Annotated in this window: 52 protein-coding genes (1 of these 52 cut by a window edge); 27 read left to right on the forward strand and 25 right to left on the reverse strand. The window is 63.1% G+C overall.

All coding sequences use genetic code 11. The features are described from left to right. Positions 1-212: 212 nt before the first annotated feature. The 6 genes from recC (at position 213) to yfiB (ending at position 11,853) form a co-directional block, all read left to right on the forward strand. Positions 213-3,692 (forward strand): exodeoxyribonuclease V subunit gamma, encoded by a 3,480-nt coding sequence (gene recC / locus AC58X1_RS18450; RefSeq protein ID WP_312391576.1) that lies wholly within the window; start codon positions 213-215, stop codon positions 3,690-3,692. Then, positions 3,689-7,366 (forward strand): exodeoxyribonuclease V subunit beta, encoded by a 3,678-nt coding sequence (recB, locus tag AC58X1_RS18455; RefSeq protein WP_188036663.1) that lies wholly within the window; start codon positions 3,689-3,691, stop codon positions 7,364-7,366. The genes recC and recB overlap by 4 nt, the downstream gene beginning before the upstream one ends. Continuing rightward, positions 7,363-9,438: an exodeoxyribonuclease V subunit alpha gene (gene recD / locus AC58X1_RS18460; RefSeq protein WP_497429285.1), complete on the forward strand. Its 2,076-nt coding sequence runs from the start codon at positions 7,363-7,365 to the stop codon at positions 9,436-9,438. The genes recB and recD overlap by 4 nt, the downstream gene beginning before the upstream one ends. A 68-nt stretch (positions 9,439-9,506) precedes the next feature. Further along, positions 9,507-10,082, forward strand: coding sequence for a regulatory sequestration protein YfiR (gene yfiR, locus AC58X1_RS18465; RefSeq protein ID WP_258197210.1), 576 nt, complete (start codon positions 9,507-9,509; stop codon positions 10,080-10,082). Beyond that, positions 10,079-11,350 carry a diguanylate cyclase DgcN/YfiN gene (gene dgcN / locus AC58X1_RS18470; protein WP_150570704.1) on the forward strand — a complete coding sequence of 424 codons (1,272 nt, stop codon included), beginning with the start codon at positions 10,079-10,081 and terminating at the stop codon, positions 11,348-11,350. The genes yfiR and dgcN overlap by 4 nt, the downstream gene beginning before the upstream one ends. Before the next feature lie 11 nt (positions 11,351-11,361). Further along, entirely contained in the window at positions 11,362-11,853 is a 492-nt protein-coding gene (yfiB, locus tag AC58X1_RS18475) for an outer membrane lipoprotein YfiB (RefSeq protein WP_497429361.1), read from the forward strand. 1 nt (position 11,854) lies between these two features. Here the strand turns inward: yfiB and AC58X1_RS18480 are convergent, their stop codons facing one another. Continuing rightward, positions 11,855-12,805 (reverse strand): LysR family transcriptional regulator, encoded by a 951-nt coding sequence (locus AC58X1_RS18480; RefSeq protein ID WP_101322117.1) that lies wholly within the window; start codon positions 12,803-12,805, stop codon positions 11,855-11,857. Between the two features lie 122 nt (positions 12,806-12,927). Between AC58X1_RS18480 and AC58X1_RS18485 the strand changes: the two genes are divergently transcribed. Continuing rightward, entirely contained in the window at positions 12,928-14,454 is a 1,527-nt protein-coding gene (locus tag AC58X1_RS18485; protein ID WP_101322116.1) for a CoA-acylating methylmalonate-semialdehyde dehydrogenase, read from the forward strand. A gap of 9 nt (positions 14,455-14,463) precedes the next feature. After that, positions 14,464-15,351: a 3-hydroxyisobutyrate dehydrogenase gene (mmsB, locus tag AC58X1_RS18490; RefSeq protein ID WP_497429286.1), complete on the forward strand. Its 888-nt coding sequence runs from the start codon at positions 14,464-14,466 to the stop codon at positions 15,349-15,351. A gap of 120 nt (positions 15,352-15,471) precedes the next feature. Here mmsB and AC58X1_RS18495 read toward each other — a convergent pair whose 3' ends face one another. The 8 genes from AC58X1_RS18495 to AC58X1_RS18530 form a co-directional block, all read right to left on the reverse strand. Next, entirely contained in the window at positions 15,472-15,816 is a 345-nt protein-coding gene (locus AC58X1_RS18495) for a cupin domain-containing protein (protein ID WP_101322114.1), read from the reverse strand. A gap of 111 nt (positions 15,817-15,927) precedes the next feature. Beyond that, on the reverse strand, positions 15,928-16,860 hold the full coding sequence (locus tag AC58X1_RS18500; RefSeq protein ID WP_150570701.1) for a phosphatidate cytidylyltransferase: 933 nt from the start codon (positions 16,858-16,860) through the stop codon (positions 15,928-15,930). A 1-nt stretch (position 16,861) separates the two neighbouring features. Further along, complete coding sequence (locus AC58X1_RS18505; RefSeq protein WP_101322112.1) at positions 16,862-17,485, reverse strand: lysophospholipid acyltransferase family protein; 624 nt, start codon at positions 17,483-17,485, stop codon at positions 16,862-16,864. Between the two features lie 10 nt (positions 17,486-17,495). Beyond that, on the reverse strand, positions 17,496-17,927 hold the full coding sequence (locus AC58X1_RS18510) for a hypothetical protein (protein WP_497429287.1): 432 nt from the start codon (positions 17,925-17,927) through the stop codon (positions 17,496-17,498). Next, positions 17,912-19,237 carry a phosphatase PAP2/dual specificity phosphatase family protein gene (locus AC58X1_RS18515; protein ID WP_497429288.1) on the reverse strand — a complete coding sequence of 442 codons (1,326 nt, stop codon included), beginning with the start codon at positions 19,235-19,237 and terminating at the stop codon, positions 17,912-17,914. Before AC58X1_RS18515 ends, AC58X1_RS18510 begins: the two co-directional genes overlap by 16 nt. After that, entirely contained in the window at positions 19,237-20,991 is a 1,755-nt protein-coding gene (locus AC58X1_RS18520) for a bifunctional alpha/beta hydrolase/class I SAM-dependent methyltransferase (RefSeq protein ID WP_497429289.1), read from the reverse strand. Before AC58X1_RS18520 ends, AC58X1_RS18515 begins: the two co-directional genes overlap by 1 nt. Before the next feature lie 45 nt (positions 20,992-21,036). Then, on the reverse strand, positions 21,037-21,642 hold the full coding sequence (locus tag AC58X1_RS18525) for a CDP-alcohol phosphatidyltransferase family protein (protein ID WP_150570697.1): 606 nt from the start codon (positions 21,640-21,642) through the stop codon (positions 21,037-21,039). 98 nt (positions 21,643-21,740) lie between these two features. Beyond that, positions 21,741-22,055, reverse strand: a complete 315-nt coding sequence (locus AC58X1_RS18530) for a putative quinol monooxygenase (RefSeq protein ID WP_497429290.1) — start codon at positions 22,053-22,055, stop codon at positions 21,741-21,743. Between the two features lie 181 nt (positions 22,056-22,236). On the opposite strand from AC58X1_RS18530, the gene mdaB reads away from it, so the two are divergent. The 3 genes from mdaB (at position 22,237) to ggt (ending at position 25,719) form a co-directional block, all read left to right on the forward strand. Then, positions 22,237-22,827: an NADPH:quinone oxidoreductase MdaB gene (gene mdaB, locus AC58X1_RS18535; protein ID WP_101322106.1), complete on the forward strand. Its 591-nt coding sequence runs from the start codon at positions 22,237-22,239 to the stop codon at positions 22,825-22,827. Between the two features lie 87 nt (positions 22,828-22,914). Beyond that, positions 22,915-23,811 carry a LysR substrate-binding domain-containing protein gene (locus AC58X1_RS18540; RefSeq protein WP_497429291.1) on the forward strand — a complete coding sequence of 299 codons (897 nt, stop codon included), beginning with the start codon at positions 22,915-22,917 and terminating at the stop codon, positions 23,809-23,811. A 240-nt stretch (positions 23,812-24,051) separates the two neighbouring features. Continuing rightward, positions 24,052-25,719, forward strand: a complete 1,668-nt coding sequence (gene ggt, locus AC58X1_RS18545) for a gamma-glutamyltransferase (RefSeq protein WP_497429292.1) — start codon at positions 24,052-24,054, stop codon at positions 25,717-25,719. Positions 25,720-25,783: 64 nt separating this feature from the next. Here ggt and AC58X1_RS18550 read toward each other — a convergent pair whose 3' ends face one another. Further along, positions 25,784-27,703, reverse strand: coding sequence for a methyl-accepting chemotaxis protein (locus tag AC58X1_RS18550; protein WP_259075871.1), 1,920 nt, complete (start codon positions 27,701-27,703; stop codon positions 25,784-25,786). 251 nt (positions 27,704-27,954) lie between these two features. Beyond that, positions 27,955-28,833: a KPN_02809 family neutral zinc metallopeptidase gene (gene ypfJ / locus AC58X1_RS18555; protein WP_188036652.1), complete on the reverse strand. Its 879-nt coding sequence runs from the start codon at positions 28,831-28,833 to the stop codon at positions 27,955-27,957. 199 nt (positions 28,834-29,032) lie between these two features. Here ypfJ and pcaH point away from each other — a divergent pair, with 199 nt between their 5' ends. Together pcaH and pcaG are read left to right on the forward strand one after the other, a co-directional pair. After that, positions 29,033-29,752, forward strand: a complete 720-nt coding sequence (pcaH, locus tag AC58X1_RS18560; RefSeq protein ID WP_101322102.1) for a protocatechuate 3,4-dioxygenase subunit beta — start codon at positions 29,033-29,035, stop codon at positions 29,750-29,752. 11 nt (positions 29,753-29,763) lie between these two features. Beyond that, the gene (pcaG, locus tag AC58X1_RS18565; RefSeq protein ID WP_150573010.1) at positions 29,764-30,369 is read left to right on the forward strand and encodes a protocatechuate 3,4-dioxygenase subunit alpha; all 606 of its coding nucleotides are present in this window, start codon (positions 29,764-29,766) and stop codon (positions 30,367-30,369) included. A gap of 18 nt (positions 30,370-30,387) precedes the next feature. Here the strand turns inward: pcaG and AC58X1_RS18570 are convergent, their stop codons facing one another. From AC58X1_RS18570 to AC58X1_RS18580, 3 genes are read right to left on the reverse strand one after another with little or no spacing between them, the layout of a single operon-like run. Beyond that, on the reverse strand, positions 30,388-30,558 hold the full coding sequence (locus AC58X1_RS18570) for a hypothetical protein (RefSeq protein WP_181107799.1): 171 nt from the start codon (positions 30,556-30,558) through the stop codon (positions 30,388-30,390). 22 nt (positions 30,559-30,580) lie between these two features. Then, entirely contained in the window at positions 30,581-31,666 is a 1,086-nt protein-coding gene (gene trmA / locus AC58X1_RS18575; protein WP_101322100.1) for a tRNA (uridine(54)-C5)-methyltransferase TrmA, read from the reverse strand. Then, on the reverse strand, positions 31,663-32,958 hold the full coding sequence (locus AC58X1_RS18580) for an NCS2 family permease (protein WP_101322099.1): 1,296 nt from the start codon (positions 32,956-32,958) through the stop codon (positions 31,663-31,665). Before AC58X1_RS18580 ends, trmA begins: the two co-directional genes overlap by 4 nt. A 203-nt stretch (positions 32,959-33,161) precedes the next feature. Here AC58X1_RS18580 and AC58X1_RS18585 point away from each other — a divergent pair, with 203 nt between their 5' ends. Further along, entirely contained in the window at positions 33,162-33,668 is a 507-nt protein-coding gene (locus AC58X1_RS18585; protein WP_188036651.1) for a GNAT family N-acetyltransferase, read from the forward strand. On the opposite strand, the gene AC58X1_RS18590 is transcribed toward AC58X1_RS18585, so the two are convergent. Continuing rightward, positions 33,645-34,910 (reverse strand): MFS transporter, encoded by a 1,266-nt coding sequence (locus AC58X1_RS18590; protein WP_150570689.1) that lies wholly within the window; start codon positions 34,908-34,910, stop codon positions 33,645-33,647. The two genes, AC58X1_RS18585 and AC58X1_RS18590, sit on opposite strands and share 24 nt — an antisense overlap. Positions 34,911-35,254: 344 nt before the next feature. Here AC58X1_RS18590 and AC58X1_RS18595 point away from each other — a divergent pair, with 344 nt between their 5' ends. Genes AC58X1_RS18595 through AC58X1_RS18605 form a run of 3 tightly spaced genes read left to right on the forward strand, consistent with a single transcriptional unit; the run spans position 35,255 to position 37,852 of the window. Further along, positions 35,255-36,685 carry a cytochrome ubiquinol oxidase subunit I gene (locus tag AC58X1_RS18595; protein ID WP_497429293.1) on the forward strand — a complete coding sequence of 477 codons (1,431 nt, stop codon included), beginning with the start codon at positions 35,255-35,257 and terminating at the stop codon, positions 36,683-36,685. Positions 36,686-36,688: 3 nt separating this feature from the next. After that, positions 36,689-37,696 carry a cytochrome d ubiquinol oxidase subunit II gene (gene cydB, locus AC58X1_RS18600; protein WP_150570688.1) on the forward strand — a complete coding sequence of 336 codons (1,008 nt, stop codon included), beginning with the start codon at positions 36,689-36,691 and terminating at the stop codon, positions 37,694-37,696. A 12-nt stretch (positions 37,697-37,708) separates the two neighbouring features. Then, entirely contained in the window at positions 37,709-37,852 is a 144-nt protein-coding gene (locus AC58X1_RS18605; protein ID WP_150570687.1) for a DUF2474 domain-containing protein, read from the forward strand. A gap of 9 nt (positions 37,853-37,861) precedes the next feature. Here AC58X1_RS18605 and AC58X1_RS18610 read toward each other — a convergent pair whose 3' ends face one another. After that, positions 37,862-38,986: a methyltransferase gene (locus AC58X1_RS18610; RefSeq protein WP_150570686.1), complete on the reverse strand. Its 1,125-nt coding sequence runs from the start codon at positions 38,984-38,986 to the stop codon at positions 37,862-37,864. 320 nt (positions 38,987-39,306) lie between these two features. Here AC58X1_RS18610 and AC58X1_RS18615 point away from each other — a divergent pair, with 320 nt between their 5' ends. Next, entirely contained in the window at positions 39,307-40,083 is a 777-nt protein-coding gene (locus tag AC58X1_RS18615; protein ID WP_497429294.1) for a ferredoxin--NADP reductase, read from the forward strand. A gap of 28 nt (positions 40,084-40,111) precedes the next feature. Here AC58X1_RS18615 and mscL read toward each other — a convergent pair whose 3' ends face one another. Continuing rightward, positions 40,112-40,531 carry a large-conductance mechanosensitive channel protein MscL gene (mscL, locus tag AC58X1_RS18620; protein WP_101322091.1) on the reverse strand — a complete coding sequence of 140 codons (420 nt, stop codon included), beginning with the start codon at positions 40,529-40,531 and terminating at the stop codon, positions 40,112-40,114. Positions 40,532-40,720: 189 nt separating this feature from the next. Between mscL and radA the strand changes: the two genes are divergently transcribed. Beyond that, on the forward strand, positions 40,721-42,088 hold the full coding sequence (gene radA / locus AC58X1_RS18625) for a DNA repair protein RadA (RefSeq protein ID WP_101322090.1): 1,368 nt from the start codon (positions 40,721-40,723) through the stop codon (positions 42,086-42,088). 75 nt (positions 42,089-42,163) lie between these two features. Here radA and AC58X1_RS18630 read toward each other — a convergent pair whose 3' ends face one another. After that, positions 42,164-43,681: a nucleobase:cation symporter-2 family protein gene (locus tag AC58X1_RS18630; RefSeq protein WP_150573013.1), complete on the reverse strand. Its 1,518-nt coding sequence runs from the start codon at positions 43,679-43,681 to the stop codon at positions 42,164-42,166. 264 nt (positions 43,682-43,945) lie between these two features. After that, complete coding sequence (locus AC58X1_RS18635) at positions 43,946-44,308, reverse strand: PilZ domain-containing protein (RefSeq protein WP_150570684.1); 363 nt, start codon at positions 44,306-44,308, stop codon at positions 43,946-43,948. A 166-nt stretch (positions 44,309-44,474) separates the two neighbouring features. Here AC58X1_RS18635 and AC58X1_RS18640 point away from each other — a divergent pair, with 166 nt between their 5' ends. The 3 genes from AC58X1_RS18640 (at position 44,475) to yjiA (ending at position 47,806) form a co-directional block, all read left to right on the forward strand. Beyond that, complete coding sequence (locus tag AC58X1_RS18640) at positions 44,475-46,541, forward strand: carbon starvation CstA family protein (RefSeq protein ID WP_101322087.1); 2,067 nt, start codon at positions 44,475-44,477, stop codon at positions 46,539-46,541. A gap of 17 nt (positions 46,542-46,558) precedes the next feature. Continuing rightward, positions 46,559-46,756 (forward strand): YbdD/YjiX family protein, encoded by a 198-nt coding sequence (locus AC58X1_RS18645; RefSeq protein WP_101322086.1) that lies wholly within the window; start codon positions 46,559-46,561, stop codon positions 46,754-46,756. A gap of 78 nt (positions 46,757-46,834) precedes the next feature. After that, a complete protein-coding gene (gene yjiA, locus AC58X1_RS18650) occupies positions 46,835-47,806 on the forward strand; it encodes a GTPase (RefSeq protein WP_101322085.1) in 972 nt (323 codons plus the stop codon). A 205-nt stretch (positions 47,807-48,011) separates the two neighbouring features. Here yjiA and AC58X1_RS18655 read toward each other — a convergent pair whose 3' ends face one another. Then, complete coding sequence (locus tag AC58X1_RS18655; RefSeq protein WP_101322084.1) at positions 48,012-48,788, reverse strand: IclR family transcriptional regulator; 777 nt, start codon at positions 48,786-48,788, stop codon at positions 48,012-48,014. 185 nt (positions 48,789-48,973) lie between these two features. Between AC58X1_RS18655 and hmgA the strand changes: the two genes are divergently transcribed. The 3 genes from hmgA to maiA are packed head-to-tail and all read left to right on the forward strand — an operon-like array spanning position 48,974 to position 52,209. Next, entirely contained in the window at positions 48,974-50,269 is a 1,296-nt protein-coding gene (hmgA, locus tag AC58X1_RS18660) for a homogentisate 1,2-dioxygenase (protein ID WP_150570683.1), read from the forward strand. Between the two features lie 3 nt (positions 50,270-50,272). Further along, positions 50,273-51,565: a fumarylacetoacetase gene (gene fahA / locus AC58X1_RS18665; RefSeq protein ID WP_497429295.1), complete on the forward strand. Its 1,293-nt coding sequence runs from the start codon at positions 50,273-50,275 to the stop codon at positions 51,563-51,565. 11 nt (positions 51,566-51,576) lie between these two features. Then, a complete protein-coding gene (gene maiA, locus AC58X1_RS18670) occupies positions 51,577-52,209 on the forward strand; it encodes a maleylacetoacetate isomerase (RefSeq protein WP_150570681.1) in 633 nt (210 codons plus the stop codon). Here maiA and AC58X1_RS18675 read toward each other — a convergent pair. Next, entirely contained in the window at positions 52,203-53,009 is an 807-nt protein-coding gene (locus AC58X1_RS18675) for a SirB1 family protein (protein ID WP_150570680.1), read from the reverse strand. The two genes, maiA and AC58X1_RS18675, sit on opposite strands and share 7 nt — an antisense overlap. Before the next feature lie 123 nt (positions 53,010-53,132). Between AC58X1_RS18675 and AC58X1_RS18680 the strand changes: the two genes are divergently transcribed. Continuing rightward, complete coding sequence (locus AC58X1_RS18680) at positions 53,133-54,152, forward strand: Glu/Leu/Phe/Val dehydrogenase family protein (RefSeq protein ID WP_497429296.1); 1,020 nt, start codon at positions 53,133-53,135, stop codon at positions 54,150-54,152. A 6-nt stretch (positions 54,153-54,158) separates the two neighbouring features. On the opposite strand, the gene AC58X1_RS18685 is transcribed toward AC58X1_RS18680, so the two are convergent. After that, the gene (locus AC58X1_RS18685) at positions 54,159-54,422 is read right to left on the reverse strand and encodes a YebG family protein (RefSeq protein WP_101322078.1); all 264 of its coding nucleotides are present in this window, start codon (positions 54,420-54,422) and stop codon (positions 54,159-54,161) included. A gap of 242 nt (positions 54,423-54,664) precedes the next feature. Between AC58X1_RS18685 and AC58X1_RS18690 the strand changes: the two genes are divergently transcribed. Further along, positions 54,665-55,135 carry a phosphate-starvation-inducible protein PsiE gene (locus AC58X1_RS18690; RefSeq protein ID WP_101322077.1) on the forward strand — a complete coding sequence of 157 codons (471 nt, stop codon included), beginning with the start codon at positions 54,665-54,667 and terminating at the stop codon, positions 55,133-55,135. Between the two features lie 3 nt (positions 55,136-55,138). Here AC58X1_RS18690 and AC58X1_RS18695 read toward each other — a convergent pair whose 3' ends face one another. The 3 genes from AC58X1_RS18695 to fecA all read right to left on the reverse strand — a co-directional run. Then, positions 55,139-55,435: a DUF3509 domain-containing protein gene (locus AC58X1_RS18695; protein WP_101322076.1), complete on the reverse strand. Its 297-nt coding sequence runs from the start codon at positions 55,433-55,435 to the stop codon at positions 55,139-55,141. A gap of 154 nt (positions 55,436-55,589) precedes the next feature. Then, positions 55,590-55,940 carry an HPF/RaiA family ribosome-associated protein gene (locus AC58X1_RS18700; protein WP_101322075.1) on the reverse strand — a complete coding sequence of 117 codons (351 nt, stop codon included), beginning with the start codon at positions 55,938-55,940 and terminating at the stop codon, positions 55,590-55,592. 210 nt (positions 55,941-56,150) lie between these two features. Further along, a protein-coding gene (fecA, locus tag AC58X1_RS18705) for a TonB-dependent Fe(3+) dicitrate receptor FecA (protein ID WP_497429297.1) crosses the window boundary here: on the reverse strand, positions 56,151-56,320 show its 3' end. The gene runs 2,143 nt beyond the window's last position; only the last 170 of its 2,313 coding nucleotides appear in the window; the start codon falls outside the window, past its right edge; the stop codon is at positions 56,151-56,153.

Raw genomic sequence — 56,320 nt, forward strand, 5'->3', positions numbered from 1 at the left:
ACGATGCATCGCCGATGGTAGTGTGGGGTCTCCCCATGTGAGAGTAGGTCATCGTCAAGATTCATTTCGCAAAACCCCTATCTGCGCGAGCAGGTAGGGGTTTTGTCTTTTTCCGGGATCCGGAAATCTGGGGCTACATAGCGGCCCCCATCGCACCACCCCCGCCCATGATATGGTTCCCCCCAGGACGAACGCCTTTCAGAGAGAGCGCAATGGCAGATACCCGCTTGCACCCCGGCTTCATGATTGTTCACGGCAACCGCCTGGACGACCTGCGCAGCCTGGTGGTGAGTATGATGCGCCGCTTCCCTCTGGCCCCGTTGGAAAACGAAGTCGCCCTGGTGCAAAGCAATGGCATCGCCCAATGGCTGAAACTCGCCCTGGCCGAAGACCCACAAGACGATGACAGCGGCGGCTGTGGCATCGCTGCCGCCATCGATGTGCAATTGCCCGGTACCTTCATGTGGCAGCTGTACCGCAAGGTGCTCGGCCGCGACGAAATCCCTGAAGTATCCCTGCTCGACAAGGCCCCACTTACCTGGCGCCTGATGCGCTTGCTGCCGGCACTGATCGAGCGCCCGCACTTCGAGCCGCTACGGCGCTTTCTGACTGACGACAGCGACCTGCGCAAGCGCTACCAGCTGGCCGAGCGCCTGGCTGACCTGTTCGACCAATATCAGGTCTACCGCGCCGACTGGCTGCAGGATTGGGCAGCCGGTAAGCATGTTCTCAACACCGCCCGCGCCCAGCGCAAGCCACTGGCTGCCGGCAACTGCTGGCAGGCCGAACTGTGGCGGGCGTTGCTCGAAGATGTCGGCCAGGCCGGTATGGAGCAGAGCCGTGCCGGCGTGCACCAGCGCTTTATCGAGCGTATGAACAGCCTCGAGCAGCCGCCCAAGGGCCTGCCAGCGCGAGTCATCGTCTTTGGTATCTCGTCCCTGCCGGCGCAGGCACTCGAGGCTCTGGCGGCGTTGGCCCGTTTCAGCCAGGTGCTGCTTTGCGTGCACAACCCATGTCGTCACCACTGGGGCGATATCGTTGCCGACAAAGACCTGCTCCGCCACCAGTACAAGCGCCAACAGCGCAAGCAGGGCATGCCCCTGCAACTGGACGACGAGAGCCTGCACCAGCATGCCCACCCGTTGCTCGCTGCCTGGGGCAAACAGGGCCGTGATTACATCAACCTGCTCGACAGCTACGACGACCCTGCCAGTTACCTTGGCGTGTTCAACGAAGGCCGCATCGACCTGTTCAGTGAGGCCCAGCCAGGCAATCTGCTCAACCAGTTGCAGGATGACATTCTCGAGTTGCGGCCATTGGCCGAAACCCGCGAAGTCTGGCCCGCAGTGGACCCGACCAAGGACCGCTCGGTCAGGTTTCACATCGCCCACAGCGCCCAACGTGAAGTCGAGATCCTTCACGACCAACTGCTGGCCCGCTTCAGCGCCGATCCTACTCTGCGCCCGCGCGATATCATCGTCATGCTGCCGGCCATCGATGACTACGCCCCGCATATCCGCGCGGTGTTCGGCCAGCTCGATCGCCACGACCCGCGCTATATCCCGTTCACCCTGACCGATCAGGGCCAGCGTGGCCGTGACCCTTTACTGATCGCTCTTGAGCATCTACTCAAGCTGCCCGACAGTCGCTTTGCCGTTAGTGAGGTACTCGATCTGCTCGACGTGCCCGCACTACGCGCGCGCTTCGCCATTCAGGAAAGCGACCTGCCGACTCTGCATCGCTGGATCGAAGGCGCCGGCATCCGTTGGGGCCTGAGTGCCGCCCAGCGCGCCAGCCTCGGCCTGCCCGAAGGGCTGGAGCAGAACAGCTGGCGGTTTGGCTTGCGCCGGATGCTGCTCGGTTACGCAGTGGGCGTAGGCGAGGGCTGCGATGGCATCGAGCCCTACGACGAGATCGGCGGCCTCGATGCCGCCTTGATCGGGCCGCTGGTGGCGTTGCTCGATGCGCTTGATGTGGCCTGTGTCGAGCTCGCTCAAGCGGCAACAGCAGTTGAGTGGGGCGAGCGCCTGAATGCACTGCTGCAGGTGTTTTTCCTGGCCGAAAACGAGCATGATGAGTTTCTTCTGGTACAGCTTCAGGACCTACGCGACACCTGGCTGCAAACCTGCGATACGGTCGCCCTTCACGAGCCACTACCACTGACGGTAGTGCGCGAGGCGTGGCTGTCAGGTCTCGATCAAGGCAAACTTTCGCAACGCTTTCTCGCCGGCTCAGTAAACTTCTGCACGCTGATGCCGATGCGAGCGATCCCCTTCCGGGTGGTCTGCCTGCTGGGCATGAACGACGGCGATTACCCACGAGCCCAGCAGCCGCTGGATTTCGACCTGATGGCCAGTGACTACCGCCCAGGCGACCGCTCGCGTCGTGAGGATGACCGCTACCTGCTGCTCGAAGCCCTGCTGTCTGCCCGCGACCAGCTGTATGTCAGCTGGGTAGGGCGCAGCATCCGCGACAACAGCGAGCGGCCGGCCTCGGTCCTGATCGGCCAGTTGCGCGATCACCTGGCCGCCGGTTGGCAAGTCGCCAACGCCAAGCCAGGCCTGCGCGAAGACGCCGGCCAGCAACTGCTGCACGGCCTGACTCAGGAGCACCCGCTGCAGCCGTTCAGCCAGCGCTACTTCCAGAAAGGTAGCCCGCTGTTCAGTTACGCCCATGAGTGGCAACTGTTGCATCAGGCCGAGGCTGCCACACCGCCCGCAGACGACACGCTAGCGCCCTACGTCAATGACGAGCCGCTGAGCCTGACCCAACTGCAGGACTTTCTGCGTCACCCGGTGCGGCATTTCTTTCGCCAGCGCTTGAAGGTGTTCTTCGAGTCACTCGAGGCACCGACCCCGGACGAAGAACCGTTCGTGCTCGACGCACTGCAGCGCTACGGCCTCAGCGAAAGCCTGCTGGATGCCGCCCTGGCTGACCCAGGCAACGCCGAATCGGCCCTGTACGCCCAGGCGCGCCGCCTGCAAGGCCATGGCCTGCTGCCGTTGGCCGGTTTTGGCGAGATCCTCCAGGCCGAGCTGATCGAGCCCCTGCCCAATCTGCTGCAACGTCATCGACACCTGCTGCAACGCTGGCCGAGCCTGGTCGAAGGCGCGCTGCCGATTCACTTCGAGCATGGCCGCGAGCGCCTGCAAGGCTGGCTTGGGCGGGTGTATCAGGCGGCCGACCAAAGCCTGCTGAGCATCACTACCATCCCCAACACCATCAGTGCCGGGCGTAACAACCTCAAGCGCCATCGACTGATTCCGACCTGGGTCATGCACCTGGCTGGCTGCGCTGCCGGCTACCCGCTGCACAGTGCACTGGTGGCCAGCGACCTGACCCTGCTGCTGGAACCTTTGCCACAGGCTGAGGCCAGTGAGCGGCTTGCTGATCTGCTGGTCGCACGCCAGGCCGGCATGAACGCGCCGCTGCCGGTGGCGGCCAAGACCGCCTTCGCCTGGCTCGGCCAGGACGACCCGGACAAGGCCTTGGCCGCTGCCGCCCGGGCCTACGAAGGCGACGGCCAGAACAGCTTTGGCGAACGCAGCGAAAGCCTCGCCCTGGCGCGCCAGTTCCGCGACTTCGCCGCACTGAGCGCCGATGAAACCTTCGAAGGCTGGTGTGAAGCCCTGTACCGCCCCCTGTTCGCCGCGCCTTGGCAAACCCAGGGCAATCCGGAGAGTGCCGCATGACCCAGGCCCGCCCCTTGGCCTTGAGCTTCCCGCTGCATGGCAGCCAGCTGATCGAAGCCAGCGCCGGTACCGGCAAGACCTTCACCATCTCGGCGCTGTACCTGCGGCTGATCCTCGGCCATGGCGATGCGCACGGCTTTGGTCGCGAGCTGTTGCCGCCGCAGATCCTCGTGGTGACCTTTACCGATGCGGCCACCAAAGAGCTGCGTGAGCGCATTCGTACGCGACTGGCCGAAGCCGCACGGTTCTTCCGTGACGAGCTGGGCGACGCCGACCCGCTGCTGCAGATGCTCCGTGCCGACTACCCGGCAGAGCTCTGGCCACGTTGCGCCAGCCGCCTGGAAGTGGCCGTACAGTGGATGGACGAAGCCGCCGTGTCGACCATTCACGGATGGTGCCAACGGATGCTGCGCGAACACGCCTTCGACAGCGGCAGCCTGTTTACCCAAAGTCTTGAGACCGATCACAGCGAACTGCTCGGCCAGGTCATGCGCGACTACTGGCGGCGCTTCTGCTATGGCATGCGCGGCGAGTCCCTGAACTGGGTACGCGGCAACTGGGTCAGCCCCGATGCCTTGTTGCCGCGCCTGCGTCCGCTGTTTGGCCGTGTCGCCAGCAGCGCCGATGATATCGAGCCGCAGGCACTCATCGAGACCACTCTGGAGCAACGCGCGCAGCAGCTGTGCCAGCTCAAGGCGCCTTGGGGCGTCTGGGCCGACGAGTTGCAGCAGATCTGCCACGCTGCGGTTGCGGCCAAGCACGCTGATGGGCGCAAGCTGCAGGCGCGTTACTTCGAGCCGTGGTTCGAAAAACTGCGCGCCTGGGCCGGTGACGATCAGGTCCTCGAACTGGATCTGGGCACTGGCTTCACCCGCCTGACTCCAGCCGGCATGGCCGAAGCCTGGAAGCACGGTGACCCACCCGATCACCCGGCCCTGCGCGCCATGGAAACCCTGCGCCAGCAGCTACAAGGCCTGGCCAGCCCCGAAGTGCCTTTGCTCGAGCATGCCGCCAGTTGGGTGTCGGCACGCTTCGAGCAGGAGAAGCGCCGGCGCGCCGAGATGGGCTTCGACGACATGCTCCTGCGCCTGCAGCACGCGCTCAATCAGGAGTCCGGCGAACGCTTGGCCGCGCTCATCCGCGAGCAGTTCCCGGTCGCCCTGATCGACGAATTCCAGGACACCGACCCGGTCCAGTACGGCATCTTCGAGCGCATCTACCAGATCAGCCAGAACCACGCCGAAACCGGCCTGTTCATGATCGGCGACCCGAAGCAGGCAATCTACGCTTTCCGCGGTGCCGACATCTTTACCTACCTGGCGGCCCGCCGCGCCACTGCCGGGCGCCTGCACAGCCTGGACACCAACTACCGTTCCAGCAAAGCCATGGTCAGTGCGGTCAACCGCCTGTTCCTCGCCGCAGAAGGGCGTAGCAGTGGCCGCGGCGCATTCCTGTTCCGTGAGGGGCAAGACAATCCCTTGCCGTTCATCGAGGTCCACGCCAAGGGCCGCAGCGAGCAACTGCTGATCAACGACCAGCCATCCGCCGCGCTGCATTGCTGGCGGCTGGACAGCGACGAACCGGTGTCCAGTACCCTCTATCGTCAGCAACTGGCCGCCAGCTGCGCCAGCCATATCGTCGGGCTGCTCAACGGTGGTCAACAGGGCGTCAGTGGATTCAGAAAAATCGATGGCAAACTCAGGGCGTGCCTGCCTTCGGATATCGCCATCCTTGTGCGCGACGGTCGCGAAGCGCAGCTGGTCCGCGCCGAGCTGGCAGCGCGCGATGTGCGCAGTGTGTACCTGTCGGACAAAGACTCGGTGTTCGCCGCCCAGGAGGCGCACGACCTGCTGGCCTGGCTCAAGGCCTGCGCCGAACCCGACTCCGAGCGCCTGCTCAAGACCGCCTTGGCCAGCCCGACCCTCGAGCAGTCACTGCTTGAACTCGAGCGGCTGAATCAGGACGAGCGGGTCTGGGAAGACTGGGTCATGCGCTTCCGCCAGTACCGCGAAACCTGGCAGCGCCAGGGCGTATTGCCGATGCTGCGGCGCCTGCTGCATGACTTCGAACTGCCGCGCCGGCTGATTGCCCGCAGCGACGGCGAGCGGGTGCTGACCAATTTGCTGCACCTGGCCGAACTGCTGCAGCAGGCCGCTGGCGAACTGGATGGCGAGCAAGCCTTGATCCGCCATCTGGGCGAGAACCTGGCCGGCTCCGGGCAGGCGGGCGAAGAGCAGATCCTGCGCCTGGAGAGCGACGAGCAACTGGTCAAGGTCGTGACCATTCACAAGTCCAAGGGCCTTGAGTATCCGTTGGTGTATCTGCCGTTCATCTGCACCAGCAAGCCGGTCGATGGCCAGCGCCTGCCGCTGATCTGGCACGACAGCGACGGCCACGCGCACCTGACCCTGACACCCGACCAAGAGCAGATCGAGCGCGCCGATGATGAGCGCCTGGCCGAAGATCTGCGCTTGCTCTACGTCGCCTTGACCCGCGCCCAGCACGCCTGCTGGCTCGGTGTCGCCGACCTCAAACGCGGTAACCAGAAACACTCGCTGCTGCATCGCTCGGCCCTGGGCTATCTGCTCGGCGGCGGCCTGCCGCTGGCCTCGTCGGCACAGCTGGCCGAGTGGCTGCAAAGCCTGCAAGCGAGCTGCGCGGATATCGTCTGTGAAGAGCTGCCTGGCGCAGACGAACAGCGCTATCTGCCCCCACAAGATGGTCACGAGCTGATTGCTGCGCGCAAGCCACGCCGGGCTGCGGCAGAGAACTGGTGGATCGCCTCCTATAGCGCCCTGCGCGTGGGCGACCAGAGCCTTGCCGGTGACAGCTCGCTGGCCCAGCAGCTGACCGATGACGAGCGCATCGACGCCCAGCAGTTGCGTGATATCCCGGCTCAGAGCGGCGACATTCATCGCTTCCCACGCGGGCCCAATCCCGGCACCTTCCTGCACGGTCTGCTCGAGTGGGCCGGGCGTGAGGGCTTCGCCGAAGTCAGCCAGCAGCCTCAGCTCATCGAACATACGGTCGGCCAACGCTGCAACCGGCGCGACTGGAAAGGCTGGATCCCGGGCCTCACCGAGTGGCTGCAGCATCTGCTGGTCGAGCCGCTGCCGTTACATGGCGAGGATCGCCAATTGACCTTGGCGCACCTGCAGCAGTATCAGATCGAGATGGAATTCTGGTTTGCCAGTCACAAGGTCGATGTCATCGAGCTTGATCAGTTGGTGACCCGGCATACCCACGGCGGCGCCGCGCGTGCCGCCGCCGAGCCGAGTCAGCTCAACGGCATGTTCAAAGGTTTTATCGACCTGGCCTTCGAGCTGGACGGCCGTTATTACGTGACCGACTACAAATCCAACTGGCTCGGCCCGGACCTGCACAGCTACAACGCGCTGGCCATGGAACAGGCGATTCTCGATCACCGCTACGACCTGCAGTACGTGCTCTACCTGCTCGCGCTGCACCGCCAGTTGCGCGCGCGCATGCCCGACTACGATTACGACCGCCATGTCGGCGGTGCGCTGTTCATCTTCCTGCGTGGCGCCAGCCGGGCAGGCCACGGGGTGTATTTCAGCAAGCCGCCACGTGAGCTGATCGAAGCCCTCGATGCCCTGTTCCGCGGTGCCCCGGTGCCGGCACAGCAGGACCTGTTTGCCGGAGCCGCGCCATGAGCCGCCGCCTTGAAGACCTGTTGCCAACCCCCCTGCAAGCCGAGCAGCTGGCTGCCTTGGCGCCGCTGCAGAGCAGCCATGACCTGCTGATCCTGCTCGACCGCTGGGTTGAGCGCGGCTGGCTGCGCGCGCTCGACCGCGCACTGGTGGGTTTTCTTGAAGAGCGTGCGCCCGGCAGCGACCCGCTGCTGTTGCTCGCCGCTGCCCTGGCCAGCCACCAGTTGGGTCACGGGCATGTCTGCCTGGACCTCGCCCAGACCCTGGCCGAGCCGGACTTCGCCCTGTCGCTGCCACCGGAAGGTGATGCCCTCGACGGGCCATTGCTGCTGCCATCCCAACTGCTGACCAAGCTCGATCAGCACACCTGGTGCGAGCGCATCGCGGCCAGCCCGCTAGTGGCCACTGGCAATACGCCGGGGCACAGCGCGCGACCACTGGTCCTCAGCGGCTTGCGCCTGTACCTGCGCCGCTACTGGAGCTACGAGCGGCAGATCGACAACGCGCTGCGCCAGCGCCTGGCAGCGGATCAAGTTATCGCGCCAGCGCTGCCGGAACGGCTTGAGCAACTGTTCAAGGGTGGCGCGCCGCAAGGCCAGGTCGACTGGCAGAAGCTCGCCTGCGCCTTGGCTACCCGCGCCTCGTTCAGCATCATCACCGGCGGCCCCGGCACCGGCAAGACCACAACAGTGGTGCGCCTGCTGGCACTGCTGCAAGGGCCTGCGGTGGAGCAGGGCAGGCCGCTGCGGATTCGCCTGGCAGCGCCCACCGGCAAGGCCGCTGCGCGCCTGACCGAGTCGATAGGCCAACAGGTCGAGTTGCTTGAGGTCAGCGCCGAGGTCCGCCAGCAGATTCCAACCGACGTCAGCACCGTGCACCGCTTGCTCGGCAGCCGCCCGGGCTCGCGCCATTTCCGCCACCATGCTGGCAACCCGTTGCCACTGGATGTGTTGGTGATCGATGAAGCATCGATGATCGACCTGGAGATGATGGCCGTGCTGCTCGACGCCTTGCCACCGTCGGCGCGGCTGGTGCTACTGGGTGACAAGGACCAGTTGGCCTCGGTCGAAGCCGGTGCAGTGCTCGGTGACCTGTGCCGCGACGCCGAGGAGGGTTTCTATTCGGCGGCCACCCGCGCCTGGCTGGAGCAGGTCGGCGGACAGTCCCTGCAGGACAGCGGGCTAACCCCCGGCGACGCCGAGCAGCACCCACTTGCGCAGCAGGTGGTGATGTTGCGCCACTCGCGGCGTTTTGGTGAAGGCAGCGGGATCGGTCAGCTGGCCCGCCTGGTCAACCGCCAGCAAGCCCAGTCGGCGCGCGAACTGCTGACGCAAAAACTCGACGACGTGCACGGCCTGTCGCTGCAAGGCGAGCATGATCGACGCTTCGACAGACTGCTGCTCGATGGCCTTGATCGCGGCACCGACGGCCCACAGGGCTACCGCCATTACCTGCGCAACATCGGTCGCCTGCGCCCCCCGCCCGCGACCGCAGCAGACGACCCGCGCTGGGAGCAGTGGGCCGGCCAGGTGCTGCACAGTTTCGAGGAGTTCCAGCTGCTCTGTGCTGTACGCAAGGGGCCGTGGGGCGTGCAGGGTCTGAACGAGCGCGTCACCCGCGTGCTGCACAACGCTGGTCTGATCGACAGTCAGCAGCCGTGGTACGAAGGCCGGCCGGTGCTGGTCACCCGCAACGACTATGGTCTGGGCCTGATGAACGGCGATATCGGCATTGCCCTGCGCCTGCCCGACGAGCGCGGCGTCGCCTTGTTGCGCGTGGCCTTTGCGCGTAACGACGGCAGTGGCGGGGTGCGCTTCGTGTTGCCCAGCCGGCTCAATGAAGTCGAAACCGTCTATGCCATGACCGTGCACAAGTCGCAGGGCTCGGAGTTCAGCCACACCGCTCTGGTGCTGCCGGACACGCTCAATCCGGTGCTGACCAAGGAGCTGGTATATACCGGCATCACCCGCGCCAAGCACTGCTTCAGCTTGATCGAGCCGCGTGCGGGAGTATTCGAGGAGGCGGTTGAACGCCGCGTGCGGCGCATCTCCGGCCTGATGTTGGAGCAAGGCTGACGTTCTGCCGCAGCGGCAATATGCTATCGTTGCGGCATCATCTGACAAGATTTTGAGAAAATTCCCACATGATGGTGGCTGTCTCGACCTGGGCGCGCGCAACGGGCGCTGCGCTTGCCCTGCTGCTCGCCGCCCTGTTGCTCTACGCCAGCCCCAGCCGGGCAGAGCCCGCTGCCAGCGCCGCCCTGGCGCAGCAGCGGGGCAAGGCCGTGACCCAGGTGGTGTTGGGCATTTTCAGCTACGCGCGCTGGCCCAGTGAGCCGGCCCCGTTGCGGCTGTGCCTGATCGGCCCGACCGAATACGCCGATGACTTGATCAAGGGCACCGAGCAGAACTCTGGCAAGCCGCTGCAGACCCGTCGCCTTCTGGCCGACGATCCGCAAACCGCCGGTGCTTGCGATGCGGTGTATATCGGCAAGCTCGACCGTGGCCAGCGCGAGCGGTTGTTCCATGCCCTCAGCGGCCGGCCGGTGCTGAGCATCAGCGAAGCAGACGACCCCTGCACGGTCGGTAGCCTGTTCTGCCTGCGCGTGAGCGACGAGCAGGTAACCTTCGAAGTCAACCTCGATTCGGTAGCCCGCAGCGGTGTGCGTATCCACCCCAGCGTGCTGCAGCTGTCGCGTCGCCGCGCGGTGCAGCCATGATCCGCTCAGCCAGGCGCGACCGCCGGCCGACCCTGCGCGCTGTGCTTGGCCGCGGGCATTTGGGCGTGGCCCTGCTCGCGGTCGGCCTGGCTGGCCTGTGCGTGACCCTGCTTGGCGTGCTGGCCTTGCGCGTATATGCAAATCAGAACCTGCACCTGATCGCGCGCTCGATCAATTACACAGTCGAAGCCGCGGTGGTGTTCGACGACAGCGCCGCCGCCAACGAGTCACTGGCGCTGATCGCCGCCAACGAAGGCGTGGCCGACGCCAAGGTGTTCAACAACGAGGGTGAGCTGCTGGCCCACTGGCAAAGGCCCGAAGACGGCGTGCTGGCGCCGCTGGAACGGTCGCTGGCAAGCAGCTTTCTGGTCGAGCCGGTGCACATGCCGATTCTCCATCAGCAACAGCAGGTCGGCCACATCGAAGTCACCGGCCAGGGCCGCAGCGTATTGCGCTTTCTGCTCAGCGGGCTGACCGGCATCCTCTTGTGCATGCTGCTCAGCGCCTGGGTCGCCAGCCACTGGTCGCGGCGCCTGTTCGGCGACATCATCCGGCCCCTGCGCAACCTTGCCAGCGTCGCCCATGCCGCCCGCCGCGAGCGCAGCTTCGACCGCCGCGTACCGGAAACCCACATCGCCGAGCTCAACGAGCTGGGCAACGACTTCAATGCCCTGCTCGACGAACTGGAGAACTGGCAGAACCACCTGCGCAGCGAGAACGCCACCCTGGCCCATCTGGCCAGTCATGACAGCCTGACCGGGTTGCCGAATCGCGCTTTCTTCGAGGGGCGCCTGAGCCGCACCTTGCGCACTGCCGAGCGTCACCAGGAGTATCTGGCGCTGCTGTTCATCGACTGCGATCACTTCAAGCAGATCAACGACAGCCAGGGCCATGCCGTTGGCGACGAGGTGCTGGTCACCGTTGCTGCGCGGGTGCGTGCGCAGTTGCGCGAGCATGATCTGGTCGCGCGGCTGGGCGGTGATGAGTTCGCGGTATTGCTGACCCCGCTGCAATCCTGCGAGGACGCCCAACGGATTGCCGAGAAGATCGTTGCCAGCATGAAGCTGCCGATAGCCCTGAACGATGGCACCAGCATCAGCGCCTCACTCAGCGTTGGCATCGCGTGTTACCCGGACGATGGCCATGACCCGGCCAGTCTACTCAATGCCGCTGATGCGGCGATGTACCAGGCCAAACGCGCACGCCGCGGCCAGTGGCATGTGGCGCATACGGAAAGTAGCGCCGCAGATTTTGAAAAAAGGAGCTGATCGTGTTGCAACTGTTTGTACGTTTGCGCCTGCCTTGCATGGCAGTGTTGTTGAGTCTGCTGGCCTTGAGCGGTTGCCAGAGTGTGCCACCGCCGGGACTGACTGCCGAGCAGATCGCCGTGCTCAAGCGCGAGGGCTTCACCCCCACCGATGATGGATGGAGTTTCGATCTGTCCGGCAAAGTGCTGTTCGGCAGTGATCTGGACAGCCTCAACAGCCAGAGCCGAACCATCGTCGAGCGTATTGGCCGGGCCTTGCTTAGCGTCGATATCCAGCGTGTCCGCGTTGACGGCCACACCGATGCCTCGGGCAAAGCGACCTACAACCAGCAACTGTCCGAACGCCGCGCCCAGAGCGTGGCCAAGGCGCTGATCGAGATCGGCATGCAACCGCAGAACATTCAAAGTCGCGGCCTCGGCAGCAGCCAGCCAGTCGCCGACAACCGCACCAGCGCCGGGCGCACGGAAAACCGCCGGGTGTCGATCGTGGTGGCGTCCAACTGAGTCAGTCCTGGGCGAAGCGCATCTCGCGTGATTCGCCTAGCAACAGCGGCGCATTGGCCTCGGTCACCTCGCGGATGTAATCCCACAACAGGGTAATCCGCTTGAGCTTGCGCAAATCCTCCCGGCAGTACATCCAGAACTGCCGGGTAATCGCGATCTCCTCCGGCAACACTGTCACCAGCCGTGGATCCTGTGCAGCCAGGAAGCATGGCAGAATCGCCAACCCCCGCCCTTGCAGCGCAGCCGTGTACTGGGCAATGACGCTGGTGCTGCGCAGGTGGGCGTGGGCGTTGGGGATCAGGTTGGCCAGGTACAGCAGCTCTGAACTGAAGGCCAGGTCGTCGACGTAGCTGATGAACGGGTGCTCGGCCAGGTCGCTGACCTGGCGAATCGGCGCGTGGTTGTCGAGGTAGTCCTGGGTGGCGTACAGGCGCAGGCGGTAGTCGGTCAGCTTGCAGCACACGTAGGGGCCATGTTCTGGGCGCTCGAGGGCGATAACGATGTCGGCTTCGCGCTTGGACAGGCTGATGAAGTGCGGTAGCGGCAGGATGTCCACGGTGATCGCCGGCCAGGCGTCGACGAAGTGGCTCAGTTGCGGGGTGACGAAGAAACTGCCGAAACCTTCGGTGCAGCCCATGCGCACGTGCCCGGACAAGGCCACGCCGGAGCCCGATACCTGCTCACAGGCCATGTGCAGAGTGCTCTCGACTGATTCGGCGTAACCGAGCAGGCGCTGGCCTTCGTTGGTCAGGACAAAGCCATTGGTGCGCGACTTTTCGAACAGCAACGTGCCCAGCGCCGCCTCCAGCGAGCTGATCCGCCGCGACACCGTGGTGTAGTCGACATTCAGCCGTTTCGCCGCGCTGCTGGCCTTGCGCGTGCGCGCCACTTCAAGAAAGAACTTCAGGTCATCCCAGTTCAGCGAACTGAGGGAGGTAAGGTCTTTTTGCATGATGATCCGGTTTTTATATGCGTTCTTATTGGATGTTTGCACATCTATACTCGAAATCAGCGCCTCGACGCCAGCCCCGCCTGGCGATCTCGTCTCCCACAATAATTCCAAGGAACGCGCAGATGAACGCACCCCAATCCCCGACCCAGACTCAGATTGAGCAGGTCAAGCTGCTGATCGACGGCCAATGGGTCGAGTCGAAAACCACCGAATGGCGCGATGTCGTCAACCCGGCTACCCAGCAAGTGCTGGCGCGGGTGCCGTTTGCCACGGTCGACGAGGTCGATGCCGCCGTCGCTGCCGCCCAGCGTGCATTCGCCAGCTGGCGCGACACGCCGATCGGGGCGCGCATGCGCATCATGCTCAAATTGCAGGCGCTGATCCGCGAGCACAGCAAACGCATCGCCCAGACCCTCAGCGCCGAGCAGGGCAAGACCATTGCCGACGCCGAGGGCGATATCTTCCGCGGCCTGGAAGTGGTCGAACACGCAGCGTCGATTGGCACCCTGCAGATGGGTGAGTTCGCCGAGAACGTCGCTGGCGGCGTGGACACCTACACGCTGCGTCAGCCGATCGGCGTCTGCGCCGGGATCACCCCGTTCAACTTCCCGGCGATGATCCCCCTGTGGATGTTCCCGATGGCCATCGTCTGCGGTAACACCTTCGTCCTTAAACCGTCCGAACAGGACCCGCTGTCGACCCTGATGCTGGTCGAGCTTGCGCTGCAGGCCGGGGTGCCGGCCGGTGTACTCAACGTGGTCCACGGCGGTAAGCAGGTGGTAGATGCGATCTGCACGCACAAGGACATCAAGGCAATCTCGTTCGTCGGTTCGACCGAGGTCGGTACCCACGTCTACAACCTCGGCAGCCAGCACGGCAAGCGCGTGCAGTCGATGATGGGCGCCAAGAACCACGCGGTGGTGCTGCCTGACGCCAACCGCACGCAAACCATCAACGCCCTGGTCGGCGCTGCCTTTGGTGCCGCCGGGCAACGCTGCATGGCCACCTCGGTGGCGGTGCTGGTCGGCAAGGCCCGCGAGTGGCTGCCGGACATCAAGGCTGCCGCCAGCCAGCTCAAGGTCAACGCCGGTTGCGAGCCAGGCACGGATGTTGGCCCGGTGGTCTCCAAGCGGGCCAAAGAGCGCGTGCTGGGCTTGATCGAAAGCGGCATCGCCGAGGGCGCCAAGCTGGAGCTGGATGGCCGTGACGTCAGCGTGCCGGGCTATGAGCAAGGCAACTTCGTCGGCCCGACGCTGTTCTCCGGGGTCACCACCGAGATGCAGATCTACACCCAGGAAATCTTCGGCCCGGTGCTGATTACCCTTGAAGTCGACACGCTCGACGAGGCCATCGCCCTGGTCAACAGCAACCCGTTCGGCAACGGCACCGGCCTGTTCACCCAAAGCGGCGCTGCGGCGCGCAAGTTCCAGAGCGAGATCGACGTCGGCCAGGTCGGCATCAACATCCCGATCCCGGTGCCGGTGCCGTACTTCAGCTTCACCGGTTCGCGCGGCTCCAAGCTCGGCGACCTCGGCCCGTATGGCAAGCAGGTGGTGCAGTTCTACACTCAGACCAAGACGGTCACGGCCCGTTGGTTCGATGACGACAGCGTCAACGACGGCGTCAACACCACCATCAGCCTGCGCTAAGGAGGCTCCATGCGTATTGCATTCATTGGTCTGGGCAACATGGGCGCGCCCATGGCTCGCAACCTGATCAAGGCTGGGCATCAGCTCAACCTGTTCGACCTCAACCAGAACGTACTGGCCGAACTTGCCGAGCTTGGCGGGCAGATCAGCGCCTCACCCAAGGACGCTGCGGCCAACAGCGAGCTGGTCATCACCATGCTGCCGGCGGCAGCGCATGTGCGTGGCGTCTACCTCAACGATGACGGCGTGCTGGCCGGGATTCGCCCAGGTACGCCGACCGTCGATTGCAGCACGATCGACCCACAGACCGCCCGCGAAGTGTCCAAGGCTGCTGCGGCCAAGGGCGTCGACATGGGCGATGCGCCGGTGTCCGGCGGTACCGGTGGCGCAGCGGGCGGCACCCTGACCTTCATGGTCGGCGCCAGCGCTGAACTGTTTGCTCGCCTGGAGCCGGTGCTCAAGGACATGGGCCGCAACATCGTCCATTGCGGCGAAGTCGGTACCGGGCAAATCGCCAAGATCTGCAACAACCTGCTGTTGGGCATCTCGATGATCGGCGTCTCCGAGGCGATGGCGCTGGGCAATGCGCTGGGCATCGACACCCAGGTGCTGGCCGGCATCATCAACAGTTCCACAGGCCGTTGCTGGAGTTCGGATACCTACAACCCATGGCCGGGTGTGATCGACACGGCGCCTGCCGCGCGCGGTTATACCGGCGGCTTTGGTGCCGAGCTGATGCTCAAGGATCTGGGGTTGGCCACTGAAGCTGCGCGACAGGCGCATCAGCCGGTGATTCTCGGTGCCGTGGCGCAGCAGCTGTATCAGGCGATGAGCCTGCGCGGCGATGGCGGCAAGGACTTCTCGGCAATCGTCGAGGGCTATCGCAAGAAGGATTGAGCGTCACGTGTCTTGATCGTGGCTCGAAGCGCCCTCCCACTGTAACTGCGCACCTGGGGGAGGGCGGTTCGAGTCGCGATTTTTTTTGCCTTGCGCTTAGCCGATCAACTCAATCTTTGATCAGGCAAAGACAAAATACTTGCGCACGGTTTCGACCACTTCCCAGGTGCCTTTCATGCCCGGCTCGATGACGAACACATCGCCGGCCTTGAGGTGCTTGGGCTCTTCGCCTTCCGGGGTGATGATGCAGTAGCCGTCGAGGAAGTGGCAGAATTCCCACTTGTCGTAGTTGACCTCGAACTTGCCCGGGGTGCAGATCCAGGTGCCCATGATCTTGCTGCCGTCAGCCGACAGGTAGGCGTTGAGGTTGACCGTGTGCGGGTCACCGCCAATGCGCTTCCACTTGGTCGCGTCGACTACCGGGATCGGGCAGGTTTCACGCAGGACGGTAATGAAATCGGACATGGCAGGTGTTCCCTTTGGGATGCTTATGGACGCATCACCATAGGGCTATCGCGCGTGGCCCAGTTGCCTGCGCTCGACCTCTACCTGCCTGCCCGCGCTATCGCCGCGCGGTTATGCCCACCAGTAACGCACAAAGTGAAAGAACACCGGCGCGGCAAAACACACCGAGTCGATGCGGTCGAGCATGCCGCCGTGGCCTTCGATCATGTGCCCCCAGTCCTTGACCCCGCGGTCGCGTTTGATCGCCGACATCACCAGCCCGCCGAAGAAGCCCATGGCGTTCACGGTCAGCGCCATCAACGCCGCCTGCCAGAAGCTGAACGGGGTAATCCAGCACAGCGAGGCGCCGATCAGAGTGGCCAGGGCTACACCGCCGAGCAGGCCCTCGAGGGTTTTCGACGGGGACAGGTTGGGTGCCACTTTGCGCTTGCCGAACAGCTTGCCGCAGACGTACTGCAGCACATCGCTGATCTGCACTACCAGGATCAGCCAGGCGATCAGCAGCAGGTTACGGCCTTCGAAACCGGGGATGTCGAGGGTCATCAGCGCCGGCACCGCCGACACGCAGTACACGGCAATCATCAGCCCCCACTGCACTTTCGAGGCGCGTTCGAGAAAGCGCGTGGTGTCGCCGCCAAAGCTGGCCAGGATCGGCAGGAGCAGGAACAGGTACACCGGGATGAAGATGCTGAACAGGCCGTACCAGTCCATCGCGATCAGCAGATACTGCAGCGGCAATGCCACATAGAACGCTGCGACCAGCGCGGGGTAGTCGCTGCGCCGGGTCGGGGTCAGGGTCATGAACTCGCGCAGGGCATAGAACGACACGCAGTAGAACAGCACGATCACGCCGTACTTGCCGAACAGGAAGGCGATGCCGATCACCAGCACCATCACCCACCAGGCGTTGATCCGCGCATTGAGGTTGTCGATCACCGCATGGGGGCCGGCGCCGGCGCGCCACTTGAGCAGGCGGCCGATGACGCTGGCGAGCAGCAGCAGCGCGCCGATCCCGGCAAACAGCAAAACAGTGTTGTGGTCCATCTCAGGCTTCCTTGGGGGCCAGGTTCAGCAGGGCCTGGCGGGCCCGCTCGAGAAACGCGTGCTTGTCTTCAGCGGCCTGCACCTGCAGCGGTTCGCCAAAGCTCAAGGTGCACAACAGCGGCAGCGGCAGGGCGCGGCCCTTGGGCATGACCCGGTTGAGGTTGGCGATCCACACTGGCACCACTTCCATGTCGGGGTTGGCGACGGCGAGGTGGAACAAACCGCTCTTGAACGGCAACAGTGGCTCATCGCCGAGATTGCGCGTGCCCTCGGGGAAGAAGATCAACGAATCGCCACCGGACAGCGCATCAAGCACCGGCTGCAACGGGTTGGCCTGGACTTCGCTGCGCTGCCGGTCGATCAGCACACCGTTGAATACCTTGCGGATGACGAAGTTGCGCAGGCCCGGTTTGGCCCAGTAGTCGGCGCCTGCAACCGGTCGCGTGCGCTGGCGCAGCGGCCCCGGCAGCGACGCCCAGAGCAGGACGAAGTCGCCGTGGCTACTGTGGTTGGCGAAGTACAGGCGCTGCACCGGCTGCGGCGTGCAGCCGAGCCAGAGGGCACGGGCGCCGGTGATCAGGCGCGCGGCGGAGGTGATGGCAAAGGCAGTCAGGGCGGTGAGCATGGCACGGGTCTTATCCGATCAAAGGGAGTGTCAGCAGCGTAGTCAGGCACAGCGCGATCTGCAGCGCCAGGCACATGCCTTGGCGGCGTAACAGGCCGAGCGCAGCCTGGCTGCGCGTGGTCCAGTCGCGCGGGTCGCTGGCGCTGGGTTTGAGGTTGAGGTCGAACAAGGCGCGGTCGAGCTGGCCCGTAGCGGCTGGCAGGTCGCTCCGCGAAGTCAGCTCGGCAAATAACTCGGCATCCAGCGCGACTCGCACCGCCAGGTATTTATGCACAAGGCCGAGTATCACCAGCAGGGCGCATAAGCCACTGCCCAGCAGCGGCAGTGGGGCGCCCAGCAGCGGCGCCAGGCCATAGCCCAGCGCGATCAGGCTGATGCCGTCGGACAGTCGCTCCAGTTGCTGGCCGCGGCCGAGCAGGCTGGCGGTTATGCGCAGCTGCATGCTTGCCCCTCCAGTTGCCTGAGCATGTGCTGGTGTGCGCTGCGCAGGACGATGCCCGGGCGCGCCTGGCGCAAGCGCAGTTCGGCTTCAGCCAGGCTCGTGCAGCGGCCACTGAGCAGCAACCAGGCGGCGACGGCGGTGGCGCTGCGCGAGTAACCCAGCGCGCAACAGACCAGCAACGGCCCTTGCTGGCGCAGCGTCTCGATAGCGTCGGCGGCGGCGCGGCACAGCTGTAGATCGGCGACCACCAGATCCAGGGTCGGCAGGCTACGGTAATGGTTTGCCAATGGTTTGGCTGCCAGGCATGGCAGTTCGGCACTCAGGTCGACAATCGCCGAAAACTGCCCCGCCTCACCGGCTGCCGGAATACGGCCGAGGAAGACCCCGTCACAGATTTCGTCCGCCTGCGGATGGCGTCGCGTCCACAGCCGCGAGTTGATCCAGGCGCCGAGCAGGTAGGGTGCAAACAGCCAGCTGGCGGCCATCGACAGGCGCCCATCAGCGCCTTTTTGAAACGCGCTGGCACCGAGTACCGCGTAGCTCAAGGCCACCAGCAGCAGCGCCAGTGCCGGCCACAATAGCCACAGCCAGGCGCCGCCGGCCCAGCTCGCCAAACCGGTGCACAGCGCAGCGCCCAGGGTGTAGTAAAGCGCCAGCCGCCAGCGCTTGGGATCCTGCGCCAGACGCGCAGCCTGCAACGGCGGTTGACCGTCGCGAGGCCACAGCCAGACGCATAGCAGCCCGACCAACGCACCGCTCGGCAAGTCGATGAAGTGGTGCTGCCAGGTGGTCAGCACCGACACCCCGATCAGCGCCATCCAGCCGTGCATCAGCCAGCGCCCACGCGGGTTGCGCAGGTGGCGGGCGAACATCGTCCAGATGATCACCAGCAGGGCGATGTGCAGCGAGGGCGCCTGATTGAACGGTTTGTCGAAGCCCATCAGCACATCGAACAGCCAGCCGAACAGGCCGCTCAGCTCCGGTCGCTCGAAGGTAAAGCGCAGCGGCCAGAGCAGAAAGCCGGCCACGCAGATCAGCTGCGCGCTGAACAAGGCCAGGGCGTGGCGATCCATCTCGCGGCGGTTGCGTGGCAGCAGAAACGACAGGCCGTAGAGCAGGTCGATGGACCAGTACGGGATGATCGTCCACGGCCACAACGGCATCTGGCTTTCCCAGCCGAACACCAGGCTGCCGACATCGGCACGGCCCGCCGTGTAGGTGTTGGCCAGGCCGTAGCTGAGAAAGAAAAACGGCCCGAGCAGCAGTAGCCACAAGACCCCACGGCGGATCAGCCCGGCTTCACGCGCCATCACTCGACCCGCTGCGCCAGGCTGACACTGAAGATGCCCCATTCGTCGATGCGCTGGGTGATCTTGCGAAAACCAGCGGCGGCAACCAGCTGATCCATTTCGGCCTGGCTGCGTCGACGCATGACCCAGGCCTGACCGCCGCGGTGGCTGGTCAGGGCGCGGGCGATCATCTCCAGCTGCGGGTGCCACGGCTGGCCGGTATAGACCAGATAGCCGCCCGTTTCGACGGCATCAGCCAGGCCGGCCAGCGAGGTGCTGACCATCTGGTTGCTGGCGAACAGTTCGTACAGCCCGGAAACCACAGCCAGGCTCGGGCGCGGCTCGAGTGTGGCCAGGCTCTGCCGGTCAAAGGCGTCGCCCTGGACGAAACGCGCGATATCGCCCAAGCCCTTTTCGGCAATCAGCGCCGTGCCCTGCTGCACATTCAGTTCGCTGTAGTCGCGCAGCAGGATCGAGTCCGGCAGTTGCTCGAGTTCCTGCAAGGCTTCAAGAATGTAGCGGCCATGGCCGGCGGCGATGTCGACGATATCGACTGTGCGGCCCTGCTCGCGCAGGCGCCGGATCGCTTCGCGCAGCAGCTCTTCGACATGCAGCTTGCGTTGGCGAATACCGCGCCAGCCAATGGCGTCGAGGTAGTTGCGGTCGATCATCTGGCCCAGCTTGCCCTTGCCAGTGGCCTGGTTGCGATAGACATAGTCAAGGGTGCTGCCGGAGTCGAAGCCAGTATCGAAGCCCAGCTTGACCCCGTCTGCCATGCCTTTGCCCAGGCGCAGGCCGGCGCGGGTGGCGCGCCAGTACAGATCCCGTGGCGAGTTGCGCGGCAGCTTTGCTGCGAGGCTTTCGGCTTCGGCGCAGCTGGCGCCGGACTGGTCGGCATCGAGCAGCGAAGGTGCCGCCAGCGGGACATCGAAGCAGTGCTCGACGAAGCGCTTGATGCGCGGCAGTACATGGCCGCGGTCACGCTCGCCAAGGGTGTCGTGGAAGAACCCAGGCAGCAGGTGCAGCTCTTTGCGGGCACTGCCCAGGCGCTCGAAGAACTGCTCCTGCGGCGCCCGCTCGACCACCAGGTCGGCGCCCGAAACCAGCAATTGGGTCGGCAGTTGGATCGCCTGAGCGTCCGCCACTACCCGGTCTGCGGCTTCATACAGGCCGAGCAGCATGGTCACCGAGATGGGCCGGCTGATCAGCGGGTCGGCCACATACGAAGCCACCCGCTCCGGGTCGTGGGTGAGCAGCCGTGGCTTGACGTAGCTGTTGACGAAGAAGTTGCCGCGCGCGGCCTTCATCAGCTTCAGGCCAGGGCGGGCAAACGGCACGTAGAGTTTGACCTTGAACGCCGGCGAGGCCAGCACCAGGCAGCGTACCTTGGGCGCGTAGTCATGCGCCCAGGTGGCAATCAGCACGGCACCGACGCTTTGCGCCAGCACCACGGTGTTTTCTTCGGCGATGCCGTGGCGGGTTTGAATGTGCTCGATGAAGGTCTGCACATCGCGCACGCTGGTGGCAAAGCTCGGGCTGTCGCCGCGCGCCCCTGGCGACTGGCCGTGGCCACGTGCGTCCCAGGCAAAGAAGTCATAGCCGGGCATGTCCAGTTCGTCTGCCAGGTGCGCCAGGCGCCCACCGTGCTCATGGCCGCGGTGGAACATCACCACCGCCCGACGCGGCTGATGCTCGCTGCGGATGGCCGGCCAGTAGCGATAGTGCAGCTCGACGCCGTCATGGGTAGAGAAGTGCAGCGATTGCGCCTGGCGCATGGCAAAGGTCCTTTTAGCTGGCGGCGGTGCGGTCAGTGGCGACGATCAGTTGGCGTGGGTCAGGCCCTGACGTACCCGGTTGTAGAGGGTATAGAGCGAGAGCAGCAGAATCACCAGCAGCAGGCCGTTGATCCAGGTTGGATCGAGCAGGCCAAAGGCGACACCGGTACCGAGCAGGCCAAAGGCAAACGCGCGATCGCTCTTGCCCATCGGCCCGTCGTAGCGCCGCGCTGCACCGGCCAGCGGGCCCATCACCCCCGCGTATTCGCTGATCAGTGCGCTCAAAACCAGCAGCACCACCAGCACGGGCGATACCCCGACCAGCAGGGCAAACGGCAGGTACAGCGCAGCGTCGGCGATCACGTCGCTCAGTTCATTGAGGTAGGCACCAAGCCTGGACTGCTGGCCAAACTCGCGGGCGAGCATGCCGTCCACCGCGTTGAGCGCCATGCGCAGCAGCATCCAGATCGGCAGCAGGATGAACAGCCCGTGGATGTCGGCAAAGCAGGCCAGCAGCAGGCCCAGCAGCAGCGAGACTATCCCAGCGGCAACCGTGACCTGATTGGCCGTCACCCCGCGGTCGTACAGGCGCTGCACGGTGGGCCGCAGCAGGGCCTGGAAGCGGGGTTTGAGCTGATAGATGGACGGCACGGGGAGATCCTTATCGGGTGCGCAATGAAAGCCAATCGGTGGATTGTGAGAAGCCCGGCGGCTGGCGGCAAGCGACATTTGTCAGCTATTTGAACGGCTCAACGTTTACCCGAGGCGGCGCTGAGCATGTCGATGCGTTGCACCTCGAAATCGTGCTCCAGATAGTCCATGCGCTGCGCGGCAAACTGCTGCATATGGGCCAGCGCGCAGTGCGCATCGAACGCCGCCTGATCGGCCCACACCTCATAGAAGATGAACAGGCTCGGGTCCTGCTGATCGCGCAACATGTGGTATTCGACGCAGCCCGGCTCCTGGCGGCTTGGTTCGACGTAGGCGCGGAACAGTTGCTCGAATGCTTCGGCCTTTTCCGGGCGGGTCTTGGCTTTGAGAATAAAGGCGTGTTGAGCGTTCATGACTGCACCTTGCAAATAAGTGGAGAAGCGATTTTAAAGCAACAGTCTGGTGATGATTCGTGATTACAAGGCAAAACTGATTTGCCCAATGCTGGCTGTTTCCGCCACGGGCGAGCCCCTAACCTGCAGCCATCTGAAGTGCATCGGTCTGCGGATCGACACAGAACCTTAGAGGCTCGATATGAAAAAGATTCTTCTGCTCAATGGCGGCAAACAGTTCGCCCACTCCGATGGCCGCTTGAACGAAACCCTGCACGATGCCGCGCTGGCCTATCTGGACCGGGCCGGTTTCGATGTCAAACAAACCTTCATCGACGGCGGCTACGACATCAAGGAAGAAGTGCAGAAATACCTTTGGGCCGACGTGATCATCTATCAGATGCCCGGCTGGTGGATGGGTGCCCCGTACACCGTCAAACAGTACTTGGATGAAGTGTTCACCGAAGGCCACGGCAGCCTCTACGCCAGCGACGGCCGGACCCGCTCCGACGCTTCGCAGAAGTACGGCAGTGGCGGCCTGATCCAGGGCAAGCAGTACATGATTTCGGCCACCTGGAACGCGCCGCAACAGGCCTTCGACGACCCCAACGACTTCTTTGAAGGCAAGGGCGTGGATGCGGTGTACTTCCCGTTCCACAAGGCCAACCAGTTCCTCGGCATGAGCGGCCTGCCAACCTTCCTCGCCGTCGATGTGATGAAGCGCCCGGATGTGGCCGCTACCGTGGCAGCCTACGAGGCGCATCTGGCCAAGGTGTTCGGCCAGGCCCGGTAAGCGATGCGCGGCGTTACCGACGCGGCAGTTGCTTGCCCGGCAATAAACGGCCGACAATCCAGGCCTCATCCTGGCCCAGGCACTGCCGTGAAAACCCGCTCAGAAGAACTCCAGGTATTCGTCAGCGTGATCGACTGCGGCTCGATTTCCGCCGCTGCCGAGCAACTCGGGCAAACCCCGTCTGCGGTCAGCCGCACCCTGGCGCGGCTGGAAGGCAAGCTTGGCACCACGCTGATCAACCGCACCACGCGGCGCATGGACCTGACCGAAGAAGGGCGGTTCTTTGTACTGCACGCGCGGACCATCCTCGAACAGATGAGCGAGCTCGAAGAGCGCCTGTCGCTGCACCGGCAGACGCCGTCGGGGCGCCTGCGCATCAACGCCGCAGCACCATTCATGCTGCACGCGATCGTGCCCTGGATCGCTGAGTTCCGCGCGCTGTACCCGGCCATCGAGCTGGAGCTGAACACCGATGACCTGATCATCGACCTGCTCCAGCAAAGCACCGACGTCGCCATCCGCATCGGCGAGCTGGCCGACTCCAGCCTGCATGCGCGCTCGCTGGGCTGCAGCCCGGTCCAGATTCTGGCCAGCCCCGAATACCTGCAACGCCACGGCGTGCCGCGCCAGGTCAGTGACTTGAGCGAGCACTGCCTGCTCGGCTTCAGCTCGCTGGACAGCCTCAACCAATGGCCGCTGCGCCACGCCGACGGCGACAGTTGGCGAATCCGCCCGCAGTTGACCGCATCCAGTGGCGAGACCTTGCGCCAGCTGGTGCTGGCCGGGCAGGGTATCGTCTGCCTGTCGCATTTCATGACCCACGAAGATATCCGCGCCGGGCGCCTGCACGTGCTGTTGAGCGAGGCCAACAATGGGTACCGGCAGCCGATTCATGCGGTTTACTACCGCAACACCCAGCTGGCGCTGCGGATTCAGTGCTTCCTTGATTTCATCCAGGCCAAGCTGGCGGCGTATGCCTGCTGAGCGCGTGGTACTGGTCCGGGATTGCCGGGGGTGCTGCGCACCCCTTTCGCGACACAAGGCCGCTCCTACGCCGACCGCGTCCACTCAGGCTGACGCGGCCCCAGCAATCTCGATCCTAAGAACCGTTCTGAAAACGACACGAATGACGCAATGCCGTCGTCCTGTGTCTGGTGCGTTTGCTTAGTCAAAACGCTTCAGTGTTAATAAGTGATCAACAAAAACAACACCAAGGAAGTGCTCATGCGTCTCGTCATGTTCCAGTCCATGGCCCTCGGGGCCGCGATCCTGAGCTGTTCGTCGGCCTTCGCGGTGACTCTTGAAGGCGGCGCAGTGGCCGCGCCCGATCAATATGGCGCACAGGTCGCCGCCGATATCCTGAAAAAAGGCGGCAACGCCGTCGATGCCGCCGTGGCCACTGCCTTCACCCTGGCAGTCACCTATCCAGAAGCCGGCAACATCGGCGGCGGTGGCTTCATGACCTTGTACGTGGACGGCAAAGCGTACTTCCTCGACTACCGCGAAGTGGCGCCCAAGGCGGCCACCCGCAATATGTACCTGGACGAAAAAGGCGAGGTCATCGAGAACCTCAGCCTGGTCGGCGTGCGCGCCGCTGGCGTACCGGGCACAGTAATGGGCTTGTGGGAGGCGCATCAAAAGTTCGGCAAGTTGCCCTGGAGCGAGCTGCTGACTCCGGCCATCGGTTACGCCAACAACGGCTTCAAGATCGCCCAGAAGCAGTACCAGTATCGCGACGATGCCCAAGGCCTGTTCAAGACCGCGACCAACTTCAACGATTATTTCGGCAGCATGAAAGTCGGCGAGCTGTTCAAGCAGCCGGAGCTGGCGCAGACCCTCGAACGCATCGCCGACAAAGGCGTCAGCGAGTTCTATCAAGGCAAGACCGCCGATCTGCTGGTTGCGCAGATGAAGGCCGATAACGGCCTGATCAACAAAGACGACCTGAAGGACTACAAAGCCCTCTGGCGCGAGCCGATGGCCATCGACTGGCGCGGCAACGTGGTCTACACCGCGCCACCGCCAAGCTCCGGCGGCGTAGCACTGGCGCAGTTGCTCGGGATCAAGGAAAACCGCGCGGCAGACTTCAAGGGCGTCGAGCAGAACTCGGCGCGCTACATCCACCTGCTGGCCGAGATTGAAAAGCGCGTGTTCGCCGACCGCGCCGACTATCTTGGCGACCCGGCCTTCACCGAGGTACCGGTAGACAAGCTGGTGGCCAAGGACTACCTGAAAAAGCGCGCCGAGCAGGTCAACCCAACCGCCATCTCCGCCACCGACAAGGTCCGCCCGGGGCTGGAGCCGCATCAAACCACGCACTTCTCGATCGTCGACAAACAGGGCAACGCGGTCAGCAACACCTACACCCTCAACCTCGACTACGGCAGTGGTGTGGTGGTCAAGGGCGCAGGCTTCCTGCTCAACGACGAGATGGATGACTTCAGCAGCAAGCCCGGTACCGCCAATGCCTTTGGCGTGGTCGGCGGCGATGCCAACGCGATTGCTCCGGGCAAACGCATGCTGTCGTCGATGAGCCCAAGCCTGGTGACCCGCGACGGCAAGGTCAGCCTGGTCATCGGTACGCCGGGCGGCTCGCGCATCTTCACCTCGATCTTCCAGGTAATGAACAACCTCTACGACTACGACATGCCGCTGGCCAAGGCCGTTGCAGCGCAGCGCGTGCATCACCAGCTGCTGCCCAAGGACACTATCTACTTCGACAGCTATGCACCGTTGACCGGCAAGGTCGCCGACGAGCTGAAAAAGATGGGCTATGTGCTTGAGGATCAGGGCTGGGAGATGGGCGATATCCAGGCCATTCGCGTCACCGATGGCAAGCTTGAAACCGCCTCCGACCCGCGCGGTCGTGGTGTTGGCATGATCGTCAAGTAACGCCAGTGCTGCTCAGCCCGGCCAGCATTGCGCTGGCCGGGCTGAGCAGTTCACAAGGCAGCGGTCACACGCGGAACTTGCTTACCAGCGTCTGCAGATGACTGCCAAGGCGTGCCAGCTCGACGCTCGACGCGGCGGTTTCATCACTGGCTGCGGCTGTCTGTTCCGACACATCGCGTACATTGAGAATGCTCCGGCTGATCTCCTCGGCAACCGCGCTCTGTTGCTCGGCGGCTGCGGCGATCTGCTGGTTCATCGACTGGATGTTGGACACAGTGCGGGTGATGTTCTCCAGCGAACCACCGGCCTTGCGCGCCAGCTCGACGCTGCTTTCAGTCAGGTTGCGGCTGCCCAGCATGGCGTTGGCCACTTGCTGGGTGCCGTTCTGCAGGCTGGCGATCAGCTCTTCGATCTCTTCGGTGGACTTCTGCGTACGCTGCGCCAGGCCCCGCACTTCGTCGGCGACCACGGCAAAACCACGCCCGGCTTCACCGGCGCGGGCGGCTTCGATGGCCGCGTTCAATGCCAGCAAGTTGGTCTGCTCGGCAACCGACTTGATCACGTCCATGACACTGCCGATCTTCTGGCTTTCCTGCTGCAGCAGGTTCATTGCGTCAGTCGAGCGCTGGACTTCGTCGGCCAGGCGTTCGATCTGGTTGATCGCCTCGCCCACCACCCGGTCACCGGCACGCGCTTCATCATCGGCACCCGTTGCCGCGCGCGAAGCCTGTTCAGCGTTGCGGGCGACTTCCTGCACGGTCGCAGCCATCTCGTGCATGGCAGTGGCAACCTGGTCAGTCTCGACTTTCTGGCTGTTGGCACCGGCGCTGGTCTGCTCGGTCACGGCCGACAGCTCTTCGGCGGCGCTGGCAATCTGCGTTACGCCATCACGAATACCACCGATCAACTCGCGCAGGGTGCTGCCCATGCGGCTGATGCTTTGTTGCAGCACGCCCAACTCGTCACGGCGGGTGACCCGCAGCTCACTGGACAGGTCGCCACCGGCAATACGCTCGACGGCGTCCATGGTTTCGCGCAGCGGGCGGGTGATCTGGCGGGTGATGATGATCGCGGCGCATACCCCGACCAACAATGCCAGCAGGGTCGAGATGATCTGCAGATGGCGCGCCTGGTCGCTTTCGATGTCGCGGCGCTCGAGCTGGATCTTGTACAGGGCATCGCTACGCTTGACGATATCGGCACCTTGCACGGTCATCTCGGCGCGGGCCACGGCGATGGCGGCGGTGGCGTCGCGGAAGTCACGCACGGCCGAGCGGTAAGCCTGCACGCTCTGGTCGAACTGTTGCAGGCGGGTGCTTTCGTTGGGTAGCTGGCGCTTGAGGTTGTCGATCTCGACCAGGGCCGCGTCGAGCTGGCGCAGGGCGGCCTGTTCATTGGCTGCGCTGTTGTCAGCGATGTAGCCGCGTACATCGACGCGCACTTGCAGCAACTGCTGACGCGTCTTGCTGATGGCCTGATACTGGGCCAGGCGTACGCTGTCGACTTCCGGCTGGGCCAACACGTCGCGGCTGATCGCATCAAGGATCTGATCGGCCTTGGCGGCAGTCTGGTTCATGTTCTCGCGGTTGGCGAGGGTGGTCTTGTAGCCCGCGCGCATCTTGCTCAGCGACAGTTTGTAGTCGCTGATGATCGCGCCCAGCTCGTTGAGCAGCTTGACGTTTTCAGGGCTCTTGAACGAGGCCACCAAGCGCTGCTGCTGGGCACTGAAGGTGTCCAGTTTGGTCTGGGTGTTGGCCGCAGCGGCGTCATCGCCGTTGGCGATCATGTACTGCAGACGTGCTACGCGCAGGTCGGTGAGGTCTTTGTTGAGCTGGCTGATGTCGCTCATCCAGTTACTGCGGTCGATCAAGCTGCCCAGGCTGTTCCAGCCGGTCAGGGCCAGCAGGCCGGTCAAAAGCAGGACCAGGCCAAAGCCCAGGCCCAGTTTGAGGTTGACGCTGATGTTGGCAAACCAGCTGTTCATGCACGCACTCCATAAAGATCATTCGCTCAGTTGTTGTCAATCGCTGGCGTTATTCTTCCCGGGGCCCGCTGATTCGTGCATGAGTTATCGGCCACAATCGGGCTAGCTGAAACGCTTTTTCAGCAGATTTGTAACTGTCTGAAAATCCGAGAGTTTTACTGCGGCATTGGCGTTAAAAAGCGGTGCATTCAACGACACCTCCTGAGCGCAAAGTGCTCAAGAGGCGCTGTTGCATGCAGATTGGCGGGGAGTTACAGCGTGCGTGCGTTGAAGGTATCGCAGCGGTTGACGTCACCGTCGCTGAAGCCGGTCTTGAACCAGCGTACGCGCTGCGCCGACGTGCCATGGGTGAACGAATCCGGCACCACGCGACCTTGGCCTTGCTGTTGCAAGCGGTCATCACCGATGGCGTTGGCGGCGTTAAGTGCCTCTTCGATGTCACCCGGTTCCAGCCAGTTCAGGCGTTTCTGCGCCTGATAGGCCCAGACCCCGGCAAAACAGTCGGCCTGCAATTCCTGACGCACCAGCAGGCCGTTGTCACCTTCCATCTTCTGCCCGCGCTGGCGAGCGGCCTGGACCTGATTGGAGACGCCGAGCAGCGTCTGCACATGATGGCCGATCTCGTGCGCGATGACGTAGGCCTGGGCGAAGTCGCCGGCGGCGGCAAAGCGCGTTTCCATTTCGCGGAAGAAGGTCATGTCCAGGTACACCCGCTGGTCAGCCGGGCAGTAGAATGGCCCGACCGCCGAGGAGGCGAAGCCGCAGGCCGAATTGACCTGGCCGCTGAACAGCACCAGCTTGGGGTCACGGTATTGCTTGCCGGCCTGGGCGAACAGCGCCTTCCAGGTGTCTTCGGTGTCACCCAGGATCGAGGCAACGAACGCTGCCTGATCATCATTGGCCGGCGGCGCCTTGCCTTCGACGTTGGCCGGCGCGCTTTGCTGCATCTGCCCGGTCAGTTGGCCGAGAATCTGCAGCGGGTCCTGGCCGGTCATCCAGCCGATGCCGACGATCAGCAGGATGGCGCCCAGGCCCAGCCCCTTGCCGCCGCCAAAGCGCATGCCACCGCCGCCGCCTGCACCGCGAGCATCGACCACATTGTCGCTACGCCGACCTTTTCGCCATTCCATCGAGCTTCTCCAAACCGCGAGGTTGAGGGTATAGATTAGTTCAGTGCTGCTGCCTTGTGCAGGCACGCTGCAAGGCATAACCAAACAGTTATGGCTAAGACCGCTGATTTCAATATTCATCCCATCCAGGCTATCGGAAACTGCAAGTCCGCCCGCCACGCACGGGCGCTCGCACAACTCCAATAAGAGGAACACCGGTATGCCTGCCGAGGACACCAGCCGCTTCGTGATCCGTGATCGCAACTGGCACCCGAAAGCGCTGACCCCAGATTACAAGACGTCGATTGCCCGCTCGCCGCGCCAGGCGCTGGTCAGCATCCCGCAGTCGATCAGTGAAACCACCGGCCCGGACTTCACTCACCTGGGCTTTGGCCAGCACGACAACGACCTGCTGCTCAACTTCGACAACGGTGGCCTGCCGATCGGCGAGCGCATCATCGTCGCCGGCCGAGTGATCGACCAGTACGGCAAACCAGTGCCAAACACCTTGGTGGAAATGTGGCAGGCCAACGCCGGCGGCCGTTACCGCCACAAGAACGACCGTTACCTGGCGCCGCTGGACCCCAACTTCGGCGGTGTCGGCCGGGCCCTGACCGACCGCGATGGCTATTACAGCTTCCGCACCATCAAGCCCGGCCCGTACCCATGGCGCAACGGCCCGAATGACTGGCGCCCGGCGCACATTCACTTCTCGATCAGCGGCCCGTCGATCTCGACCAAGTTGATTACCCAGCTGTACTTCGAAGGTGATCCGCTGATCCCGCTGTGCCCGATCGTCAAGTCGATCGCCAACCCGCAAGCGGTGCAGCAACTGATTGCCAAGCTCGACATGAGCAACGCCAATCCGATGGATTGCCTGGCGTACCGTTTTGACATCGTTCTGCGCGGTCAGCGCCAGACCCACTTCGAAAACCGCTGAGGAGCCGCGACATGCCAATTGAATTGCTGCCGGAAACCCCGTCGCAGACTGCCGGCCCTTACGTGCACATCGGCCTGGCCCTGCAAGCAGCGGGCAACCCGGTTCGGCCGACCGAAATCTGGAACACCCTGGCGCGCCCTGAAGCCGCCGGCGAGCACATCCTGCTGATCGGTCAGGTCTACGATGGCAATGGCCATCTGGTGCGTGATTCGTTTCTGGAAGTGTGGCAGGCCGATGCCGACGGCCAGTACCAGGATCAGTACAACCTGGAAAACCCGTTCAACAGCTTTGGCCGTACCGCCACCACCTTCGACTCCGGTGACTGGACGCTGCACACGGTCAAACCGGGTGTGGTCAAGAATGCCGCCGGCGTGCCAATGGCGCCGCACATCAACATCAGCCTGTTTGCCCGCGGCATCAATATCCAACTGCACACGCGGCTGTACTTTGATGACGAAGCCGAGGCCAACGCCAAGTGCCCGGTGCTCAACCTGATCGAGCAGCCGCAACGGCGCGAGACGCTGATTGCCAAACGCTGCGAAGTCGACGGCAAGACTGCCTATCGCTTCGACATGCGGATTCAGGGCGAAGGCGAGACGGTGTTCTTCGACTTCTGATACAAGCCTGAAACCAGCCTACGCCAGCGAGGCCCCCAAAAGCCTCGCTGGCGCCGGCATCAGCACATCGCACTGCTCGTCTGCCGGGCTGCGCAGCTGCAAGCGCTGCGGGTGGGTCAGGCGGCTGTAGCCGAGCAGGGCCTGGCTGGCCAGTTGCTCGATGCTGGTGGGGTGGCCGTGCCGAAGCATTGCAGCCCCGGCAGAGGTCGGTTCAGCGTCGGACCAGCAGCACACCGCTTTCCATATGGTGGGTATAGGGGAACTGGTCGAACAGGGCGCAGCGTTCGATCCGGTGCGTATCGTGCAACTGGGCGATGTTGGCCGCCAGAGTTTCCGGGTTGCAGGATATGTACAGGATACGCTCGAAGCGTCGAGTCAACTCGCAGGTATCCGGGTCCATCCCCGCGCGCGGCGGGTCGACGAACACCGTGCCGAACTGATAGCTCTTCAGGTCGATGCCCTGCAGGCGGCGGAACGGGCGCACCTCGTTCAGTGCCTCGGTCAGCTCTTCGGCCGACAGGCGCACCAGGCGCACGTTATCCACGCCGTTTTCGTCGAGATTGTGCAAGGCGGCATTGACCGAGGTCTTGCTGATCTCGGTGGCCAGCACCTGGCGTACGCGGGTTGCCAGCGGCAGGGTGAAGTTGCCGTTGCCGCAGTACAGCTCGAGCAGGTCGTCGTCGCGCTCGCCGATGGCCTCAAAGGCCCAGTTGAGCATCTTCTGGTTGACCGCGCCGTTGGGCTGGGTAAAAGCACCCTCGGGCTGGCGGTAGCTGAAGGTGCGGCCGGCGACGTCGAGTTTTTCCACCGCATAGTCACGGCCAATCACCAGACGTTTACCTTTGGAGCGGCCGACCAGGCTCACGTCGAGCTCGGCGGCCAGCTCGCGGGCGGCAGCTTCCCACTCGTCGTCGAGCGGGCGGTGATAGCACAGGGTGATCATCGCATCGCCGGCCAGGGTGGTCAGGAACTCCACCTGGAACAGCCGGTTGCTCAGCGTCTCGCTCGCCTGCCAGGCCGCTTTCAGGCGCGGCATCAGCGCATTGATGCGTTGGCTGGCAATCGGGAAATCCTCGATCAGGATCGCCTTGTGCTTTTCGCCCGGGGCGAACATGGCGTAGTGACGCTGGCCGTCTTCACGCCACAGGCGAAACTCGGCGCGCAGGCGGTAGTGCTCGCGCGGCGACTCGAACACCACAGGCTCGGGCGCGCTGAACGGCGCCAGCAGCTCGCGCAGGCGCTCGACTTTTGGCGCCAGCAGGCTTTGGTAGGCAGATGGATCGAAAACAGAACTCATGCGTTGAACCAGCCCAGCTTGATAACGAACAGAATCGACAGGATGATCAGCGCCGGGTTCAGGTCCTGGCGGCGGCCCGACAGCAGCTTGATCGCGGTCCAGGCAATGAAGCCGAAGGCGATGCCGTTGGCGATCGAGTAGGTCAGCGGCATGGCCAGGGCAGTCACCACCACAGGGGCTGCCTCGGTGACGTCGTCCCAGTTGATTTCAGCCAGGCCCGAGGCCATCAGCACGGCGACGAACAAAAGCGCCGGTGCGGTGGCGAAGGCCGGCACACTGCCGGCCAACGGCGCGAAGAACAGCGCCAGCAGGAACAACACCGCGACCACGATGGCGGTCAGGCCCGTACGGCCACCGGCGCTAACGCCTGCTGCCGACTCGATGTAGCTGGTGGTGGTCGAGGTACCCAGCAGCGAGCCGGCCATGGCTGCGGTACTGTCGGCGATCAGTGCCCGGCCCATTTTCGGCATGTGGCCGTCCTTGCTCATCAGGCCTGCGCGTTTGGCGACGCCGATCAAGGTGCCGGAGTTGTCGAACAGGTCGACGAACAGGAAGGCAAAGATCACGCTGACCAGGCCCACATCCAAAGCACCAGCGATGTCCAGCTGGAGGAAGGTCGGCGCCAGCGATGGCGGCATCGAGACTACACCGGCAAACGGCGTCACGCCCATCAGGATCGAGGCTACGGTGACGGCTAGAATGCCGATCAGTACTGCACCGCGAACCTTCATTGCTTCCAGCGCGACGATCAGGAAGAAGCCCAGTGCAGCGAGCACCGGAGCAGGCTTCTTGAGGTCGCCCAAACCAACCAGGGTGGCTGGGTTATCAACGACGATGCCGGCATTGTTCAGCGCAATCAGCGCGAGGAACAGGCCGATACCGGCGGCGATGGCCGAGCGTAGCGGCAGCGGAATGCTGTTCACGATCCACTCGCGGATGCGGAAGATCGACAGCAGGAAGAACAACACCGCCGAGATGAACACCGCACCCAGCGCCACCTGCCAGGTATGGCCCATGTGCAGGACCACGGTGTAAGTGAAGAAGGCGTTCAGGCCCATGCCCGGCGCCAGTGCGATCGGGTAGTTGGCGATCAGGCCCATGGTCGCCGAGCCGATGGCCGCAGCCAGGCACGTCGCGACAAAGATCGCGCCCTTGTCCATACCGGTCTCGCCGAGGATGCTCGGGTTGACGAAGAGGATGTAGGCCATGGCCAGGAACGTGGTCACGCCCGCAAGTATCTCGGTGCGCACGTTGGTGTTGTGTGCTTTTAGTTGAAACAGCCTTTCCAGCATGCCCGCTCCCAAAGACGCCTCCGGGGCGCCGTTAATGTATCGACCTCATCAGCAAAGCACAGACCGTACCGGATGCCGTGGTTTTATCTGGGGTAGAAAAAAGCCGCGCATCATACCAGCATGCTTGCTGAGCGGTAATCAATGTCGCGATACACTGCGCATTCAGTGCCGATCACCCAGACGGCCGCCGCCGAGATGCCGCTGTGCAGCTGATTGACTACTCGCAGCTAACCCCGGCCCAGCGTGGGCAACTGCTGGAGATCCAGCTGCCGTCAGAGCAGCAGTGCTTCGCCGGCGATATCGCTGATGCCTTGTATCTGTTACTCGGTTGCGGCTCTGATCAGCGCCGCGGCGTCGCGCTGTTGCTCGATGATGTGCCCAGAGCGTTTCTGCTGCTTCAGCGTGGCGCATTTCTGCCCGCCTGGGGTCAACCTGATGCAGCGATGATGACTGCGTTGCAGGTCGATCGCAGGTTTCAGGGGCAGGGCCTTGGGCGCTTTTGCATGCAGGCGCTACCGGCTCTTTTGCGCACCATGTGGCCTGATCTCAGGCGCCTGCAGTTGTCAGTGGACCGCGCCAACCTCGGCGCTTTGGCCTTGTACCGTGCAACCGGCTGGCGCGAAAGCGGCAACGGCTTTCGCGCCCGGGTCGGCTACGAGCAGCAGATGAGCCTGCTGCTGGCGGGGTCAACCTTTGATCGGTGCAGCTGACGCCGCTGGCGCTTCTGCTACCGGCTGGCTGTGCAGTTGATCGCGGTTGGCCAGGCTCGGGAACAACTTAATCCACACCCCGGTCACCACCAGCGTGCCGACGCCGCCCAGCACCACTGCCGGTACGGTGCCGAACCAGTGCGCGGTAATACCTGACTCGAACTCCCCGAGCTGGTTCGAAGCCCCGATGAACAATCCATTTACCGCGCTGACCCGGCCGCGCATTTCGTCAGGCGTCTCCAGCTGCACGAAAGCGCTGCGGATGACCATGCTGATCATGTCTGCCGCGCCCAGCACCACCAACACCGCCAGCGAGAACCAGAACGAGGTCGACAGGCCAAAGGCGATGGTGGCCACGCCGAACACGCCGACTGCGGTGAACATGGTCCGGCCGACCTTGCGCTCGAACGGGAAGCGCGCCAGCCATACCGACATCAACAGCGCGCCGACTGCCGGCGCCGAACGCAGCAGGCCCAGGCCCCACGGGCCAGTCAACAGGATGTCCTTGGCAAACACCGGCAACAACGCCGTGGCGCCGCCCAGCAGCACGGCGAACAGGTCCAGCGAGATGGCACCGAGGATGTCCGGCCGGCTACGGATGAAGCGTATCCCGGCCAATAGAGACTCCAGCGTCGCCCGGCCGCGCTGCTGGACCTGCTGGCGGGCATCCAGGCTCAGGGTCAGGCCGCAGGCGATCACATACAGCGCCACGGTCGGGCCGTACACCCAGATGCTGCCCAGCGCATACAACAAGCCGCCGACCGCAGGGGCGACGATAGTAGCGGCCTGGGTCGCCGATGCCGAGGCTGCCACGGCCCGCGGGAACAGTCCGGGCGGGACCACGTTGGGCAGCAGGGCCTGAGTCGCCGGCATTTCAAACGAACGTGCGGCGCCGAGCAGGAAGGCCAGGCAGAAGATCAGCTCACGGCTGACGTTGTCGGTGGCACTGCCGAGCACCAGTGCCAGCGCAATCAGCGCTTGCAGGCTCTGGCACAGCGCCGCCACCCGGCGCCGGTCATAGCGGTCGGCCACGTGCCCGGTATGCAGCATGAACAGCACCCGCGGGGCGAATTCGACCAGGCCGACCAGACCCAGATCGAGCACGTTGCCGGTCAGCTGATAGAGCTGCCAGCCAATCGCCACAGTGAGCATCTGAAAGCCGCTCGCGGTAAATACGCGGGCCAGCCAGAACGCGAGAAAGGGGCGGTGGTGACGCAACAACAGCGGAGCAGAGTCGGACATCGGCAGCCTGCGACCTATAAGAAACCCGGGGCTCTGCAGCCTATCATCTGTTTGTAACAAAGAGTTGCATAAGTCCTGCTCAAGCACCTTTTGCCATTGCATGGAAGAGGGTGGGGCAATGCGCCACGCGGCATCCAGCCACAGGCCCTGGGGCGGAATTCGGGGCTATGCTGGATACAGCCATTGATCTGGGTCAATCGTTGCAAATGCATTGATCGGCCTGTGCGGCGTGAATCCCTGCAATCGAATAGAACAATTCCAACAGGTCGCACTCGATAACCGTGGGGGCAGTGGGCATCAGGGCCACAAGCCCGAAATGCCGGTTCACCTGAAGAGGAAGCACCATGTTCGGCTTAGAAGCCCTAGAGCTCGCCCGAATCCAGTTCGCCTTTACCGTGTCCTTTCACATCCTGTTCCCGGCCATCACCATTGGCCTGGCCAGTTATCTGGCGGTTCTCGAAGGCCTGTGGTTGAGAACCGACAACCGCATCTACCGCGATCTCTACCATTTCTGGTCGAAGATCTTCGCCGTCAACTTTGGCATGGGCGTGGTCTCGGGTTTGGTCATGGCGTATCAGTTCGGCACCAACTGGAGCCGCTTCTCTGATTTTGCCGGCGCCGTCACCGGGCCATTGCTGACCTACGAAGTGCTCACTGCCTTCTTCCTCGAAGCGGGCTTCCTTGGCGTCATGCTGTTTGGCTGGAGCCGAGTAGGCCGCGGCCTGCATTTCTTCTCGACGCTGATGGTGGCGCTGGGCACGCTGGTCTCGACCTTCTGGATCCTGGCTTCCAACAGCTGGATGCAGACCCCGCAGGGCCACGAAATCATCGATGGCCGGGTAATCCCGGTGGATTGGCTGGCGGTGATCTTCAACCCGTCGTTCCCCTACCGCCTGGCGCACATGGCCACCGCCGCCTTCGTCGCCACGGCGTTCTTCGTCGGCGCCTCGGCGGCCTGGCATCTGCTGCGCGGGCGCGACAACCCGGCCGTGCGCAAGATGCTTTCGATGGCGATGTGGATGGCCCTGATCGTGGCCCCGGTGCAGGCGATTATCGGCGACTTCCATGGGCTCAATACGCTCAAGCATCAGCCGGTGAAAATCGCCGCCATCGAAGGCCACTGGGAGAACAAACCCGGTGAGCCGACCCCGCTGATTCTGTTCGGCATCCCCGACATGGAAGCTGAAACCACCCGCTTCAAGGTCGAGATTCCGGTGCTGGGCAGCTTGATCCTGACCCACAGTCTGGACAAGCAAGTGCCGGCCATGAAGGAGTTCCCCAAAGAGGATCGGCCTAACTCGACGATCATCTTCTGGTCGTTCCGGGTCATGGTTGCGCTGGGCATGCTGATGATTGCCGCTGGCCTGTGGAGCCTGTGGCTGCGTAGAACCGGCGCGATCTACCATTCGCGGCCGTTCCTGTACTTCGTATTGTGGATGGGGCCATCCGGGCTGATCGCCATCCTGGCTGGCTGGTTCACCACCGAGATCGGCCGCCAGCCGTGGGTGGTGTATGGCTTGATGCGCACGGCCGATGGCGTCTCCAACCACAGCTACGGCCAGCTTGGCTTCACTCTGGTGATGTTCGTGGTGGTCTACTTTGCGGTGTTCGGCACCGGCCTGGCGTACATGATGCGCCTGGTGCGCAAAGGCCCGCATACCGGTGAAGAAGAGCAGCCACCTGGCGGCCCAGGGCAAAAACGGACCCCGGCGCGGCCCTTGTCCGCTGCCGATGACGGCCATGAGGCCAACTCCAGCCTGACCGAGAGGAACTGAGCCATGGGTATCGATCTTCCGCTGATCTGGGCTGTGATCATCATCTTTGGCGTGATGATGTATGTGGTGATGGACGGGTTCGACCTGGGCATCGGCATTCTCTTCCCGTTCGTCAAGGCCGAGCATGACCGCGACGTGATGATGAACACCGTCGCGCCGGTCTGGGACGGCAACGAAACCTGGCTGGTGCTGGGCGGAGCGGGCTTGTTCGGGGCGTTTCCGATGGCCTACGCGGTGGTGCTGGAGGCACTGTATCTGCCGCTGATCCTGATGCTGATCGGGTTGATCTTCCGCGGTGTGGCCTTCGAATTCCGCTTCAAGGCCACTGCTGCCAAGCGCCACGTGTGGGACAAGGCGTTCATCGGCGGCTCGCTGCTGGCGACGTTCTTTCAGGGTGTGGCATTGGGCGCGTTCATCGAGGGCTTCAAGGTGGTCGACCGCCACTATGCCGGCGGCGCCTGGGACTGGGTCACGCCGTTCAGCCTGTTCTCCGGGCTGGGCCTGATCGTCGCCTACGCCTTGCTGGGTTGCACCTGGCTGATCATGAAAACCGAAGGCCCGCTGCAACAGCAGATGCATGTGCTTGGCCGGCCCCTGGCTCTGGTACTGCTGGCGGTCATCGGCATCGTCAGCCTGTGGACGCCGATCGCTTACCCGCAGATTGCCGAGCGCTGGTTCAGCATGCCTAACCTGCTGTGGTTCATGCCGGTGCCGATTCTGGTCATGGTGACATTCTATGGCTTGTTCAAGGCGATTGCCCGCTCAGCGCACTACACGCCGTTTCTGCTGACCCTGGTGTTGATCTTCTTGGGCTACAGCGGCCTGGGGATCAGCGTCTGGCCAAACATCATCCCGCCGTCGATCTCGATCTGGGAGGCCGCAGCACCGCCGCAGAGCCAGGGCTTCATGCTGGTGGGGACGCTGTTCATCCTGCCGTTGATCCTCGGTTACACGTTCTGGAGCTATTACGTGTTCCGCGGCAAAGTCACCCATGACCAGGGCTATCACTAGGAGGTGCGCGGCATGACCGGTGTCGAACAGAAGAAGCCACTGTGGCAGCGGCTAGGTTGGCTGGTGATGATCTGGGCGGCGAGTGTCGCCGCCCTGGGTGTGCTGGCTTGGCTGATGCGCATGTTCATGAGCGCAGCCGGGCTGAGCACGCATTGACCGGGCGAATTACTTGCGCGCTTTGAGGATGACGAACTTGGGGGTCGCGGCAACTTGCTCGACCCCACGGAACAACCGCGCTAGCTTGCTGTGATAGCCCAGGTGGCGGTTGCCGACGATGTACAGCGCGCCGCCCACCACCAGCGCATCGCGGGCCTGCTGGAACATGCGCCAGGCGAGGAAGTCACCGACCACCTGTTGCTGGTGGAACGGTGGGTTGCACAGCACCACATCCAGTGATTGCTTCTCGAACCCGGCCAGGCCGTCTGCCGCGAGCACCTCAACCGGCCGCTCGGGCAATGCTGCCTGCCAGTTTTCCAGTGCCGACTGCACGGCCATGTACGACTCATCGACCAGACTGAACTGCGCCTGTGGGTTGAGCAGCGCACAGGCGATCGCCAGCACGCCGTTACCGCAACCCAGGTCGGCGACCCGGGCCTGACCAAGATCGCGCGGCAGGTGCGGGAGAAACGCACGGGTGCCGATATCCAGTCCTTCGCGGCAGAACACATTGGCGTGGTTGACCAACTCCAGGGGCGGTTGATCCAAGGAGTAACGGCTAGGGTAGGGCGATTGAGCCGGAGCCCGTTCGCTGAAGCTGGCCGTCAGCAGGCGCGCTTTTTTCTGCGCCAGCGAGGCCTGCACCGGGCCGATGTACTTTTCCAGCAAGTCGCCAGCGGCACGCGGCAAGTGCTTGATCATGGCCGTGGCGATCACCTCGGCGCCCGGTGCCAGGTGGCCTCGCAAGCGGATCAACTGCTCTTCAAGCAAGGCCAGGGTTTTCGGCACCCGCACCAGCACCCGATCGAACGTCCCCTGCCAGACCTGGTTGGACGGCACGAACGGCACGCTGTCGAACGCCTTGGCGTTGCGCACGAGGTTCTTTTCCAGAGCCATGCGGGCCAGGTGCGAGTCGCCGCTGCTGGTCACCTGCAGGCTGTCGCACAGGCTGACCGCCAGCGCGCCAAAGCTGTCATTGAGTACCAGCACACGGCAGTCGGCGGGCAAACCTTGGCTGGCGAGGTGCTCGAGCAGGTACTGGTCGGCAGCGTCGAACGCTTGCAGCGGGTCGTCGGCCTGTTCCGGTTGGCGGATCAGATCGAGTTCGGCGAAGGGGCTGGTCAGCAGGGGCATGGCGTGGGGCTCAGCTATGAATCTGCTCGGCGCAGACCACGACGAGCTTGAGGGGCGAGATTCTACAGGGCTTTATCCACGGGGGGGAGGTTGCGCTCAGAACAGCCCACGGCTGGCTGCGATGGCGATGGCGCCGGCTTTGTTGGAGGCGTTGCTCAACCTGCCTGACTCAGTGTAGGAAAAGAGTCGTCCTCTTGTTTGTTTTCTTTCTCATTAACGCTGTTCCCGCCATTCACTTCGCGCCTTGCCCCTGCAAACCGTCGGTGTTCATTCAGTCAGCTTTAGGCGAAACTGGGCGCATCTGATTTATGGAGCCCGTCATGACCGCCAGCGCCGACAAGTTCACCCGCCAGACTCTGCTCGACGTTCGGCCGTTGACGCCTAACCTGTTTTCCCTGCGCGTGACACGCGATGCAGGCTTTCGTTTTCGCGCAGGGCAGTTCGCTCGGTTGGGCGTGAGCAAAGCCGATGGCAGCGTGGTCTGGCGCGCGTACTCGATGGTCAGTGCGCCGCATGACGAGTATCTGGATTTCTTCTCGATCGTTGTGCCTGGCGGCGAATTCACCAGCGAGCTCAGCCGCCTGGCGCAGGGCGACAGCTTGCTTATCGATCGCCAGGCGTTCGGCTATCTAACCCTTGATCGACTGCCAGCTGGCCGCGATCTGTGGCTGCTGGCAACCGGCACCGGCATTGCACCGTTCATGTCGATCCTGCAGGACTTCGAAGTCTGGGAACGCTTCGACAACATCAAACTGGTGTATTCGGTACGCGAGGCCGCGGAATTGGCCTACGTCGATGAAATTGCCGGGCTGGAGCAGCGCGACTATCTGGCCGAATATGCCGGCAAGTTGCAGTTCATTCCAGTGGTCACGCGCGAAGCGTATCCGGGTGCACTGAATGCCCGGATTACCCAGTTGATTGAAAGCGGCGAGCTGGAGCGGGCGGCGGGGCTTGAATTATCCCCCGAGCATTCGCGGATCATGCTCTGCGGCAACCCGCAGATGATCGACGACACGCGCCAGGTGTTGAAGGCGCGCGATCTGCAACTCAACTTGAGCAAACGTCCAGGCCAGGTTGCGGTGGAAAACTACTGGTAAAGGGGCGCACCGCGCCCCTTTGTTTTAATCAGGGCAGACGGTTCTGATTCTGCGTCTTGAGCAGATCGCGAATCTCGGTCAGCAGGGTTTCCTGAGGGGTTGGCACCGGTGGCGTGGTAGGCGCCACGGCTTCTTCGCGCTTGAGGCGGTTGATCGCCTTGACGCCCATGAAGATGGCGAATGCGACGATGACGAAGTCGATCACGGTCTGAATGAACTTGCCATACGCCAGCACGACAGCCGGGATATCCCCTTGCGCGGCTTTCAGGGTGATTGCCAGGTCACTGAAGTCGACGCCACCGATCAGCAGGCCCAGTGGCGGCATCACCACGTCGCCAACGAACGACGAAACGATTTTGCCGAAGGCGGCGCCGATGATGATACCGACCGCCATATCGACCACATTGCCTTTGACGGCAAATGCCTTGAATTCACTGATCATGCCCATGGTTTATTCCTTGTAACAAATGGATAAGTAAAACGCAGTGTAAGCCACTAAAACGCTTCATGCGTGACGCTGCAGTGACTGAGGTTAGTAAGTGACTGCGGTTAGATCGAATAGTTTTGTCGCATCCTGCAGCGTTCGAGACACGTCTGGCTCGGCTATCATGACCACTTTTTTCCGGGAGACTGCCTTATGGCCAAGGCCAAGCGCTTGTATGGCTGCACTGAGTGCGGCGCGACCTTTCCCAAATGGGCGGGCCAGTGCGGCGAGTGCGGCGCCTGGAACACCTTGGTCGAGAGCATGATCGAGAGCGGTGGCGCAGCGGCGCCCAGCGGGCGTGCCGGCTGGACTGGCCAGCAGGCCCAGCTCAAGACCCTGGCCGAAGTCAGCGTCGAAGAAATCCCCCGTTTCAGCACCAGCAGCGGCGAACTCGACCGGGTGCTCGGTGGCGGTCTGGTCGATGGTTCGGTGGTGCTGATCGGTGGTGACCCGGGTATCGGCAAATCGACCATCTTGTTGCAGACCCTGTGCCACATGGCCGCCGCCATGCCGGCACTGTATGTCACCGGCGAAGAGTCGCAGCAGCAGGTAGCGATGCGCTCACGGCGTCTGGGCCTGCCGCAGGACAAGCTCAAGGTCATGACCGAAACCTGCATCGAGACCATCATCGCCACCGCTCGCGTCGAGCAGCCGCGGGTCATGGTCATCGACTCGATCCAGACCATCTTCACCGAACAGCTGCAATCCGCACCAGGCGGGGTCGCCCAGGTGCGCGAGAGCACGGCATTGCTGGTGCGTTACGCCAAGCAGAGCGGCACGGCGATCTTCCTCGTTGGTCACGTGACCAAGGAAGGCTCGCTGGCCGGGCCGCGGGTGCTCGAGCACATGGTCGATACCGTGCTGTATTTCGAGGGCGAGTCGGATGGCCGTCTGCGCTTGTTGCGTGCGGTGAAAAACCGCTTTGGCGCGGTCAACGAACTGGGCGTGTTCGGCATGACCGATCGCGGCTTGAAAGAGGTCTCCAACCCGTCGGCGATTTTCCTCAACCGCACCCAGGAAGAAGTCCCCGGCAGTGTGGTCATGGCGACCTGGGAAGGCACCCGGCCGATGCTGGTCGAGGTGCAGGCGTTGGTCGACGACAGCCACCTGGCCAACCCGCGCCGGGTCACCCTGGGCCTGGACCAGAACCGCCTGGCCATGCTTCTGGCCGTCTTGCACCGGCACGGCGGCATCCCGACCCACGATCAGGACGTGTTCCTCAACGTGGTCGGCGGGGTCAAGGTGCTGGAAACGGCCTCTGACCTGGCGTTGTTGGCCGCAGTAATGTCGAGCTTGCGCAATCGGCCCCTGGCCCATGACCTGCTGGTGTTCGGTGAAATCGGCCTGTCTGGCGAAGTACGGCCGGTGCCCAGCGGTCAGGAGCGTTTGAAGGAAGCCGCCAAGCATGGCTTCAAGCGTGCCATCGTGCCCAAGGGCAATGCGCCCAAGGAGTCTCCACCGGGGCTGCAGGTGATTGCCGTGACCCGGCTTGAACAGGCCCTCGACGCGCTGTTCGAGTAACCAGGCAAAACCGCCGCATAAAAAAGGGGAGCCGACGATGCGCGTCGGCTCCCCTTGTTACTGCTCGGCCAGGCGTCAGTGCTCGGCCACCGCGTTGCGCCGTCGCGCCGCGCCGTCCTGCTCTGCGCCCTCTTGCAGTGGCACCTCGTTGCCTTCGGCGTCGAACAGTTTGCCGTCCTTGAAGTAGTCGCCATCACGCAGGGCGGAGATGTCCGAGTACTGGATGGTGCGCTCGTAGGCTGCGGCGAACACCGACTGGTTCTCCGAGTTACCGGTGGTGAAGTGGTTGAACATCAGGTTGAGCAGAATCGCCATGATCGCCGCCGAGCTGATGCCGGAGTGGAAGATGGTCTCGAACCAGTTCGGGAAGTGGTGGTAGAAGTTCGGTGCGGCAATCGGGATCATGCCAAAGCCCAGCGAGGCGGCGACGATGATCAGGTTGACGTTGTTCTTGTAGCTGACCTTGGACAAGGTGCGAATCCCGCTCGCAGCCACGGTGCCGAACAGCACGATGCCAGCACCGCCAAGTACTGGCGTCGGCACTGCGGCGATCACCCGGCCCATCACCGGCAGCAGCCCCAGCACGACCAGGATCAGGCCGCCGGTAGCCACCACATAGCGGCTCTTGACTCCGGTCACAGCCACCAGGCCGACGTTCTGGGCGAAAGCGCTCTGGGTGAAGGAGCCAAAGATCGGTGCCAGGATGCTGGAGGCCATGTCGGCGCGCAGACCGTCGCCCAGGCGCTTGGAGTCAACCTTGGTATCGATGATCTCACCGACCGCAAGGATGTCTGCCGAGGTTTCGACCAAGGTCACCATGATCACGATGCACATCGACAGGATCGCGGCGATATGGAAGGTCGGCATGCCGAAGTGGAACGGCGAGGGCATGGCGAACATCGGGCCTTCGGCGACCTTGCTGAAATCGGCCATGCCCAGCGACCAGGCAATCAACGTACCGACCACCATCGCCAGCAGGATCGACAGTCGCGAGATGGTCGCGCTGCCGAGTTTGCTCAGCACCAGCACGATGGCGAAGGTCAGCGCGGCCAGGCCGATGTTGGCCATGCTGCCGAACTCTGGCGAGGCACTGTTGCCGCCCATGACCCAGCGCGCCGCAACCGGCATCAGGGTCAGGCCGATGGTGGTGATGACGATGCCGGTCACCAGCGGTGGGAAGTACTTGGTGATCCGCGAGAACACCGGCGTGATCAAAAAGCCGAGCACCGAGGCCGCCATCACTGCGCCGAGCACCCCCGGCAGGCCACCGCCACCTTCACTGCTGAGGATCGCGCCCATGGTCGCCACACCGGCGAAGGACACACCTTGAACCAGCGGCAGCTGGCAGCCGAAAAACGGTAAACCAAGTGTTTGCAGCAAGGTCGCCAGGCCACCGGCAAACAGTGAGGCGGCGATCAACAGACCGATCTCGGCGGGGTTCAGGCCCGCTGCCTGGCCCAGGATCAGCGGGACCGCAACGATCCCGCCATACATGGTCAGCACATGCTGCAGACCGTAGGCCAGGTTGGCGCCAAGGCCGAGGTTTTCGTCCTCGGGACGTTGGGTCGCAGATGTTCCAGGGGGCGTCGTCATGGAGCAGGCTCTCTGTTTATTGTTGTGGGGCTACTGTAGACACTTCCTGCAAAGGATGGCCACAAAAATTGTATACAATATTTTGATCGGAGCGCGCACAAGAGTGCCCGTAAACAGCGTCTTAGCTGAATGCAGAAAGCGTTCCAACAGAGCGCAAGCGTGATTATAAAGTTGTGTACAAGTCCCCAGACCGCTTGCAAGAAGCTGTCTGGGTAGACAGGAAACACATTGAGGAGGGGCAGGTTAGCTAGCTAACAGATAGTATTATTCGATGAGTTCGCGCAGTTCGCGCATCATTTCGGTGCGATCAGCCAGGTTCAATTCCACAAGACGGTGCAGATGGCTCATCGAGTCGAGGTCGATGTGGAGGCAGACGAAGCCCAGCTTGCCGGTTTCTTCATGACGCAGCTCGACCTGCATTTCCAGTTGCACCTCAGGGCTGAGGTGTACCGTCGCTTCAAAATCCTGCGTGGCATCTGGCTCCCAGCGCTCGGGGCGGCTGACCAGAATGCCCTTCAGGGAGATATCCAGCAGCTTTACCTGCCATTTTCGCGAGCCTTGGCGCAGTTCTGCGGTGGCATCGAAAGCAATTCGCTGGAAACGCCGACGTTCGTCGTGATCGCTCATGGTCAAAGCCCTCTGCAAGACATCCTGACTATAGTTGAAGGTATGGGCGTATGTGCTTGCGCAATCGGGCGGCAAAGGCTCTAGAACAAAGCAAATGTGGCAATGCGCCTTGACTGGCCCTAGACTCGCTTGGCGGTCTTTCCAATCCACCAGCTGGAAGTAAACCATGAACAACAATAATAGCCTGCTACGCCACATTCCGTGGCTGGTGTTGGCAGTACTGGGAGCCTGTGCGCTGGGTGTAGTTGCCCTGCGTCGCGGCGAGGCAGTCAACGCCTTGTGGATTGTGGTTGCGGCAGTGGCCTTGTATCTGGTCGCCTATCGCTACTACAGCCTGTTCATCGCCACCAAGGTGATGCAGCTCGACTCACGTCGGGCAACCCCTGCGGTACTCAACAACGATGGTCTGGACTATGTGCCGACCAACAAGCACATCCTCTTCGGTCACCACTTCGCCGCCATCGCTGGCGCGGGGCCGCTGGTCGGTCCGGTACTCGCCGCGCAGATGGGTTACTTGCCCGGTACGCTGTGGCTGATTGCCGGTGTGGTCCTGGCAGGTGCCGTTCAGGACTTCATGGTCCTGTTCATGTCCACCCGCCGCAATGGCCGCTCGCTGGGTGACATGGTCCGTGAAGAAATGGGCCGGATCCCGGGCACCATCGCCCTGTTCGGCTGCTTCCTGATCATGATCATCATCCTCGCGGTGCTGGCGCTGATCGTGGTCAAGGCCCTGGCTGAAAGCCCGTGGGGCATGTTCACGGTGATGGCGACCATCCCGATCGCGATGTTCATGGGCATCTATATGCGCTACATCCGCCCGGGGCGGATTGGTGAGATCTCGATCATCGGCGTGGTCCTGCTGCTGCTGTCGATCTGGATCGGTGGCCTGGTGGCTGCCGACCCGGTCTGGGGCCCGGCGTTCACCTTCACCGGTGTGCAGATCACCTGGATGCTGGTGGGCTATGGCTTCGTTGCCGCTGTACTGCCGGTATGGCTGGTACTGGCGCCGCGTGACTATCTGTCGACCTTCCTCAAGATCGGTACCATCGTCGCGCTGGCGCTGGGCATCCTGATCCTCGCGCCTGAACTGAAGATGCCTGCGCTGACCCAGTTCACTGACGGCACTGGCCCGGTCTGGAAGGGCACGCTGTTCCCGTTCCTGTTCATCACCATCGCCTGCGGTGCGGTATCCGGTTTCCATGCGTTGATCTCCTCGGGCACCACGCCCAAGCTGCTCGACAACGAAACCAACGCCCGTTACATCGGTTACGGCGGCATGCTGATGGAGTCGTTCGTGGCTATCATGGCCATGGTTGCTGCTTCGGTGATCGAGCCAGGCGTGTACTTCGCCATGAACAGCCCGGCAGCAGTGGTCGGCTCCGACGTGGTAAGCGTCGCGCAGACGGTCAGCAGCTGGGGCTTCCTGATCACCCCTGAGCAACTTGAAGCGGTTGCCCGCGACATTGGCGAGCACACCATTCTGGCCCGTGCCGGTGGTGCGCCAACGCTGGCAGTCGGTATCGCGCAGATCCTGCACCAGGTATTGCCGGGTGAAAACACCATGGCCTTCTGGTACCACTTTGCGATTCTGTTCGAGGCGCTGTTCATCCTCACCGCAGTGGACGCCGGTACCCGTGCCGGGCGCTTCATGCTGCAGGACCTGCTCGGCAGCTTCGTGCCTGCACTCAAACGCACTGAATCGTGGGGCGCCAACCTGCTTGCCACTGCTGGCTGTGTGGCGATGTGGGGCTACCTGCTGTATCAAGGCGTGATCGATCCGCTGGGTGGCATCAACACCTTGTGGCCGCTGTTCGGTATCTCCAACCAGATGCTGGCCGGTATCGCGCTGATGCTCGGCACCGTGGTGCTGATCAAGATGAAGCGCCAGCGCTACATGTGGGTCACCCTGGTACCGGCGGTATGGCTGCTGATCTGCACCACTACTGCAGGCTTCATCAAGCTGTTCGATCCGAACCCGGCTGTTGGCTTCCTAGCCCTGGCGAACAAGTACAGCGTCGCGCTGGACGCCGGTCAGGTACTGGCCCCGGCCAAGGACGTTGGTCAGATGCAGCACGTGATCTTCAACGCCTATACCAACGCTGGCTTGACCATCCTGTTCCTGGTGGTGGTGTTCAGCATCCTGTTCTTCGCCCTCAGAGTCGGTTACTCGGCACTGGGTCGCAAAGAGCGCAGCGATAAAGAAACCCCGTTCCAGGCGCTGCCTGACGCGTAAACGAGAGGACTGCAGCCATGTTCAACGACCTGGGTCGCCTGGGTAAGTACCTGGGGCAAGCTGCCCGGCTGATGGTCGGCATGCCCGACTACGACAATTATGTCGAGCACATGCAGGGCAAGCACCCGGACAAGCCGATGATGAGCTACGAGGAGTTCTTCCGCGAGCGACAGGAAGCCCGTTACGGCGGCAAGTCCGGGCCCAAGTGCTGTTGAACCAGCGGCAAGTGTGATCGAGTGGGAGCCCGGGCAACCGGGCTCCCACTTTCATTTATGGCCAAAGGAGATGTCTGCGTGCAAACGCCTATTCCTGTAACGGTCCTCACCGGTTTTCTCGGTGCGGGCAAGACCACCCTGCTCAAGCACATGCTCAAGGCCGAGCATGGCCTGAAGATCGCCGTGATCGAAAACGAATTCAGCGAAGCCGGCATCGACAGCCAATTGCTCGGAGACGAGCCGGTGCAGGTCATGACCCTGGCCAACGGTTGTGTGTGCTGCACCATCCACACCGACCTGACCAAAGCCCTGTACCTGCTGCTGGAGCGGCTGGATGCCGGCGACATCGCGTTTGACCGGCTGGTGATCGAATGCACCGGTCTGGCTGACCCGGCGCCAGTCGCGCAGACCTTCTTCATCGAAGAAGAGCTGCGCGATCGCTACATCCTCGACGGCATCATCACCCTGGTCGACGCTGCCCACGCCGATGTCCACCTGACCCAGGCCATTGCCCAGGCTCAGGTCGGCTTTGCCGACCGCTTGCTGTTGAGCAAGACCGATCTGGTCACGGCTGAGGCTGTCGAGGCCTTGCAGGAGCGCCTGGCGCGGATCAACGGCCGCGCGGCGATTCGCATCGTCGAGCAGGGCCGCATCGACCTGGCTGAGTTGCTTGATGTGCGCGGCTTCAATCTCAATCCTGACCTGGGCGCGAGTATCACCCGCAGCCTGCGCCCGGTGCTCAAGCCGGCGACCCCGGATCGCATCTCGACGCTGGTTTTGCGTACCAGCACGGCGCTGGATATCGATCGCCTCAGCGAGTTCATGAACGAGCTGCTGGAAAACCACGGCAAGCAGTTGCTGCGCTACAAAGGCGTGCTCAATATCGCCGGGGATGAGCGCCGTTTGGTGTTTCAGGGCGTGTTGAAGCTGTACGGCTTCGACTGGGACAGCGAATGGAAGGCCGACGAGGCGCGTGAAAGTGTGATGGTGTTTATCGGCGATGAACTGCCCGAAGACGAGATCCGTGCAGGCTTTGCCGCGCTGACCTGAGCAAAAAAAAGGCCACTGCACGTGCAGTGGCCAATCTGGACGTTAGATCAAGGAGCTTCAAAATCAACGTCGTCAAGCGTGGCCTGCACTCAGGGCGGGGGAGTGCGCTGCGTGCTGGCCAGTGAACTCAGCATAAGCCGCTGTTGCGGCGAGAAAAATAGCCCCAGGCGACATTCACCTTTACGCGCCGAGTAAGAGTCACTGTTCAGGCCGCGTAGCCCATCCGCCAGCTGATGTCGCGGGTGGCCGCCAGCAACTGCTGCGCCGCCGGGCCATGCTCATCGGCATGAAAAATCGAGGTCGGCCCAACCACGGTCATCACCGCTACGATGTGCCCCATGGCATTGAAGATCGGCGCCGAAAGTGCGTCGACGCCAGGCATCAACAGCCCATGCACATGGTGCAGCCCCTGCTCGCGAATCCCTGCCAAAAGTGGCTGATAGGCGTCGAATGTCTGCGTCATGGCGGCCAACTCACGTTCACGCAGGTCAACCGTTTCGCGCTCGGGCAAATGCGCAGCGAACACCAGCCCGGTCGATGAGCTGAGCAGTGGCAGCACCGAGCCGATCTGCGTCACCACGGTAACGGCGCGCACCGCCGGCTCGATACTGACCACGGTCGCGCCCTGATTACCCCACACAGCAATGAAGCAGCTCTCGTTGAGCGCGTCGCGCAATGCCGACAGCGGCAGCGCCGCCACCTTGAGCACATCGATGCTGCCCAGCGCGGCCATGCCCACTCGCAACGCTTCGCGGCCCAGGCCGTAGTGGTTGGTGGCGCGATCCTGCTCGGCGAAACCGCTGGCAATCAGCGCCTGCAAATAGCGATGCACCTTGCTCGCCGGCATGCCGACGTGCTCGGCCAGGCGCGACAGCGAGGTCGACGGCGAAAGCTCGGCAAGGGCCTTGAGGATATCGGTGCCGACTTCCGCCGAGCGGACCTTTTGCTTGCCGGTGTCGGCAGGGGTGCTGGCTTTGGACATGGGGAAAGGAATCCACATTGACAGATGGCGACTTTATAACTTGACGACGAGCGGCGAGCAAATTACGTTATTCGTAATCTGATTACGACAATAACAATGCAGACGCGCTGCCAGCCACCGTGATACGGCCCGGTTCAGCCCAGCAGCCCCTGCCAGCATGGCTCTCAGTGAGCCTGGAGGCACAGATGACCCGCGACACCGCCCTCGACTACCTCAGCGGCTTTGGCAACGAGTTTGCCAGTGAAGCGCTGCCTGGCGCCCTGCCGGTCGGGCAGAATTCACCCCAGCGTGCGCCTTACGGCCTGTACGCCGAGTTGCTCTCGGGCACCGCGTTCACCATGGCCCGCAGCGAACTGCGGCGCACCTGGCTGTATCGCATTCGCCCGTCGGCGCTGCACCCGCGCTTCGAACGCCTTGCGCGCCAACCGCTGGCGGCGCCACTGGGCGCGGTGACGCCCAACCGCCTGCGCTGGAACCCGCAGCCGCTACCGGCCGAAGCCACTGATTTCATCGAAGGTTGGCGGCCGATGGTTGCCACCGCCGCGGCGGACAAGCCATCCGGCGTCAGCATCTATATCTACAGCGCCAACCGCTCGATGCAGCGGGTGTTCTTCAATGCCGATGGCGAGCTGCTGCTGGTGCCTGAGCAAGGCCGCCTGCGTATCGCCACCGAGCTGGGCGTACTCGATGTCGAACCGCTGGAAATCGCCGTGATTCCGCGCGGTATGAAGTTTCGCGTCGAGCTGCTCGACGGTCAGGCGCGTGGTTATCTGGCCGAAAACCACGGCGCGCCACTGCGCCTGCCCGATCTTGGCCCGATCGGCAGCAACGGCCTGGCCAACCCGCGAGATTTCCTCACCCCCGTGGCGCATTACGAAGACAGCAGCGGCCCGGTCCAGTTGGTGCAGAAGTTTCTCGGCGAACACTGGGCCTGCGAACTGCAGCATTCGCCGTTGGATGTGGTCGCCTGGCACGGCAGCAACGTCCCGTACAAATACGACCTGCGTCGCTTCAATACCCTCGGTACGGTCAGCTTCGACCACCCGGACCCATCGATCTTCACCGTGCTGACTTCACCTAGCAGCGTCCACGGCCTGGCCAACATGGACTTCGTGATCTTCCCGCCACGCTGGATGGTCGCCGAGAATACCTTCCGCCCGCCGTGGTTCCACCGCAACCTGATGAACGAATTCATGGGCCTGATCCAGGGCGCCTACGACGCCAAGGCCGACGGCTTCCTGCCCGGTGGCGCGTCGCTGCATGGGGTGATGAGCGCCCATGGCCCGGATGCCGAGACTTGCCACAAGGCCATCAATGGCGAGCTGGCACCGCACAAGATCGACAACACCATGGCCTTCATGTTCGAGACCAGCCAGGTCCTGCGCCCGAGCCAGAGTGCGCTTGAATGCCCGCAATTGCAGGCCGACTACGACAGCTGCTGGGCCACCTTGCCGAGCACCTTCAACCCGAATCGGAGATAACCCATGAACCACACCGCGACTGCCCGTAGCTGGGTCGAACAGGCCAACGGCCACAGCGACTTCCCGCTGCAGAACCTGCCATTGGGGATTTTCAGCCGGCCGGGTGAAGCGCAGCGCTGTGGCGTGGCCATCGGCGATTCGATTCTCGACCTGCAGGCCGTGCTTGCCGCCGGCCTGTTCGAGGGTGACGCCAAAACTGCGGTCGAGGCCACCGCCGACGCCACGCTGAATGCCTATTTCGCCCTTGGCCGTTCGGCCCGGGTTGCGTTGCGCCAGCGTTTGCTGGAACTGCTGGGCGAGCACAGCGAACATCAGGCTGCACTGCAAGCGGCGCTGTACCTCGCCAGCGACTGCCAAATGCACCTGCCGGCCAAGGTGGGCGACTACACCGACTTCTATGTCGGCATCGAGCACGCGAAGAACGTCGGCAAGCTGTTCCGCCCGGACAACCCGCTGCTGCCCAACTACAAGTACGTGCCAATCGGCTACCACGGCCGCGCCTCGACCCTGCGCCCGTCGGGCACCGATGTGCGTCGGCCGAAGGGCCAGACCCTGCCTGCGGGTCAGACCGAGCCAAGCTTTGGCCCATGCGCCCGGCTCGACTTCGAGCTGGAACTGGGCATCTGGATTGGCCAGGGCAATGACATTGGGCAAGCGATCCCGATTGGCGATGCGGCCGAGCATGTCGCTGGTTATTGCCTGCTCAACGATTGGTCGGCGCGCGATATTCAGGCGTGGGAATACCAGCCGTTGGGGCCGTTCCTGTCGAAGAGCTTCATCACCACGCTGTCGCCGTGGGTAGTCACTGCCGAGGCACTGGAACCTTTCCGTTGCGCTCAGCCGGCGCGTCCCGAGGGTGATCCGCAGCCACTGTCGTATCTGCTCGATGCACGCGATCAGGCCAACGGCGCGCTCGACATCGAACTGGAAGTGCTGCTGATCACCGAAGGCCTGCGCGAACAGGGCTTGCCGCCTCACCGCCTGAGCCTGAGCAACACCCTGAGCATGTACTGGACCGTGGCGCAGATGGTTGCCCACCACAGCGTCAATGGCTGCCAGTTGCAAGCAGGCGACCTGTTCGGCTCGGGGACATTGTCCGGCGCGCAGCCAGGGGCATTTGGCAGCCTGCTGGAGATGACGGATGGCGGCAAGCAGGTGGTCGAACTGGCCAGCGGCGAGGTGCGCAAGTTCCTTGAAGACGGTGACGAGATCATCCTGCGTGCTCGCTGCAAGCGCGACGGCGCGGTCAGCATCGGCTTCGGCGAGTGCCGCGGCAAAGTCATCGCGGCCAACTGAGAGGGTAGGCCATGCGGCTGTTCGGCTATTACCGTTCGACCTCGTCCTATCGGGTGCGGATTGCCCTGGGGTTAAAGGGCCTCGCGTTCGACAACGTGCCGGTCAACCTGCTCAAGGGCGAGCAGCGTGGCGATGCCTACCTTGCGCTCAATCCGCAGGGCAGGGTGCCCGCGCTGGGCTGTGACAGCGGTAGTGTGCTGGTGCAATCGGCGGCGATCATCGAGTACCTGGAGGAGGTTTATCCACAGCCGCCGCTATTGCCTGCCGAGGCTGAGGCGCGGGCGAAGGTACGGGGCGTCGCGGCGATCATCGGCTGCGATGTGCACCCGCTGCACAACGTCAGCGTACTCAATCAGTTGCGTCAGCTGGGGCTGGACGAGGCGCAGGTCAATCTATGGATTGCCCAATGGATTGGCCAGGGTCTGGCAGCGGTGGAGCAGTTGATCGATGATCAGGGCTTCTGCTTTGGTCTGGCGCCGGGTTTGGCTGATGCCTACCTGCTGCCACAGCTGTATGCGGCCGAGCGGTTCAGTGTCGATCTGAGCCGCTACCCGCGGATCAACCGGGTGGCAGCGCTGGCGGCGCAGCATCCGGCGTTTATCCAGGCGCATCCATCACGTCAGCCTGATACCCCGCTTCAGTGAATCGATGGGCTGCTGGCGGGCAGGTGGCCAAGACGTTCGCTCAGCTTCAAGCGCTGCGCCGGGTCTTCGCTGAGCAGCAATGCGCGTTCCAGGTCAAAGCGCTCGGCCTGCGGGCAATCCAGGCGCTGGTACAGCGTGGCTCGCGCCAGATAGTCGCTGACCAGCACCGGCCCCAGCTGCATGACCCGTTCGGCGTCGATCAATGCGGCCAGGTCATTGTCGTTGCTGATATGCAGCTGGCGCAGGTTGCGTGACAGCCGCTGCAGCATCTGCAACGGGCTGGCCACCTGCATATGTTCAGCCGTCAACGCTACCTGTGGGCCGAACTGACGGGCCAGTAGCTGACGGCACTCAGCCGGGTACAGACGACGACCGCCGCACGGGTCGAGCAGGTGATCCGCGCCAGGCACGCGCAGCAGGAAATGGCCCGGGAAGTTGACCCCTTCCAGCGGGATCGACAAACCCCGGGCCAACTCCAGGGCGAGGATTGCCAGCGCCAGCGGCTGGCCACGGCGGCGCTGCAACACTTTGTCCATCAGTGCTGCGTGGGCACGCAGTGGCAGCATTTCGTCTTGCTGAAAGCCCAGCGTGTTGAGCTGGCGCAACAGCGGCTGGGCGAGCTCACTGAGCGGCAACATCGGCAGGCTGGCATTGATTTGCTGGTGCAGCTCGCGCACCTGGGCGAGGGCGTGGGCGGGCACGACACTGGGATCGTGCTCGGCGGCGATCCACAAGGTTGCTTCCAGCAGGTCGACGGGCGCGCGTTCCAGGCACGCCAGGCAGGCTTTACGTGGGTTCATCAGACTCTCCCCCGACATGCTTGAGTATTAGCTCTGACAGCGTGGTTCGTCCAGTGGTCCGACCAGCCTGCGCTGTGCATCGCGCTGCCTATACTGTCAGGAGCACCTCGCTGGAGGCGGTCGATGTTCGCGCTCATGCAAAGCACCCGCACGCAGTCACTGCACCTGTTCGTCGATCCACCCAGCGGCCTCAGAGCCATGGTGGCGATCCACAACGAGCAGTTGGGCCCTGCCATGGGCGGCTGTCGCTACCTGGCCTATGCCGACGACGAAAGCGCCGTCACCGACGCCATCCGCCTGGCTCAGGGCATGAGCTACAAGGCTGCACTGGCAGGCCTGGCACAGGGCGGTGGCAATGCCGTGATCATGCGCGGCGCCCATGTGGAAAACCGCGCAGCACTGTTCGAGGCGTTTGGCCGCGCGCTCGACAGCTTGAATGGGCGCTTCATCACTGCCGTCGACAGTGGCACCTCAACCCTGGACATGGACTGCATTGCCCAGAGCACTGCCCACGTTACCAGTACCACCGCTTCGGGAGACCCCTCGGCACATGCAGCCATCGGGGTGTTCGCTGGCATCCGGGCCACAGCAATGGCACGGCTGGGCACCGATAATCTGGAAGGCTTGCGGATTGCTGTACAGGGCTTGGGCAACGTTGGCTTCGCGTTGGCCGAGCAACTGCACGCGGCGGGCGCGGAACTGTTGGTCAGCGATCTTGACGCGGGCAAGGTACGTTTGGCGGTGGAGCAATTCAATGCCCAACCAGTGACCAATGATGCGCTGGTCAGCACCCCGTGCGACATCTTCGCGCCTTGTGGTGTGGGCCAGGTACTCAGTGGCCAAAGCGTCACGCAATTACGCTGCGCTGCCGTGGCGGGGTCTGCCAACAACCAGCTGACGACCCTGCAGGTGGCTGATCATCTGGAAAAGCGCGGGATCCTCTATGCGCCGGATTACGTCATCAATGCCGGTGGCTTGATCTACGTGGCACTGACCCACCGTGGCGAGAGCCTCGGCACCATTACTGCGCACCTGGCCCGGATTCCGTCACGCCTGACCGAAGTGTTCGCCCATGCCCAGGCGGAAAAACGCTCGCCAGCGCGGGTGGCGCAGATGCTGGCGGAGCGCTTGCTGTATGGCTGACGGCAGTTATTCTGCCGCGTTGCCCTCAAGCAATTCGGCCAAGGCATCGGGCTGGCTCTTGAACGCTCGGGCGAACACATCACGATTCTTCGCCATGTAAATGCCGGCTTCCTCGACTTGTTGTTCGGTCAGCGACGGCACTGCTTTTTGCAGCACATCAGCCAGGCGCTCGGCCAGCTCGAGCATCTTGTCGTGACGATCCGCTTCGGCTTTATCCATGAACAACTGCTCCGGGTCGCGACTGCTGCGGTATACCACTTCGACGGCCATTCATCACCTCTGTGCCTTTATAGCGGGTTATGCAAATAATTTACTGTATGGGTGTACAGTACTCGCATAGGCCACCCCAGCGCAACCCGATAGTGGCCATTTATCTGCACGAAAGCGTAGCTCATAGGTGCCTTGCGGCAATCGGTCGCCTTCCAACCCTCGTGTCTGGCCTTTTAACTGCATGGCACAAGCGTCACACAGGTGGCGCACCATCCTTCAGTCGTATCGGGGAATCGAGCATCGTGAACATCAAATGGGCAGAAAAAATGCGCAAGGGCCTGCACGGCTCTGCCGACTCGCTGGGCAACCTGTGCGTCGAGGGGTTTCACTACCTGGCGTTGTTCGGTATCGGCGGAATTACCGCGTGGGCGGCGGTCGAGGCGTTTCTGGACATGCTCAGCAAGGGCGGGGTCAGCGTCGATGACATTCTGCTGCTGTTCATCTACCTGGAGCTGGGGGCGATGGTCGGGATCTATTTCAAGACCAACCACATGCCGATCCGCTTCCTGCTGTACGTGGCAATCACGGCCCTGACGCGCCTGCTGATCGGCGATGTGTCCCATCACAAGGCGCCGGACGTCGGCCTGCTGTACTTGTGCGGCGGCATCTTGCTGTTGGCCTTCGCGATTCTGGTGGTGCGCTATGCATCGTACCGCTATCCCTCAAGCCGGGCGCTAGACGCTCACGGCAAGGAAGTCGACGAAGGCCGCTAGCGCTCAGTTGGCGAGCTGGCTGGCGGCGTGACGTTGCTGGCCAGGGTCGCGGGTGAGGGCGGCGAGTACCTGTAGCGGGTTTTCGCCTTGTTCGATGGCCAGGCCCAGACGGATGCTGTCGATGACCCGCTGCAAGCGTACCGGATCGTTGCGTTGGGCCTGGCTGATCAAACGCTTGGCGACGGCGCCGCTGTCGTCGGACAGGGTCAGCATGATGCTGCCGTCGAGGCGGGTGATGCTTAGGTTGACCCGATAACGCGGGGCGAAGGCATTGCTGATCTGATCGAATGGATTGTGCATGGTCGCGGATCTGCAGGTTAACTGGATGGAAAAGTTGACCGGGTATCCGCGCAGATGGTTCACAGCCGCTGATCGGCGTGGCTTTGTGGTGAGTTGGTTGAATCAGAAAGGGCCGCGGAGCGGCCCTTGTGCAACTAACCGAACAGCGCTGTCATCACTCCTCGATTTCTTCGTTCACTTCCAGCACTACACGCTTGCTGCGCAGTTTGCCGAACAGGTGATCCAGTGCGTGGTCGAGCTTGGTCGTGGCACCCTCGACAGCCTGCTCCAGCGAAGTGGCCGTGTGGCTTACGGAAATCGGTTGATGGCCTTTGGGGCGAGCCTCCATCTGGCAACGTTTGTCATGCGGTCCGGGCTTGGCGCCGTTGTCGTCGCGCAGGTGCACCTCGATGCGGGTGAGATCGTCCTCGTAACGTTCAAGACTGCTCTCAAGAGTACTGCGTACCCACTCTTCAAGCCGGATGCTGCCGTCGATCTGGTTGCTGCTGTTGACTTGGATTTGCATGACTTCAATCCTTATTCAGCTTGCTCGCAAGAGTCGCCCAGGCCATTGAGGCCTGTGGAAATTTATCGCCTCTTGACTGTAAGGTCAGGCATCCGAGCGGCGATTTCAAGCCCTTTTAAAATATAAATTTTTTGAATTAAATCAGCGCTGGATGGACGCAGCCGAGCGCAGCATGATTCGGCTTGGGGCGCCGATGCGCCCCTCACCCCGTCAGAATTCGACCGAGGTCTGAACGTACAACGTGCGTGGCTCACCGACATATTTGCCGCGATTGTTATCGTCAAACGAGCGCGTGTAGTACTCGCGGTTGAACAGGTTCTTCACCCCAACGGCGAGCTTCAGGTTAGATAGCTGCGGGCCAAAGTCGTAGCCCGCGCGGG

The sequence above is a fragment of the Pseudomonas sp. PGPR N4 genome (genome assembly GCF_059693665.1).

What these genes read in the sequence shown, in the direction of transcription:
- AC58X1_RS18680 (WP_497429296.1), top strand. Translation starts at nt 53,133, where the DNA reads ATGTTCGCGCTCATGCAAAGCACCCGCACGCAGTCACTGCACCTGTTC.
- ggt (WP_497429292.1), top strand. Translation starts at nt 24,052, where the DNA reads ATGCGTCTCGTCATGTTCCAGTCCATGGCCCTCGGGGCCGCGATCCTG.
- dgcN (WP_150570704.1), top strand. Translation starts at nt 10,079, where the DNA reads ATGATCCGCTCAGCCAGGCGCGACCGCCGGCCGACCCTGCGCGCTGTG.
- hmgA (WP_150570683.1), top strand. Translation starts at nt 48,974, where the DNA reads ATGACCCGCGACACCGCCCTCGACTACCTCAGCGGCTTTGGCAACGAG.
- AC58X1_RS18510 (WP_497429287.1), bottom strand. Translation starts at nt 17,927, where the DNA reads ATGCAGCTGCGCATAACCGCCAGCCTGCTCGGCCGCGGCCAGCAACTG.
- mmsB (WP_497429286.1), top strand. Translation starts at nt 14,464, where the DNA reads ATGCGTATTGCATTCATTGGTCTGGGCAACATGGGCGCGCCCATGGCT.
- recB (WP_188036663.1), top strand. Translation starts at nt 3,689, where the DNA reads ATGACCCAGGCCCGCCCCTTGGCCTTGAGCTTCCCGCTGCATGGCAGC.
- AC58X1_RS18520 (WP_497429289.1), bottom strand. Translation starts at nt 20,991, where the DNA reads ATGCGCCAGGCGCAATCGCTGCACTTCTCTACCCATGACGGCGTCGAG.
- AC58X1_RS18505 (WP_101322112.1), bottom strand. Translation starts at nt 17,485, where the DNA reads ATGCTCACCGCCCTGACTGCCTTTGCCATCACCTCCGCCGCGCGCCTG.
- pcaG (WP_150573010.1), top strand. Translation starts at nt 29,764, where the DNA reads ATGCCAATTGAATTGCTGCCGGAAACCCCGTCGCAGACTGCCGGCCCT.
- AC58X1_RS18610 (WP_150570686.1), bottom strand. Translation starts at nt 38,986, where the DNA reads ATGCCCCTGCTGACCAGCCCCTTCGCCGAACTCGATCTGATCCGCCAA.
- AC58X1_RS18630 (WP_150573013.1), bottom strand. Translation starts at nt 43,681, where the DNA reads ATGACGACGCCCCCTGGAACATCTGCGACCCAACGTCCCGAGGACGAA.
- AC58X1_RS18695 (WP_101322076.1), bottom strand. Translation starts at nt 55,435, where the DNA reads ATGCACAATCCATTCGATCAGATCAGCAATGCCTTCGCCCCGCGTTAT.
- AC58X1_RS18500 (WP_150570701.1), bottom strand. Translation starts at nt 16,860, where the DNA reads ATGGACCACAACACTGTTTTGCTGTTTGCCGGGATCGGCGCGCTGCTG.
- AC58X1_RS18595 (WP_497429293.1), top strand. Translation starts at nt 35,255, where the DNA reads ATGTTCGGCTTAGAAGCCCTAGAGCTCGCCCGAATCCAGTTCGCCTTT.
- radA (WP_101322090.1), top strand. Translation starts at nt 40,721, where the DNA reads ATGGCCAAGGCCAAGCGCTTGTATGGCTGCACTGAGTGCGGCGCGACC.
- AC58X1_RS18675 (WP_150570680.1), bottom strand. Translation starts at nt 53,009, where the DNA reads ATGAACCCACGTAAAGCCTGCCTGGCGTGCCTGGAACGCGCGCCCGTC.
- recC (WP_312391576.1), top strand. Translation starts at nt 213, where the DNA reads ATGGCAGATACCCGCTTGCACCCCGGCTTCATGATTGTTCACGGCAAC.
- recD (WP_497429285.1), top strand. Translation starts at nt 7,363, where the DNA reads ATGAGCCGCCGCCTTGAAGACCTGTTGCCAACCCCCCTGCAAGCCGAG.
- AC58X1_RS18590 (WP_150570689.1), bottom strand. Translation starts at nt 34,910, where the DNA reads ATGTCCGACTCTGCTCCGCTGTTGTTGCGTCACCACCGCCCCTTTCTC.
- AC58X1_RS18480 (WP_101322117.1), bottom strand. Translation starts at nt 12,805, where the DNA reads ATGCAAAAAGACCTTACCTCCCTCAGTTCGCTGAACTGGGATGACCTG.
- AC58X1_RS18495 (WP_101322114.1), bottom strand. Translation starts at nt 15,816, where the DNA reads ATGTCCGATTTCATTACCGTCCTGCGTGAAACCTGCCCGATCCCGGTA.
- AC58X1_RS18550 (WP_259075871.1), bottom strand. Translation starts at nt 27,703, where the DNA reads ATGAACAGCTGGTTTGCCAACATCAGCGTCAACCTCAAACTGGGCCTG.
- AC58X1_RS18685 (WP_101322078.1), bottom strand. Translation starts at nt 54,422, where the DNA reads ATGGCCGTCGAAGTGGTATACCGCAGCAGTCGCGACCCGGAGCAGTTG.
- AC58X1_RS18580 (WP_101322099.1), bottom strand. Translation starts at nt 32,958, where the DNA reads ATGCTGGAAAGGCTGTTTCAACTAAAAGCACACAACACCAACGTGCGC.
- fahA (WP_497429295.1), top strand. Translation starts at nt 50,273, where the DNA reads ATGAACCACACCGCGACTGCCCGTAGCTGGGTCGAACAGGCCAACGGC.
- mscL (WP_101322091.1), bottom strand. Translation starts at nt 40,531, where the DNA reads ATGGGCATGATCAGTGAATTCAAGGCATTTGCCGTCAAAGGCAATGTG.
- trmA (WP_101322100.1), bottom strand. Translation starts at nt 31,666, where the DNA reads ATGAGTTCTGTTTTCGATCCATCTGCCTACCAAAGCCTGCTGGCGCCA.
- AC58X1_RS18570 (WP_181107799.1), bottom strand. Translation starts at nt 30,558, where the DNA reads ATGCTTCGGCACGGCCACCCCACCAGCATCGAGCAACTGGCCAGCCAG.
- AC58X1_RS18700 (WP_101322075.1), bottom strand. Translation starts at nt 55,940, where the DNA reads ATGCAAATCCAAGTCAACAGCAGCAACCAGATCGACGGCAGCATCCGG.
- AC58X1_RS18515 (WP_497429288.1), bottom strand. Translation starts at nt 19,237, where the DNA reads ATGGCGCGTGAAGCCGGGCTGATCCGCCGTGGGGTCTTGTGGCTACTG.
- mdaB (WP_101322106.1), top strand. Translation starts at nt 22,237, where the DNA reads ATGAAAAAGATTCTTCTGCTCAATGGCGGCAAACAGTTCGCCCACTCC.
- cydB (WP_150570688.1), top strand. Translation starts at nt 36,689, where the DNA reads ATGGGTATCGATCTTCCGCTGATCTGGGCTGTGATCATCATCTTTGGC.
- AC58X1_RS18655 (WP_101322084.1), bottom strand. Translation starts at nt 48,788, where the DNA reads ATGTCCAAAGCCAGCACCCCTGCCGACACCGGCAAGCAAAAGGTCCGC.
- AC58X1_RS18615 (WP_497429294.1), top strand. Translation starts at nt 39,307, where the DNA reads ATGACCGCCAGCGCCGACAAGTTCACCCGCCAGACTCTGCTCGACGTT.
- AC58X1_RS18485 (WP_101322116.1), top strand. Translation starts at nt 12,928, where the DNA reads ATGAACGCACCCCAATCCCCGACCCAGACTCAGATTGAGCAGGTCAAG.
- AC58X1_RS18605 (WP_150570687.1), top strand. Translation starts at nt 37,709, where the DNA reads ATGACCGGTGTCGAACAGAAGAAGCCACTGTGGCAGCGGCTAGGTTGG.
- AC58X1_RS18645 (WP_101322086.1), top strand. Translation starts at nt 46,559, where the DNA reads ATGTTCAACGACCTGGGTCGCCTGGGTAAGTACCTGGGGCAAGCTGCC.
- AC58X1_RS18635 (WP_150570684.1), bottom strand. Translation starts at nt 44,308, where the DNA reads ATGAGCGATCACGACGAACGTCGGCGTTTCCAGCGAATTGCTTTCGAT.
- pcaH (WP_101322102.1), top strand. Translation starts at nt 29,033, where the DNA reads ATGCCTGCCGAGGACACCAGCCGCTTCGTGATCCGTGATCGCAACTGG.
- maiA (WP_150570681.1), top strand. Translation starts at nt 51,577, where the DNA reads ATGCGGCTGTTCGGCTATTACCGTTCGACCTCGTCCTATCGGGTGCGG.
- ypfJ (WP_188036652.1), bottom strand. Translation starts at nt 28,833, where the DNA reads ATGGAATGGCGAAAAGGTCGGCGTAGCGACAATGTGGTCGATGCTCGC.
- yfiR (WP_258197210.1), top strand. Translation starts at nt 9,507, where the DNA reads ATGATGGTGGCTGTCTCGACCTGGGCGCGCGCAACGGGCGCTGCGCTT.
- AC58X1_RS18640 (WP_101322087.1), top strand. Translation starts at nt 44,475, where the DNA reads ATGAACAACAATAATAGCCTGCTACGCCACATTCCGTGGCTGGTGTTG.
- AC58X1_RS18530 (WP_497429290.1), bottom strand. Translation starts at nt 22,055, where the DNA reads ATGAACGCTCAACACGCCTTTATTCTCAAAGCCAAGACCCGCCCGGAA.